Below are 56,444 nucleotides of genomic sequence, written 5' to 3' on the forward strand. Positions count from 1 at the left end.
GAAACGAGGGCAGCCCTGTGGGCGCCAGCGGAATGTGGGGTCACCGCGCGGTCCGCATCTGATGGTGTCGACGTCAATGGTATACGGGTGCACCATCGACGTCTTCAATACAGAAAATATCAGTGCGGAGTGTTCTGAAAAATAACTTCAGGGCGGGCCCTGGGGTAACTCGGCAGGGAGAGTGCGATTCCCTGATCGCTCACTTAATTTAATAAGAAATTGAGTGAGGCCGGAGCTTTGGCTCCGGCCTCCCCATATAAGGGCTCGGCAAAGCCGAGCCACCAAATATATATCAGCCCCAGAACATGTTTGAGAACTGTGTCCGGAGTACATACTCCTAGGGCCGGAATGAGGTTGCTTTCCAACGCATTCCGCAGGGGGCGGCATTATTTTGTAGCGCGAAGCGCGGAGCAAAATAATGCCGCATGCCCGAGGACGCGTTGGAAAGCAACCTCATTCCGGCCCGAACAGGTCAGTTTACCTGCGCATTTACAAATTCGTAAACTTTTTTGAAAAAAGTGCTTGCACAGTTCTCGAATCATAGGTTATTATCTTCCTCGTTGAACGCGCGGGTCTAACAAAACGAACCGCGAATCAACAACATAGCATGTCGGAGTGGCGGAATTGGCAGACGCGCTAGCTTGAGGTGCTAGTGACCGCTTTTTGGTCATGCGGGTTCAAGTCCCGCCTCCGACACCATCGCATTTGAGAAGCCTCTTCGGAGGCTTTTTTGTTACCGATAGACGGTGGGGTCCACGATGGAAACGCTTGAACGCAACGAGTGGGCAGACGTTGCCCAACTAGTCGAGATCACGAGCGATGCTGTCATCATCTGCGAGCTCGACGGAACCATTCTGCATGTGAATAATCGCTTACTTGGTTTGATGTGCGAGGAACGCGCCGACGTCATCGGTGGAGATGTTAAAGACGTCCTGTACTCGTCCGCTTTTGAACGTGCGACGGAACATCGTCTGCCATTTGAAACTGATGGCTCCGAGAACGAACTGATGCTCAAGCTGAGTGACGGCTCCTTTATCCCCGTCTTGGTTCGTGCGGGCTCCGTAACGCCTCCACGCATCTTTGGGCGCCGCGCGCCACGTGTCCTGGTGGCGCTCCATAGCATCGAAGAACAGTATTCGCACGACCGTCAGCTCAAGCGTGCTCTTTCGGAGCTTAGAGTGGCGAACAAGCGCCTCTCTGGCACGCTCTCGGTCATTATGAGTACCGTGGGCTCCGATGAGCTGCCCAGCCTACTTGATACCGTTTTGAACCAGCTTGTAGGAACGCTCGATGCTTCGGGTGCTGCTATCTATTTTTCGGAGAGCGGCGGTTTTAAACTTCGCGGTGTTTCCAAGGAGCTGTACGACAGCTACCTGCCTGAGTTTTTGCCGTATGGCGCTGGCATTCCGACGTATGTTCTTCGTGAGTCGCGTGCCTGTCGCTTGTCGATTCAACAGGACCTTGAGGGTGATAAGGCCGCCTCCGGTATGTTTATGGACCTGGACAATCGTTCTAAGCACCTGTTGCGTATGCAGGATATGCCTCCGTACCGCAGCGAGATCTGTCTTCCCGTTTTTTACGGTACGCAGATCCTTGGCGTGCTGGAAGTTGGTTGGAAACGCCCTCAGGCACCGCTCGCCTATGACGTTAATGTACTCGAGGTCATTTGCGATTACTTGTCTATCCAACTGGTCGGCATGGCATCGAGTCTTCGCTCCCGTCGCACGGCCGAGCTTGGCCGCTCGCTCAATGTCTTACGTGATGAGTTGTTTACCTTTCTAGACGATTCCGTCGCGGCTACCCAGGCGGTATCGTCCGAGATCTGCAATATGCTCAACTGCCATTTTTGCCCTGTTGAGTATGACGCCAGTCTGGATTCCTACGTCATAGATTTTGAAGGCGGCAGTCGCGTTGCTTTGCCGGACGATCCCGAGAAGCTTTTCTTTTCCACGACGGCGCCAGCGGCACGTCTGGGGGCTGGCCCTGATGGCTTTGAGGCATCTGTTTTGGGCGGTACGAGTGCCGAGGACCTTAAACACGTCCGTATAACTCGCGTTGACGAATCGATGCCTATGGGAGGCTGGCTTAGGGCGCATGGTCTGCCTTGTCAAGGTCTCTACGTCGACTCCGGCATCGAGGCGGGGCGACCACGCTCTAAGGGTGATGGCAAGCACAGTAACGACGCAATTGTTCCTGCTTCTGTTGCGAAGAGCCCGACGACGCGCGCGCTACTGCTTCGTGATGGCAGCCAAGAGCCGATTGATGACCTTGAATATGACTACTTGGTGCACTTGGCGCATGACTTTGAACTGATCTACGAAGGTGAATCTCAAAAGCGCGAGGAGCGTCATATCGCTCAGACACTTCAGATCGGCATGAGAAATTCCCTGGGGGATGTTCCGGGTATCGCAACCGATTCGGTGTACCTGTCGGCCACGAACTCGGCGTTGGTCGGCGGCGATTTCTATACGCTCATCCGTCTTCCCGACGACTGCGCCGTCATGATTCTGGGTGATGTGTCTGGCAAAGGCATTGAGGCCGCATCGATGTCCGCGCTCGTCAAGACGGCCCTGACGGCATATGCGTGGGAGGGCGCTGGACCGGCCCGCATGGCACGCTCCCTTAACAGTATGCTCATGGGCTTTTCGAGGGTCGAGACGTTCGTGACAGCCTTTATCGCCAAGATTGACCTGAAAGCCGGACGCGCAACGTATTGTTCGGCGGGCCATCCTCCGACCATGGTCATCAGGCCAGAGTCGATGCCACTGGGTGGCGGCGAGGCTCGTGGGGGAGAGGTCGAGCTACTTGGATGCCAATCGGGTGTAATCGGTGCCTTTGAGAGTATGGTGTACGAGACAGGCGTGTTTACGTTCGCCCCCGGCGACATGCTCTTCATGTATACGGATGGAACGATTGAGGCCCGCGACCGCACCGGAGCGTTCTTTGGCGAGCAGCGCTTGCGCGATCTTCTGCTTTCTGTTTCGGGGGAGGGCGTGTCGGGCATTTGCGGCAAGGTCTTGGGCGAGCTTGACCGATTTACCGAATCGGCGCTGGACGATGACATTGCATTGGTGTCCCTTGAGTTTTTACGGGGTCGTTCATAGACGGCGCTGAACGGGCTGAATCCGCACGGTTGGGGAAACGAATGCATCGAGTGGGCTTTTTTGGGGAACCATGGTCGTATGAATGAGTGGAATGACATAGCGGTTTTGACGCCACCAGGCGATATCGACATCGCCACGGTGCCTGCGCTGCGTCGGCGGTTGGATGCTTTGATTGGCCGCGGCGTGCGTCGTGTTGTCATCAACTGTCAGGCTGTTAGCTTTATCGATTCGACGGGCTTGGCATTCCTGCTTACGCGCGCTCGTGAGCTCATGAGGCGAGAAGGCCTGCTTTCGCTCGTCAATGCATCAGGTGAAGTTGTTCGCTTTTTGGAGATTGCTCGTCTTGTCGATATCCTTCATGTCGCGGGGCCGGCACGGGAGTCTATTCCCGCCATTCCGGTGGGGGAGCTGCCTCGCTGGAGTAAGAGCGTCGAGGTCCGTCAGGGTATCGAGAATCTTCCATACTACCGACATCGCATCGCCGAACTCCTTGAATCGCTTCCGTTGCGCCGTGACGAGCGCTACGATGTCGCATTGGCGTCGGGGGAGGCGCTGGGTAATGCCTATGACCATGCGGGCGGTATCGGGTGCGTCCTGACGGTTCAGGCCTATGGCGATCGCGTTGTGGTTGAGGTGCTTGATCGAGGTGCCGGCTATTCTATCGATGAAACGAGCGAGCCGGTTGCATCTGAGGAACGCGGCCGTGGTATCAAGCTTATGCGTATGCTCGTCGATAACGTGGAGGTTGCTCGTCGTACGGACGGCGCCGGCACGCGCGTGCAGATGGTGAAGCTGTTTAGCGGAGCGCTGGAATCGTGTGCCTAGCCAATCGCTTTAGCGCGTTTGGCTATTAAGAACATGCGGCAGACAAGTTTTTTGAAAAAAGTACTTGCGTCTTTTGGACAACTCGCGTAAATTAATAACCCGCAAGCGGACATGGCTCAGTTGGTAGAGCACAACCTTGCCAAGGTTGGGGTCGCGGGTTCGAGCCCCGTTGTCCGCTCCATTGCATTTCCGGACCGTTTAGGCGGTTCTTTTTCGGCGAAGTGGCCAAGTGGTAAGGCAGAGGCCTGCAAAGCCTTTACCCCCGGTTCGAATCCGGGCTTCGCCTCCAGGCAACATCCGGGCGCTCCGGCGCCCGTTTTGTTTTACATATGCGGACATGGCTCAGTTGGTAGAGCACAACCTTGCCAAGGTTGGGGTCGCGGGTTCGAGCCCCGTTGTCCGCTCCAAACGTAACAGCCCGACTACTACGGTAGCCGGGTTTTTTCGTACCCGTCGCCTGGGCTCGAACCCGCGAGGGAGCGATCGTTTTGGGGCGTGGCTGTGGCGTTGTTTGTCGCGAATGTCCGCTTTGGGCGTATCATCGTGGGCATCTCGCATAACCTCGTTGCAAGGGAGATACGCCCCATGGCTACAGAAAAGTCTTCTTCGCGCTCATGGATGTCCGATGCCGCGATCTATCAGATCTACCCGCGCTCGTTTAAGGATTCGACTGGTTCGGGTCTGGGCGATATCGCGGGCATTACCCAGCAGATGGACTATCTTGAGCGGCTGGGTATCGAGGCCATCTGGCTGAGCCCGTTTTACCCTTCGCCTCTTGTCGATGGCGGCTATGATGTGGCGGACTACTGCGATGTCGACCCACGTCTCGGCTCGCTTGACGACTTCGATGACATGATCGCTGCGGCTCACGCGCGCGGCATCAAGGTCATCGTCGACATCGTGCCCAACCATTCATCCAACCAGCACCCCTGGTTCAAAGCCGCTCTTGCCGCCGGCCCCGGATCGCCCGAACGCGCCCGTTATATCTTCCGCGATGGTCGCGGCGAGCATGGCGAGCTGCCTCCCACCAATTGGAATGCCAACTTTGGCGGCCCCGCATGGGCGCGTGTTGCGGACGGTCAGTGGTATCTGCACATGTTTACGCCCGAGCAGCCGGACTTTGACTGGTCATGCCCTGAGGTTCACGCGCTCTTTTGCGACGTCCTGGCGTTTTGGAGCGATCGAGGCGTCGACGGCTTTCGCATTGATGTGGCGCAGGGTCTCGCCAAGGATCTCGACCGCGATGACCTCGACCGGTGGCATCTCGCCGAGGGCGATGACATGGTTGACGACGGCACCCATCCGCTGTGGGACCGCAATGAGGTCCACGAGATCTATCGCGAGTGGCGCCGCGTGTTCGACCGCTATAATCCGCCGCGCAGTGCCGTTGCCGAGGCGTGGGTGCTGCCCGAGCGCCAGTATCTCTACGCGCGTCCCAGCGAGCTTGGCCAGACATTCAACTTTGAGTTTGCCAAGGCCACTTGGACCTATGATGACATGCACACTGCAATCGAGAAGGGCTTGAAGGCAGCCGTCGAATCCGATTCCGCCTCGACCTGGGTACTCTCCAACCACGACGTGCCGCGCGTGGCGACACGCTATGCCCTGCCGCAAATCAAGGCGACGCGCTACCACCAGATTGCGCTCGACTGGCTCTTGCGCGACGGGTCGTCTTATGACGAGGACCGTGAACTCGGCGAGCGCCGCGCGCGGGCGGCCCTTTTGCTTGAGCTGGCGCTTCCGGGCTCGGCATACGTGTATCAGGGTGAGGAGCTCGGCCTTTTTGAGGTGGCTGATATCCCGTGGGCTGCACTCGAAGACCCTACTGCGACCAATACGCACGGACCGAAGCGTGAGAAGGGGCGCGACGGCTGTCGTGTGCCCCTGCCGTGGGTGGCGGCGGACGATCCCGCGCATGGCGGATCGTTTGGGTTTTCGCCGGCAGACGCCGACGCGGCGCCCCATCTGCCGCAGCCTGCATGGTTTTCCGATTATGCTGCCGATAGGGAAGAAGTGGACCCGACATCGATGCTTGCGCTCTATCGTGACGCCCTCTGGCTGCGGCGCAAGCTGCGCGGGTGCGCCAACGATCTTGCGTGGCTCGATCTTGACGGGCGCACCGGTCTTGCGGATGGTGCCGAGGGCGCTGAGGGCGGCGTCATCGCCTATCGTCGCGATAACGGCTGGGCGTGTGTGACGAACTTCGGTGCAGCACCCGTGGAGCTGCCGGCGGGCAGGGTCCTGCTCACCTCATCACCGCTTGCAGACGGCAGGCTCGCGCAGGACAGCTCTGCCTGGATCATGCTCGGTGAGATGTAGGGGCATCTCGCTGCGAGCCTGCGTTTGTTCGCGCCTTTCGTGACGACTGATGCCCTCGCGAGAGCGTCGCAAAACTTTTCAAAAAAAGTTCTTGCATAGGATGCGGGCATCACGTAAGATTAATCCTCGTAAGCGGACATGGCTCAGTTGGTAGAGCACAACCTTGCCAAGGTTGGGGTCGCGGGTTCGAGCCCCGTTGTCCGCTCCATTTGGGCGTTTAGCTCAGGGGGAGAGCGCTTCCCTGACACGGAAGAGGTCAGAAGTTCAAATCTTCTAACGCCCACCAAATGTTCGCAGCTCAGAGGCTATGTCCTCTGAGCTGTTTTGTTTTGCTACCAAGCACGCCGTCAAATATGCCAGCAAATATTGATCCAAGGTTCCCGTAGAGGTGCCGGCAGGTTGCATACGTCCTGGCCGACCGTGACCGCAACATGTTGGTCAAGCACAATCTTTTGGATTCTTTTGGCGTGAGCGGTTTGGTTTTGGTAGGATTTGTCAGCGGCTTGACTAAGGGGGTTTTATAACTGCCATGCAGGTAGCCGTGTTGGTAACGTTTTACCGACTTGCCAAGAACCCCTCATTTTTAATGCGTCTGCAAAATGACTAATTGCTTTGACCTGCTGAAACACTATATGTTGTGTTTGACCTAAAAAAAGAATACAGGATATAGATGCGTCTTTGTCGTATGATAGATGGCGGACAGAGAACGAAGACCTTAACTGCCTCTTTTGAACGTGTCCTTGAGCCGCTTGATCGGCTCCAGGGAATGTCCGCATGGAGGCTTATGGTTTATCGAGAACACAGATTGCGCGACGGCGCCGCAAGACAGGGGCAAGCCCTGCCGGGTATCGTTTGGCTCTGAAGCGCGATGAGGCTACGATGCGAAAGAGGCAAGAGGATGAAGATCATCAAGCGCAGCGGCACCGAGGTTGTCTTTGACATCGATAAGATCGTCAATGCCATCCGCGCCGCAAACTTGGAGGTCGAGGAGAGCTCTCGTCTTACCGACCGCCAGGTGGTTTACGCGGCACAAAACGTCGCCGAGGCATGCGAGAACGCGGGCCACACCGTGTCGGTCGAGGAGATCCAGGATCTGGTCGAGGACGAGATCATGCGTCTCGACTGCTACGAGGTCGCTCGCCATTACATCATCTATCGCTATGTTCAGAGCCTGAAGCGCCAGAAGAACACGACCGACGACAAGATTCTGTCGCTGATTGAGTGCAACAACGAAGAGGTCAAGCAGGAGAACTCCAACAAGAACCCGACCGTCAATTCCGTTCAGCGTGACTACATGGCCGGCGAGATCTCCAAGGACCTGACCCAGCGTGTGCTGCTGCCCCAGGAGATTGTGGATGCTCACAATGAGGGTTTGATTCACTTCCATGATTCGGACTACTTTGCCCAGCACATGCATAACTGCGACCTGGTGAACCTGGAGGATATGCTCCAGAACGGTACTGTTATCTCGGGTACGCTGATTGAGAAGCCGCACAGCTTCTCGACCGCCTGCAACATCGCGACGCAGATTATCGCCCAGGTTGCTTCCTCCCAGTACGGTGGCCAGTCGATTTCGCTGACCCATCTTGCCCCGTTCGTCGAAGTGAGCCGTCAAAAGATTCGTGGCGAGGTCGCCCGCGAGCTCGAGGAGCTCGGCGTTTCCGCATCTCCCGAAAAGGTCCGCGAGGTTGTTGAGGATCGCCTGCGTGACGAAATCCGTCGCGGCGTTCAGACGATTCAGTATCAGGTCGTGACCCTTATGACCACCAACGGCCAGGCGCCGTTCGTGACGGTCTTCATGTATCTCAACGAGGCTCGCTCGGCGCAGGAGAAGCACGACCTTGCCATGATCGTGGAGGAGACGCTCCGTCAGCGCTATGAGGGCGTTAAGAACGAGGCCGGCGTGTGGATCACCCCGGCGTTCCCCAAGCTTATCTATGTACTCGAGGACGATAACGTTTACGAGGACTCCCCGTACTTCTACCTGACTCAGCTGGCTGCGAAGTGCACCGCCAAGCGTATGGTGCCCGACTACATCTCTGAGAAGAAGATGCGCGAGCTCAAGCTGTCGAAGGGCGAGACCGCGGGCAACGGCGACTGCTATACCTGCATGGGTTGCCGCAGCTTCCTGACGCCCGACCGCTCGGGCAACGGCTTTAACAACGTTGCCAACGCGCTGAACTACGACCCGAACAAGCCCAAGTACTATGGTCGCTTTAACCAGGGCGTCGTGACCATCAACCTGCCCGATGTCGCGCTGAGCTCGCACCAGGATATGGATAAGTTCTGGAAGATCTTCGACGAGCGCCTTGAGCTGTGCCACCGTGCCCTGCTGTGCCGTCATGAGCGCCTGATGGGTACGCTTTCTGACGCCGCACCGATTCTGTGGCAGTACGGCGCCCTCGCTCGTCTGAAGAAGGGCGAGACGATCGACAAGCTGCTCGTGGGCGGTTACTCCACCATTAGTCTGGGTTATGCCGGCCTGTACGAGTGCGTCAAGTACATGACGGGCCACAGCCACACCGAGAAGGAGGGCACGCCGTTTGCCATGGCCGTCATGCAGCGCATGAACGACAAGTGCGCCGAGTGGAAGGCCGAAAGCGATATTGACTTCTCGCTGTACGGTACCCCGCTTGAGTCGACGACCTACAAGTTCGCCAAGTGCCTGCAGCGTCGTTTTGGCATCATCCCGGGCGTGACGGACAAGGGCTACATCACCAACAGCTACCACGTCCACGTGTCCGAGGAGATCGACGCCTTCGATAAGCTTAAGTTTGAGGGCATGTTCCAGCAGCTTTCGCCGGGCGGTGCCATCTCCTACGTCGAGGTTCCCAACATGCAGGACAACCTCAAGGCTGTCATTCGCGTGATGCAGTACATCTACGACAACATCATGTACGCCGAGCTCAACACCAAGAGCGACTACTGCCAGGTGTGCGGCTACGACGGTGAGATCAAGATTGTCGAGGATGACGGCAAGCTGGTGTGGGAGTGCCCTAACTGCGGCAACCGCGATCAGGAGAAGATGAATGTTGCCCGTCGCACGTGCGGCTACATCGGTACCCAGTTCTGGAACCAGGGCCGAACCGAGGAGATCCGCGACCGCGTGCTGCATCTCTAATACCGCTCCGGGGCTGAGCCGGGAGGGCCGCTTGGGCATTTGCTCGCTATTTCGGACAGTCCTGCGCAAGACGAAGGCCACATTAAGTGGCCTTCTTTGCGTGCGGAACTCATATCGAGCAAAAGCCCAAGCGGCCCTCTCGGCTCAGCCAAGTTGACGTAGCTGAGATACGGCATGCGGTCTGCTCACTCCTCGAAGTTCTAAGCGGAAATGAGTTGACTTGCAACAACGCTTTGCTTGCGATGGCGGTTGAGTTGCAACAAGGTTTTTATTGGACCTCGAACCCTATACTCGATGTTCGCTTCGTTCATTGAGTTACCCTTTGCATGAGGCCGGGACATATCGTCCCGCCCGCAGTTTCGCAGGCCGAAGGCCGAGAATGTTTGAGGACGGGATGATATGTCCCGGCCTCCCGGGAGAGTTACCTATGAATTACGCGAACATTAAGTATTTCGACATTGCTGATGGGGAAGGCGTTCGTACTTCTCTGTTTGTGAGCGGGTGCCGTCGTGGGTGCAAGAACTGCTTTAACTCTGTCGCGTGGGACTTTGCTGCGGGTGAGCCGTTCGATTGTGCCGTCGAGGACAAGATTATCGAGAGCCTCGACCATCCCTTTATCGATGGCCTGACGATTCTGGGCGGCGAGCCTATGGAGCCCGAGAATCAGGCGGGGCTTGTTGACTTTATCGAACGCGTGCGTGCGGCCTATCCCGCGGGGTCGGGCAAGACCATTTGGTGCTTTACCGGCGACGTGCTCGAGGAGCTTATGCCGGGTGGTCGTCACCATACCGAGGCGACGGACCGTATCCTTGCCTGCCTCGATATGTTGGTGGATGGCCCGTTTGTTCAGGATCTGTACGATATCTCATTGCGTTTTAGGGGCTCGAGCAATCAGCGCGTGATTGATATGAACGCCACGCGCGCCCGTGCTGTGCGCGAGGGCGTTGCGCTTTGCGACGCTGTGGAGCTTTGGCGGGACGATCCGGTCTATTCGACCCATACTATGTAGCTTGTGGCCGATGCCAAAGGGCGTGGTACCATAGCGCGAACGCAAAATCGGAAAAGTGAGGCCCAGATGGTCGATCAGGAAAAAGTCGAGGCCGCCATTAAGCTGTTGCTTGAGGGCATAGGCGAGGACCCAACTCGTGAGGGCCTGCTGGAGACCCCGGCGCGCGTTGCCCGTATGTATGGTGAGATCGCCGGTGGTATGGACCAGAGTGCCGAGGAGCACCTGTCCAAAACCTTTGCCGTCGCTTCGAACGATTTGGTTATCGAGCGCGACATCACGTTTTACTCGCTGTGCGAGCATCATCTGCTGCCGTTTTACGGCAAGGCTGCCATTGGCTATATCCCCAACGGCCGTGTCGCAGGGCTTTCCAAGCTCGCCCGCACGGTTGAGGTTTATGCCCGCCGTCTACAGCTGCAGGAGCAGCTGTGTGCGCAGGTTGCCGACGCTCTCATGGATTATCTCGCTCCCCAGGGAGCGATTGTGCTCATGGAAGCCGAGCATATGTGTATGACCATGCGCGGCGTGCAAAAGCCTGGCACCAAGACCGTGACGCTCGCTCGCCGCGGCGTCTTTGAGACCGATCCCGCGCTCGAGGAGCGTTTCTTTAGGATGCTGGGACGCTAACTATGAGAGTCGTCAACGACTTTACATCGAAGACCGATGAGGGGACGTCGCGTCGCGGCTTTATGGCTTCGGGCCTGACTCCCTTTGGTGCCATGCCTCGCATTGATTACATTTGTGCCAACGGGCTGTTCCGTCGGCACCTGGGCAACATTGCACAGTTGGAATCGGGGCGCATCTTCTGCCGCCACGGTATTGACCATCTGCTCGATGTCGCTCGCATTATGTGGATCAAGAATCTTGAGGAACAGCTCGAATTTGACCGCGAGGTCATCTACGCCACGGCACTTCTTCACGATATCGGCAAAGATGAACAGTATGAATCGGGTATATCCCATGATGTTGCAAGCGAACGCGTCGCTGATGCGATTCTCGGCGGCATGCCCGATGATGTGGCGTTTGAGCCGGCCGATGCCGCAGCCATTAAGACGGCCATTCTGGGCCATCGAAAGCTGCGCGTGAACAGCCAACCGCTTGAGCGTCTGCTCTATGCAGCCGACAAAGCGTCGCGCGCCTGCTTTGCATGCCCCGCGCGCAATGCTTGCAACTGGAGCGATGATAAAAAGAACCTGTCGATTCGCGTGTAGTTAGTTTGCGCGGTCGGGGTTCTAAACGAAGGAGACGATCGCGATGAGCAACAAGAAACTGCCCGAGAATGCAACCAAGACTGAAGGCGCCGAGCTCGCCCGCCGTGGAAGGGGCGAAATATCCACCGCAACGGCGGTACCCCACGTGAGCTATGACGATCTGCGCCATGCCGACCGCATCACCGTTGAAGGTCTTGAGGTTTTTGCTAACCACGGCGTGTATCCCGAAGAGAACGCGCTGGGCCAGAAGTTCATCGTGTCCTTGGTGCTCTATGCCGACCTGCGTGCAGCGGGGGAGCACGATAACCTGGACGCCTCGATTGACTACGGCTCGGTGTGCCACGATGTCGATGGCTATCTGCGAGAGCATACGTTTAAGCTCATCGAGGCTGCAGCCGAGGGTGTGGCCCAGATGCTGCTACGTCGTTACCCCCTGCTGCTTGGCGTGCACGTTAAGCTCGATAAGCCTTGGGCGCCCGTCGGTCTTCCCCTGGCAAGCTGCGGTGTCGAGATCGAGCGCGTGCGCTAACCGGTTCTAATACGTCTCTATGGGTGGCTGCTTGAGTCGCTGAGACAGTGCTCTATTGTTGGGGCAGTATGTGTCGAGCAGGGCGTGAAACCGCTGATTGTGGCTTGGCTCGAGCAAGTGGACGAGCTCGTGGGCGACAACCATGTCGAGACACTCGATGGGATAGGCGGCAAGTTCGCGTGCGATGCGAATGGCTCCGGTCTTGGGCGTGCATGATCCCCAGCGCGTTTTCATGCTGCGCACGGAGACGCGGGCCACGGCGACACCCATTGCGATTTCGTATGCGTGCACCATATCACGCAGCGCCGATGTGACTTCGGACGTATAGAGCTGGTCGATGTGGGTTTGGAGTTCTTTGGGCGTTAGGCCGTCGAGGGCTGTGCGCTGCTTTGCCTGCGTGCACCCACTTGGCTCGTCGGTACCCATAAAGCTTGCGAACGTGGCTTGTTTGGGCCGCGGTGCGGGGGGCTCAAAGTTGTGGTCGAGTGCATCCTGAACGGTGATGGGTTTGCCCCAAAGCGCAATGATGGACGAGGGACTGAGCGGCTCTCGCGTCGTCGCCTGACGTTGCTCGCGTTGGGCAAGTCGGCTGATAATCCAGGCGCTGTTGCGCTTCACAAACGCTTCGATACGCTCGCGGCTGGCGCCGAGCGGTGCGCTGGCGTGGACCTCGCCGCTCGATGTGACGCGTAGGTTGAAGTTCTTGACGCGCTTTTTGGTAACGATGACGGGGATGGGCGTCCCATCCGGTCGGGATACGGAAATCGTAAACTGCTGCGTCAAAAGCGGTCCTTCAGATTGGGGACGGGCCGGCATGTCGACCGTTCGGCATGCCGGCCCGCTCAAGGGGTGTGAAATTAATAACGCTCAAAGAAGGCGAGGGCATTATCGCTGCAGAGCTTCTGCATCACAGTCTTGCCAAAATGCTTGGAAAGCATGTTCTGGAACTTGGGCATCATGCTGGCATCGGAGAGGAAAGCGGGCACCGTGGCACCGTCCCAGTCGCCGCCGAGCGCGATGACGTCCTCGCCGCCCAGGTCGAGCCAGTGTTCGATATGTGCCGCTAGCTGGTCGAAGGTGACGTCTGCGGCGGTCTTGTCGGTTGCGTCGTTGGAAAGGAACTCGCTGCAGTAGTTGAGGCCGACGATGCCACCCATGTCGCGAATGGTGCGGAACTGGTCGTCGGTAAGGTTGCGCTTAACGCCGCAAACTGCACGGGAGTTGGAGTGGCTGGCGACGAAGGGGCGCGTGGCGTGGGCGACAACCTCGTCAAAGCACTCGTCGTTGAGGTGGGAGACATCGAGTACCATGCCGGCGTGCTCCATCTGCGTAAGTGCCTCGATGCCGGCGGCGGTGAGGCCGGCGTGGGTGTCGTGGCCGCTCGCGAGCGGTCCCTGCGCGTTCCAGCTGAGTGATGACATGAGTACGCCCAGGCTCTTGAGCACCTCGATCAGTGCGGGGTCCTCGGCAAAGAACGTGGCGTTTTCGATGGTGTGGATGCAGGCGACCTTGCCGTCTTTGAGCGCAGGGCGAATGTCAGCGGCGCTGCGCACGTTGACCATACGGTCGTGGTTGAGCATTGCCTGGCCGCTCATGTGCGCCATGATCTGCGCCTGGAAGCGCGCGGCGTGGGCGGTGGGAATCTCGTCGGGGACAAACGTGGCGAAGCACTGTGCCCACGGCGTGTTGCCGATCTTTGCGAGCGAGATGGCGCAGGCGTTGCCCTCGATGAGGTCGAAATCTTGCGGATGCGTTTCGTCGCCGGGGAAATAACCGTCGGTGCCGGCGGTAAAGCGCAGGTCGAGATCGAGCGTGGCCCAGCCGATGCGGTCGGCGGTGTCGCAGTGTAGGTCAAATACGGGATATGCCATGGTTCCTCCGGTTGCAGCGTTTCTTTGCAAACTGTCATTGAATTGTATGACTAGGGTATAGTTAGCGCCATATGTTCACGGCGGCCCGCGTTGTGCGCCGCCCTTATCACGGAGGTTGCCATGTCCAACCAGGGCAAGAAGGTCAAGACTCATTATCGCGGCACGCTCGACGACGGCACGCAGTTCGATAGCTCCTACGATCGCGGCGAGCCGCTGGAGTTCACCTGTGGTGCCGGTCAGATGATCAAGGGCTTCGACGCCGCCGTTGTCGATATGCAAGTGGGCGAGAAGAAGACCGTGCACATTCCTGCTGCCGATGCCTACGGCGAGCGCAATCCCGAGATGGTTATTACCTTCCCGGCCGAGCAGGTTCCCAACATCGAGCAGATCGAGAAGGGCATGAAGCTTTTCCTGTCCACGCCGAGCGGCATGCCCGTCCCCGCTGTGGTCATCGACGTAACGCCCGAGGCCGTGACGCTCGATGCCAACCACGAGCTGGCCGGCAAGGACCTCAACTTTGATATCGAGCTCGTCGAGGTCGAGGGTTAGAGTATGCCTGAGCGCTTGGTTTCGACGACATGCTTGGGAAATCTCAACGATCCGTCCTATGAACTCCTGCTTCGCCGGAAGCTGGGCGGCGTCTTTGAAGTTGACGAGCTGCTGCTCGATTGGGACCAGGCTGATGTATGCGCGTTTGTGGGCGTGACGGAGCTGGGGCGCACGGTCGATGTTCGGCTGGATACTGCCGACGGCGGTCGTCTTGTCGACGGCGACGTGCTCGCCGCCGACCGTTCGGGCGTGGTGCCCGTGGCGGTTGTCGTGCGCCTGCGCAGCGCCGAGGTTTATTTGGTCGAAGTTGACCGCATGGACCCGATTGCGCTCGCGCATGCGTGCTGGGAGATCGGCAATATGCATGCGCCGCTTTTCCGAGGCGATTCGGACGAGCATACCGTGCGCATGTATACGCCGGTACAGCCTGTTTTGGGCCGCATGCTCCGGGGCGTCGAGGGCGTTCGGCTCTCGACGGTTACCCGTGAACTCGATTCGGACCGGCGCTTTGCGTCGAGTGCGGCGGATGCCGTTGTGAGTATGGCTCCAGACTTTACGATCGTAAAGAAGGCGCGTGGTTAACGTGCGTATAAGTAAGACGGACTTTGAGAGGCAACTATTCAAAGTCCGTCTTTCTGTTGTTGAGATGCTGTGGGGGAAACATATGGGTCTTGAAGGAATCAAGCTGATTGCATGCGATTTGGACGGCACGTTGCTGCATCCGGGGGAGCGCGAGCCGCGTCCTGAGGCCTTTGAGCTTATCGATGAGCTGCATCGTCGCGGTATCGTGTTTATGCCGGCGAGCGGCCGTCAATATGCGAGCTTGCGCTATCTGTTTGCCCCGGTGGCCGATGAGCTCGCCTATGTATGCGAAAACGGAGCCCTGGTGATGAGCGAGGGACGTGCCGCTGTCAAGCGTTCCATGGAGCGTAGCCTTGCTATGGATATCGCGAATGCCGTGGTTGCGTATCCCCATGCCGACGTGACCCTTTCATGTGAGGGTCACCTCTACACCATGAGCGGCAACGATGCGTTCGTCGACCATTTGCGCTATGAGGTCCACTGCGATGTGGCGGTGGTCGACCGCCCCGAGGATATCGAAGAGGACGTCATTAAGATTGCCTTCCAGACGCCCGAGGTGAATCAGCCGGCGGCCCTGGAGTATTTCGAGCGCCTCTTTAGCGACCGTGTTGACGTGATGACGTCGGGAACCGAATGGACGGACTTTATCGGTTTTGGTTCGGGCAAGGGCTCCGCGCTTGCCGATTACGGTCGCGCCCTGGGTATTTCGCCCGATGAGATGATGGCGTTTGGCGATAACGAAAACGACCGCGACATGCTCAACGTCGTGGGCCATCCCTATCTGATGGAGAGCTGCAACCCCTCTATGCGTGGCATTAACGACCGCGTCCGCTACGTGCGCACGGTCGAAGAGGAATTGCATCGCCTGCTCGCTGAGTAGATATTTGGGACATGCCTAGAAATCTATTTTTTGCTGCAAAGCGCGGAAAGGTGGATTTTAAGGCATGTTCCGAACATCTACCTACAGTCGGGGCAGAGACCCTCGAAGATGGTGTAGTGCGACGTGACGTGCCAGCCGATTTGCTCGGACGCCTTGGCGTCGAGCTGGGCATCGAAGGGGAGCGGTACGTCGATGACGCGGCTGCACGAGGTGCAGATGATATGCGCATGCGGCTCGATCGTGCGATCGAAGCGGCTGCCGCCCGGCGTCTTGATGGAGAGGATCTCGCCTGCGTCGGCCAAGAGATTGAGATTGCGGTAGACCGTACCGCGGCTGATTTTGTCATCCTGCGCGCGCACGACGTTGTAGATTTCGTCGGCGGTGGGATGGTTATAGCTTTGGCGCACGGCGTCAAGAACCAGCTTTCGCTGCCTGGTATTCCTTCTTTGCACCGCCATGCGCCTCGCCTCTTTTCTATTAACGGTCGTAGGTAAATGATACCGTATTTAGCACACAATACTAATAATGAGGACTGAAACCGTCTTCATTGGCAAGTGGGGCTCGGGCCTGGGCGTCTACGAGGCGAAAACGCGTTCCCATGCGCTCGTAGGAGGCATGAAGCGCCTCGAGATGAGATAGGACGTTTGCCGGATCTCCCTGTATCTCCATCTCGACTGAGCCGTCTTCCATGTTACGCACCCAGCCGGTGAGTGCGCGTGCCTGTGCGAGGTTGGTGTTGGTAAAGCGAAAACCAACGCCTTGGACTTGCCCCGCCCAGCGCAGGAAATAGCGCAGGGGAGTGTCTTGAGTGGCCTCGTCGCTTGCGAGTACGGTAAGCCTGCGGCGCAGCTCGAGCTCGACGTTTGATGGTTTTTGAGGCTCTCGACTGCCGCCGGTGACGCTGGAGAAGAACGTATCGAAGAGGCCCATCGCTATGCCTGCTTGCCTGCGTCGGCCGGGAAGGTAATGCCGGCCTGCTGGCGCACGGCATCCATGATGCGCAGTGAGACGAGCGTGACATCGCGGTAGTGGCCAAGCTCGTGACGTCCCGCCGGGGTCTCCCAAATCTCTTCCTTGACGTTATCGATGCCGCCGATGGCGGTGATAAAGTCTGCGAGTTCGTATTCCATAGTGTTGCTCGATTTGGGCAGGTCGAGCACGCGGCCGTCGTCGCCCTGTTCGCGCGGTGCCTCGGTCGCCGAGCCGCGTACGACATCGCCGCGATAGTCGATGCGGACGTTGCGGGGCGTGGACAGATGGTCGATCTGGATAGTGCCGTGCTCGCCTTCGATCTGCGAGGGCAGCAGGTCATTCGTAATTTTGGAGTGCGCGAGCTCGACGGAGATGCGGCCTCCGCCATAGCTGGCGAGGATGGAACCGCAGCCGTCGATGGGGCCGTGCGTGAGCTGTCGCGTGGTGGGGTCGAGCAGAGTAGTCATGCTCGTAAGGCCGGAAGGCATGCCGAAAATCTCGACCATGGGCTCGACGGCGTAGACGCCAATGTCCATGAGGGAACCCGATGCCATATTGCAGTCGAAGATATTGGTGGCGCGTCCCGCGAGAATCTCGTTGTAGCGCGAGGAATACTTGCCAAAGCGCAATGAGGCGCGGCGGATGGGGGCGATCTCGCCCAGGGCGTCCTCGATGGCGTGGAAGGCGGGATCGTGGAGGGGACGCATGGCCTCGAGAGCCACGACACCTGCTGCCTCGGCAGCGCGGAAGACTTCCAGCGCCTGCGCTTCGGTGGCGCAGAAGGGTTTCTCGACGATGACGTGCTTGCCACCGGCGATGCAGGCAAGGGCCTGCTCGTAGTGAAGTGCGTTAGGGCTGCCGATATAGACGGCGTCGACGGCGGCGGCTGCCGCGAGCTCATCGAGCGACGTAAAGTTTCGCTCACCACCGCGCTCGGCGGTAAAGGCAGTACCGCGATTGGCGTCGCGTGAAAGCGTGCCCACAAACGCGGCTTGGTCGTTGGCGTTGACGACTTGGATAAAGTCGTCGGTGATCATGGATGTGCCAATGGTCGCGATGCGCAGCATACGTCCCCCTTGCGTTGTTTGGTCTACAAGATGAGTGTAGCGCGTGGGGATATAAAGCTGCGCGAAAACGCTATTACAGGTCGCTCTCGTTAAAGCCGGTGTCGATATCGAGGTTGCTGCCGTCGGCCGCCGTGGTGGCGAGCTCGTCGCAGCGCTCGTTGAGCTCGTGGCCGGCATGTCCCTTAACCCAGATGAACTCAACCTTGTGCTTACTCTTGGCGGCAAGCAGGCGCTCCCACAGGTCGCGGTTCTTGACGGGCTGCTTGTTGGCAGTTTTCCATCCGCGTTTTTTCCAGCCGTCGATCCAATGTTTATTGAAAGCGTTGACGACGTACTGCGAGTCGGAATGGACTTCGACCTCGCAAGGGCGGTTGAGTGCCTCGAGCGCCACGATAACGGCCATGAGCTCCATGCGGTTGTTGGTGGTCTTGGCGTAACCGCGCGAAAGCTCGGAGGTAAAGGTCTTGCCGGCGGGGTTGGTGTATTTAAGTACGGCGCCGTAGCCGCCGCGTCCCGGATTTGATCGGGCCGAGCCGTCGGTATAGATGATGACCTTCACATGGTTCCTTTCGTTGGGTACGTTTCGTGTGAGTGACCATTGTAGCGCCATGCCCGCCGGGGGCTAGCAATCTACGGTTTCTACCCCGTCTTCCGACGGTTAGTTGGCATGGATGATGCGGTTGAGCTCGTCGAGGTATTGCTGCAAGAGGGAAGAGGGCTTGCGCTCGTTGTGCATGATATAGCCTACGTGCATCGTTGGGGCGTCTGCTAACGGGATCGATGCCATACCCCATTGCATTTCATTGGAGAGGACACCGGTCGACAGGGTGTAACCGTTCGACGTGATAAGTAAGTTAGTAAGTGTTCCGCGGTCCGAGATTCGTATGTTGCGGTCGCAAGGGATATAGCTAAAAGGTTCCTCGGCGTAATAGAAGGAGTTTGAGGTTCCCTGCTCAAAGCTGTAGCGCGTATAGGGTGTAAGGTCGGCAAGGGACAGCTGAGGGCGGCGTGCGAGCGGGTGGCGCTCGCTAACGAAGACGTGGACCGTCGCGTCGAAGAGGGGATGGAAGCTTGCGCGGGCATCGGCGAAGGCTTTCTGCAGAACGCGGGCGTTAAAGTCATCCAGATACAGAATGCCGATATCGCTGCGAAATGCGCGGACGTCATCGATGATCTGCGATGTGGTGGTCTCGCGCATGATGAACTCGAACTTGCTGTCGCGGCAGCGCTCGACCACGTTGACAAAGGCCTCGACCGAAAAGGCGTAGTGCTGGGCGGAAATGGCGAGGCGGGCTTGCGGGGTGCCGCCGTCCTCGTAGCGCGCCTCGAGCATGTCGGCCTGCTCTACGACCTGGCGCGCATAGCCCAAAAGCTCGGTGCCGTCGTTGGTGAGCGTGACGCCGCGGCTGGAGCGCGTGAAGATCTCCAGGTGGAGTTCCTGCTCCAGGCTTTTGACGGCGTTTGAGATGTTGGACTGAGCGGTATAGAGGCGCTGAGCTGCGGCGTTGATTGAGCCGGACTCTGCCACGGCGATCAGAAAACGAAGCTGCTGGAGGGTCATCGGCGCCGTCCTTTCGAGCGTTATCTGCAAAACCGATAACAGGTTAGCGCTTTTAAGTGATTGACCGAGCGAAACAATGCTCGTACTATTCAAAACACACAAAGGCGGTAGGTAATTAAACCGACCACGAAACCGGGATGCGAAAGGAGGCCCGCATATGAATTGCTTACCAAGACGAATGCCGGGCTCCTGTTTGCGCCCGTCGGCGTGATCAGGAGACAGCGACTTACTTCTCTCTAATTAATTTACTTTTGTTCGATCAAGGAGATCATCATGAGCCAGTTCATCAACAACCCCGAGCACACCTTTGGTTTCGATACCCTGCAGCTTCACGTTGGCCAGGAGAGCGCCGATCCCGCATCCGACTCCCGCGCCGTGCCTATCTACCAGACCACGAGCTATGTGTTCCGCAACTCCCAGCACGCCGCCGACCGCTTTGGTCTTGCCGACGCCGGAAACATCTACGGCCGTCTGACCAACTCCACCCAGGGCGTCTTCGAGGATCGTATCGCCGCGCTCGAGGGTGGCGTGGCAGGTCTTGCCGTCGCCTCCGGTGCTGCTGCCATCACCTATACCCTGCAGGCCCTTGCCCAGGCCGGTGACCATGTGGTTGCCCAGAAGACTATCTACGGTGGCTCCTACAACTTGCTGGAGCATACGCTCTCCCAGTTTGGCGTCGAGACCACCTTCGTCGATGCCCATAACCTGGAAGAGGTCGAGGGGGCCATCAAGGACAACACCACGGTCATCTATCTCGAGACGCTCGGCAACCCCAACTCCGACATCCCCAATATCGACGCCATCTCCGAGATCGCCAAGAAGCACGGTTTACCGGTTGTCGTCGACAACACCTTCGGCACCCCGTATCTGTTCCGTCCGCTGGAGCATGGTGCCAACATCGTCGTCCACTCCGCAACCAAGTTCATCGGCGGCCACGGCACCTCGCTGGGCGGTGTGATCGTCGACGGCGGTAACTTCGATTGGAAGGCGAGCGGCAAGTATGCGCAGATCGCCGAGCCCAACCCCTCCTACCATGGCGTCTCGTTTGCCGAGGCTGCCGGTCCCGCCGCCTTCGCAACCTATGTCCGCGCCATCCTGCTGCGTGACGAGGGCGCCTGCATCAGCCCGTTCAACGCCTGGGTCCTGCTCCAGGGCACCGAGACTCTGTCGCTGCGCGTTGACCGTCATGTCGAGAACACCAAGAAGGTCGTTGAGTTCCTGGCTGGTGACAGCCATGTTGCCAAGGTGAATCACCCGAGCCTGCCTGAGCACCCCGATCACGAGCTCTATCAGAAGTACTTCCCCAACGGCGGTGCCTCGATCTTTACCTTTGAGATTAAGGGTGGCCAGGAGGCAGCTTGGAAGTTCATTGATCATCTGCAGGTGTTCTCGCTGCTCGCCAACGTGGCCGACGTCAAGTCGCTCGTCGTGCACCCGGCTACCACCACGCACTCCCAGCTGTCTGCCGAGGAGCTCGCCGAGCAGAACATCACGCCCTCCACGATCCGTCTTTCCATCGGTACCGAGAACGCCGAGGATATCATTTGGGATCTGAAGCAGGCTTTCGCCGCGCTGGACGAGTAAGGCGACTTGTGCAAGGACCCCTTGCGACTCGATAGGTATAACTGCATAAAATGCCTGCTCAAGGCACCTGTGCGAACAATAGTTGCACAGGCGCCTTTTTTGCATAGAGAGGGCGCAAAAACAGGGTTTTTGACACGCTTTATGCATTCGAGTTGTGGAAAACTCCTGTTGAGAGGATGTGAGTTTTACGCAATTGACGTGCGCCTTTTGAGTAAAACCGCAGGTCGCGATTTGCTCGGGGTACTATGCAGCGCGATCGAATCACACGCAGCTCAAACGCAGCAAAAACGCACTACGGAGGTTTCCAGCTACATGAGGATCGATTCACGAAAACCGAAAGCCGCCGCTCTTTCCGCCGCTCTGACCGTGGCACTTTTGGCGGGCGCCGGTGCAACTGATGCCCACGCCGCAACATTGTCCGATACGGTTGGATCTACGCCGTCCGAGACGACGCTGGTACAGCCCGTTGACTATCGCGGCGATGGTTATGGTTCCATGCAGGAGTGGAACGCCTCGATGGAGGCCAAACGCGATTCCCTGGAGATGCGCGCTCAGATCATCATGAATATGTATGGCGACTATGCCACCGATGACGAGCGCGCTGTGCTGCAGGGCTGTATCGACGGTGCGGGTAGCCTGTTGACGATGGGGGAGGTCGACGCCAAGTCGACCGAGCTCGATGAGCTGCGCACTGCGCTTGAGGATGCCAAGCGCGAAGCGCTCGAGGCTGCCGCCGAGGCGGAGGCTGCCGAGGCTTCGTACTACAACGCCGGTTACACTCCGTCCTACGCGTCTGCCGCGTCCTGCACGAACGGATCGGGCCTGACGCGCTCTGCGGGTGTCAATAACTACAACGGGCGCCGCGAGACCTATTACAGCAGCAATGTGCTTTATCACTATCGCACGGGCGAATGGACTCAGGATTCTGAGGGCTTCTGGCGCGATTCCGACGGCTATTACGTTGTTGCCGCGGGCGATATGGCCCAGGGCTCGACCTTTACGGGCTCCAAGGGTGATTGCAAGGTCTATGACTCCGGCTGCGCTGCCGGAACCACCGACTACTACACCGGTTGGTAATTTTTCTGCATCACGGATATTTGGCGGACGGGTGTCTTTACCGAGCTTTAGGGCAACGTAAGGACGTCCGTTCTATGTATGCGTTTGAGTTAACAGAGCCCTTACCGTGGCGGTACGCTGGGCGTATGGATGCGGGGCACACTGGTTCTTGAGAAATAAGGTCTTTCTCGTGGAGGAAGTGGTCTTGTGAACGCTCGAGATATCGCCGTTGCCGCCATTGCATTGACGCTTGGTTGCCTTGGTCCTACGGCCGCGCTCGTCGCAGGTGTGCAGGGGTTTTGTGGGGCTGCCTCTATTGTGGTCGGCGCGTTGATCGCGGCCGCGCTGCTGGGAAGTGCGGGCGTAGTCCTTTGTCGCGACGATGAGGACCAGGCGTCGGAGTCGCAGCTCTAACCGTTGTGAAGCTGATTTTTGGCCAAAGATGAAAAAGGAAGCCGCCGCGAGGGGAGTGCCCCTTGCGGCGGCTTTGCCATTGGATCTGTTGGCTGCAGTATGCCGAGCACTACCAGCTGCTTTCTATTTCGCGAATCCTCTGGTAGAGCCAATCGTTTTGCGTCACTTGGATATCGTGTTTGGCGGCCAGGCGGCAAATGGTGCCCGCGAACTCCTCGACTTCGGTTTTTCGTTGTGCGATGCGGTCCTGCGCCATCGAGGGCATACCGGCGGGGTCGATTCCCTCGATGAGGTGCACCATTTGCGTCAGGTCTGCCTCGGTCAGCTCAACGCCCTCGGCGTTGGCAACCGCAAGCGTCTCGCGCATGGCGGCGACAAAACAGCGGCGCTGCTCGGAGCCCGGCTCCGTGGCGCTTCCGTAGGTCCCGCCGTAAGCCATGCAGGTCTGGTTGATGCCGTCGTTGAGCATGAGTTTGGCCCACATGCGGTGCGCAATGTTGCTCTCGACGGTATGGGCGATGCCGCAACGCGTGTAGAGCTCGTCGATAGCGGCGACGGTCGCGGGGTCGGTGCCGGCGGCTGCACCAAAGCGGATCTCGCCCGCATTGGTAAAGGTGAGCGCGCCGTTGAGGAACACGGCGTCCATGCCCTGGCAGATGCCAAGAACGGTATGCTTCCAGCCAAAGCGTTCGGCAATCTTTTGCTCGCTCGTAATGCCGTTGCACAGCGAGGCGATGAGCGTGTTGGGTCCCACGACACGCTCCATAGTCTTGAGTGCTTGGTCGAGACCGGTGGTCTTGACCGTCAGGATGACCAGATCGGCGGGCGCTGCCTCGCTGGCGCGGACGGACGTGAGATCGCAAGGCTTTCCGTTGACGGTGAGCGCATCGCCCGCGTGACGCTCAAAACGGGCGTCATCCATAACGTATTCGACGGCGTCATTGCCGAGGGCCTTGGCAATCATGCTGCCGTAGAGCAGGCCGACGCCGCCCTTGCCGATAAAGGCAACCTTGTTGATCTGCATGTGAATCATCTCCCCATATTAAAGGCGCCCGCGTAAGGGGCGCCTGATGGATTGTATGCTGCCGGGGTGATTGATGGGTGCGCGGGGCGGCTGTTATAAAAAAGAAACGTTTGCCTGGACGTTACACTGCGGGGCAGACCGCAAAGACGCGGGCGGGGTATCCGACGCCATCGCGGACCTTGGGGAAGGTGCAGAAGATGACGGCGCTCGTGGCTGGAAGCTCGTTTAGATGGTCCATGACTTCGATCTGATAGCGGTCGACCGAGAGGATGTATTGCTCGCCGGGGTAGGGGTAGGCGTCCTCGCGTGTGGTCACGCTCGTCTCCTTTCATCGGGCTTTTTGCTGATGTTAAAGCGGTGCCGTGACGGCCTGATTTCTGCTGCGTTACGATACGTTCTCGATTGCGATTCCGATGTGTTTCGATGACGTGACGGGTTTGTTTCGCCTTGTCAAGGCTTCGATGGGAGGGGAGGGGCCGTGCAATATCGCGTTGACCCCAAAAGCGGCAACCGTATCTCGGCGTTGGGGCTGGGCTGCATGAGGTTTCCCGGTGCGCCGGGACGCCCGGATGCGAAGACTGCCGACGCCATCATCTCCCGTGCGGTGGAGCAGGGGATTAACTACCTGGACACGGCCTATCTCTATCCCGGCAACGAGGCTTGTGTGGGTGCGTCGCTTGAGCGCCTGGGCTTGCGCGACCAGGTTTTGCTCGCAACCAAGCTGCCGCATGCTTCGTGCAAATGCGCGGAGGATTTCGACCGGTTCTTCGACGAGCAACTGCGCCGCCTGCGGACCGACCATATCGACTATTACCTCATGCACAACATTACCTCGCCCGCCCAGTGGGAACGTGTGGTGGCGTTGGGCATCGAGGACTGGATCGCGCGTCAAAAGGCGGCGGGGCGCATTCGCCAGATTGGTTTTTCGTACCACGGCAGCGCGGCGGATTTCCTGACGATGCTCGATGCATATGAGTGGGACTTTTGCCAGATCCAGTACAATTACGCTGGAGAGCGATATCAGGCGGGAACAGCGGGGCTCATGGCCGCCGCCGAGCGAGGCCTCGCGGTGTTTGTGATGGAGCCACTGCTGGGCGGGCGTTTAGCGGGCAAGCTGCCGCCACGGGCCCGCGCTGTGCTCGATAGTGCCCGTGACCCGCATTTGCGCACTCCTGCCGCCTGGGGTCTTTCGTGGGTCTGGAATCATCCTCAGGTGACGATGCTGCTTTCGGGTATGACCGATATCGCGCAGGTGGATGAGAACGCGGTGTTGGCCGATCGGGCCCTGCCGGATTCGATGACTGCCAACCAGCTCGACACGATCGCGCACGTGCTGGATGAGTTTGAAAAATCGAATCGCGTGCCCTGCACGGGATGCGGCTACTGCATGCCATGTCCCAAGGGCATCAATATTCCCGGCTGCTTTGCCGCCTACAACGTGAGCTATGCGCACAGCTGGTTTACGGGTCTATCGCAGTACTTTACGGCGAGCGCGGTGCGCACAAGCGAGGCCAAGCTGGTGAGCAATTGCGTCAAATGCGGCAAATGCGCGCGCCACTGCCCACAGCATATCGATATCCCCGAGCGTCTCGATGACGTGCGCCGACGTTTCCAGCCTGGCCCCGTAACGGTCATGCTTAAAGTCTTCAGCAAAACTCGCTCCTCATGACCCTTTTATATCTTGTGATGGAATAGTCCCTGTTTGCGGCAGAATAGGGCGATAGCAGGAACTTTTTTGCCGCAACTGATGGGAGGCTATCGTGGGTGACCGAGGCTTACGCAATGATTCGCGTGAGGTCCGTTGGGGCATTTTGGGCGCTGGGCACATCTCTCATCGATTTGCTTCGTCGCTCAAGAAGGTCGACGGGGCACGGCTGGTGGCTGCGGCCGGCCGCACTCCTGCACATGTCGAGGAATTTTCCCGAGCGTTTTCGATCGATGCTGCGCATAGCCATGCCTCGGCCGATGATAACGGCGATGCGGCTTATGACGCGCTGATTGCCGACCCCGATGTCGACGCAATCTACTTGGCTCTTCCGCATGGCATGCATACGCGTTGGGCCTGTCGCGCGCTGCGCGCCGGAAAGGCCGTGCTGTGCGAAAAGCCGGCCGTTTTGAGTGAGGAAGAGGCTCTCTCGATTGCTTCCACCTCTCGCGAGCGCGGCGTGCTGTTTATGGAGGCGATGAAGAATCGGTTTTGCCCGATGCGCACTCGCGTGAAGGACTTGCTTGCGTCGGGTGAGCTTGGCCGTATTGTCTCGATTGAAAGCGTGCAAAAGCTCGATTACGGCGAGCCTCCTTCGGGCTATCTGCTTGATCCGTTGCAGGGCGGCTGTCTATATGATATGGGCTGCTATGCAGTCGGTTGGTTTGAGGATTTGCTCGCGGGCGCGTGCGAGGTTTCTTCCCGTGAAGTTCGCTGGCGTGACGTATCGGGCGGCCGCGTCGATTGGGCCGACGAGATCCATATGAGCGTCGGCGGTATACCCATTCATATGGTGTGCGACGGCAATGCAACATATGAAAGCCGCTTAACGATTGCCTGTGAGCGGGGCTCGTTGGAAATCGAGCGGCTCCATCGCCCCGAGCTCGCTCATGTGAAGTACTCCGACGGTCGAACGCTAGAAATAAATGCCCCGTTTGAGATCGATGATTTCTACGGCGAAATCCAGCATGCGACGCAGCTTATTCAGGTGGGGAAACTCGAGAGTCCCGTCATGCCCCTTGCCGCCACGCAGCGCTGTGCACACATCATCGATGCGATTCGCTTGAAACTTTAGGGCGTGGGGGCATGGCGCCAGCGCCTGGAATGCCTTGGAGGCCTTCGCCCCTGATGCCCCTTTTATAACTTGCGGTGGAATACGGTCTGTTTGCGCCAAAATAGGGCACCAATAGACCGTATTTCACCGCAACTGATGAGGGGGAGCTGGAGATGCTGACAATCGGATGTCATCTTTCGACGACGAAGGGCTATCGGGCAATGGGGGAGACGGCGTTGTCCATTGGTGCCAATACCTTTGCGTTCTTTACGCGCAACCCGCGCGGTGGCAAGGCAAAAGACCTTGACATGGATGATGTGGCGGCCCTGCGCGAGCTTATGGAGCAAAACGACTTTGGCCCGCTCGTGGCTCATGCCCCGTATACCTATAACCCCTGCTCCGCTAAGGAGCGAGCGCGCGAGTTTGCCCTGGAGGCCATGGCCGAGGATCTGCAGCGCATGGAAGCACTGCCCGGCAACTACTACAATTTTCATCCCGGTGCGCATGTAGGACAGGGGGCAGACGTCGGCATTCAGATGATTGTCGACACGCTGTGCCAGGTGATGTTTGAGGGCCAGCAGACGACGGTGCTGCTCGAGACCATGGCCGGCAAGGGTACCGAGGTGGGCCGCAGCTTTGAGGAGCTGGCGTGCATTATCGAGGGCGTTGCCGCCAAGTGCCCAGAGCTGTCCGATAAGCTGGGCGTTTGTTTGGACACCTGCCATGTGAGCGATGCCGGCTACGACATCATCCATGATCTGGACGGCGTACTCGACGAGTTCGACCGCGTGGTGGGTATCGATCGCTTGCATGCCGTACACATCAACGATTCGAAGAACCCTTGTGGCGCCCATAAAGATCGTCACGAGTGCATCGGCAAGGGATACCTTGGCAGCGAGGAATTTGGTGGCGGTATGCAGGTTATACAGAATATTGTATCGAATGGCCGTTTGCGTTCGCTGCCGTTTATTTTGGAGACTCCGAACGAACTTGCAGGTTATGCGGCTGAAATCAAACTGTTAAGGTCATTGCAGCAGTAAAGGCTGCCATAAACTGGAGTGCTACATTCACGTTATGGGTTTGTTTCAATCAGTTTTCTAATAGCAGATTCTTCCAAGCGGGTGCATAATAACCCTCAGTTTTTGCAGACCTCTGAATCACGTGGGGTCATTGGAAGGAGACTGATTATGAAGCTGAAGAAGCTTGGCGCATTTGCCGCCACGGGTGCTATGGCGCTCGCCCTCGCTCTGACGGGCTGCGGCTCGTCCAACGCCACCTCTGGTTCTGATGCCGGTTCCAGCAGCTCTGACGACGCTAAGGTCGAGAAGGTCGACGGCTCCAAGGAGTACGCGCTCGTCAAGGACGGTACGCTGACCGTCGGCACTTCTGCCGAGTACGCTCCGTTTGAGTACAAAGATGACAACGGCGATTATCAGGGCTTTGACCTTGAGCTCATCAAGGCTATCGGCGACAAGCTGGGCCTGGATGTCGAGTATGTCAACAATGACTTTGACACGCTGGTTCCGGGCGTCGCTTCGGGCGCCAAGTATGACGTTTCCATCGCGGCTATCACCGACACGCCCGAGCGTGAGAAGGAAGTCACTTTCTCCGATTCCTACTACATGGACGATCAGGCTATCGTGACCAAGGTCGATAACACCGACATCACGGCCGATAACTACAGCGAGAAGCTCAACAACGCCGATGCTACCATCATCGTCCAGTCTGGCTCGACCGCCGAGTCCTTTGCCCAGGAGAACTTCCCCAAGGCCAAGATTGTCCCCTACAAGGACGCCACCGAGTGCTTCAGCGCCCTGCAGTCCGATAAGGGCGACGCCGTAGTCACCAACCGCTCCGTTGCCAGCCAGCTGACCGCCGAGCAGTTCAACACCTGCCAGACCATTAAACAGATCAGCACCGGCGAGGAGTACGCCATCGCCATCAACCAGGGCAACACCAAGCTCAAGGACGACATCAACCAGGCCATCAAGGACCTGACCGACGACGGTACCGTTGACGCCCTCATGGCTAAGTACAACATCAAGTAAAATAGCTACTTGATTGCTCGCGGGCCCTTTCCGCTTTGGCGGAGAGGGCCTTTGCGCTTCTCTTGACGGAGAGCATTTCCGTCTCGTTTTGCCGGCAACTTCTACGATAGGAGCCACCTTGTCTCGACTGAACAAAGGGGCCGTGGAGCAGCGTTTTCCACTGCCCGCCTTGCTCCAAAAGCTAGTCTGCGTCATGGCCGTGGCGCTCGCGCTGGTGTGTGTGGGGGCATATGCGCCCACGACCGCCCAGGCGCTTGAGACCGCAAAGATTACCGCCCGACCCAACACCGGTTCGGGCAGCGCTGTGGTCGGCGGTACCGAGACGCGCATTACCTGGGAGGTCCAAGCCGATGCCGATGAGGAGCTGAGCGGTCTTTCGCTGACGTTTGTCGACGGCACGACGTTTGGTACCGATGACACGCGATTGACGATGCTCTCGGGCGAGGACCTCATGGATCGTACGCCCATGAAGCCCACGTGCAAGGCTGACGGCCAGACGCTCAAGATTGATTTTGGCGAGACGGCGCCTGCCGGCGGCTTTTTCCGTGTCGAGGTTTACGGCGTGACCTTCCCCGTCGAGGGCGGCGATGAGGCCTTTAGCGGCACCTACACTTTGGCCGATGGCTCGACCAAGAAGATCTCCAAGATTCCGTCGGTGGAGATCAAGGGTGTGACGGCCTTCGATAACTTCTTGGCCGATCTTAAGGAGCAGCCGTGGGTCGAGGCTTGGAACTCCAATATGTTCCTGCGCCTGTTCTTGAACCCGGTCATTTTGGTCCAAAGCCTGCCGATCGTCTTCAAGGGCTTCCTCATGTCGCTTTCGATCGTGCTTGTGGCGTTTCCGCTGGCAATTCCCTTCGGTTTCGCCCTATCGCTCATGCGCATTTCCAAGTCGCGCATCCTTCGTTGCCTTGCCGGCATCTATGTGAATATCATCCGTGGTACGCCGGCGTTCCTGCAGATCTATATCGCGTTCTTCGGTCTGCCGTTGGCCGGCGTCAAGGTGGACGACTATGTTTTGGGCGTTATCGTCATGGCCATGAACTCGTCTGCGTACCTGTGCGAGATCTTCCGTGCCGGTATTCAATCGATCCCCAAGGGCCAAAACGAGGCTGCTCGCTCTCTGGGCATGAATGCCTTCCAGACGCTGCTCTACGTTATGATTCCGCAGACGTTCCGCAATGTTTTGCCTACGCTGACCAGCGAGTTTATCTTGCTTTACAAGGATACGTCGCTGCTTGCCGCCGTGGGTGTGGTCGAAATCGTCATGAACGCCCGTACCATCGTGGCCACGACGGGCTCCATTACACCGTACGTGGTTGCCGCCCTGTTCTATCTGGTCATCACCCTGCCGCTCGCTCGCTTGGTGAGCGGTCTTGAGGCGAGGCTTTTGGGTACGACCGAGACCAAGAAGAAGCGTCCCGCCAAGAGCGCCGGACAGGTTGTCGCGACGCCTGCCGATCACATCGCCGGTCTGTAAGGAGGTCCTATCATGAGCGAAACCAATAACTCGAACGAGGTCGTCGTCAGCATTAAGAACCTCCAGAAGGCCTTTGGCGATAACGTGGTCCTGCGCGATATCGATCTGGATGTGCATAAGGGCGAGGTCGTCGTAGTTCTGGGTCCTTCGGGCTCGGGCAAGTCGACGATGCTTCGCTGCATCAATCGTCTGGAGCATCCTACGAGTGGTTCGATTGTCGTCGAGGGCGTGGATGTGTGCGCCAAGGGCGTTGACCTCAATAAGGTGCGTACGCACTTGGGCATGGTGTTTCAGCAGTTCAACCTGTTCCCGCACCTGTCGGTCAAAAAGAACGTCATGCTTGCGCAGCAAAAGGTGCTCAAGCGCAGCAAGGAAGAGGCCGAGAAGATCGCCGTCGAGGAGCTGACCAAGGTCGGTCTTGCCGAGCGTATCGACTTTATGCCGAGCCAGCTCTCGGGCGGCCAGCAGCAGCGCGTTGCCATCGCCCGCGCCCTGTCGATGAACCCTCACGTTATGCTCTTTGACGAGGCCACGTCGGCGCTCGATCCCGAGCTGGTTCGCGACGTTCTGGGTGTCATGCGCGACCTGGCACGCGATGGCATGACCATGATCGTCGTGACGCACGAGATGGGCTTTGCCCGCGACGTCGCCGACCGCGTCGTCTTTATGGACGGCGGCGTCATTGTGGAAGAGGGTACGCCGAGCGAGGTCTTCGACCACCCCAAGAGCGAGCGCACCAAGGCGTTCTTGGGCAATATCTCGTAGCCGGTTGATGTAACTGCCGTTATAAAAGAGCGGGGGCTGGACTTGAATCCAGCCCCCGCTCTTTTGTAGGGATAAGGATACGCTTTGATGCAGACTCTTTTGGAGGTCCTGGGTTCGTTACGCGAGCTCGGCTCCGAGGGCCTTGCAAGCGGTCTCGCCCTCATCGTCGGGCGCATCGTAGCAAATGACGGAATCGACGACATTGACGCCCGCCTCGTCGGCATCGGCCTTCCAGTTGTCCATCCACTCGCCCTCGGCCCACGAATAGGAGCCAAAGAGGACGACCTTCTTGTCGTCGAGAGTCTCCTTGACCTCATCCCACATCGGCTGGAACTCATCGTACTCGAGTTCCTCGGAGCCCATGGCTGGGCAGCCGAAGGCAATGGCGTCATAGCTGGCGGTCTTGTCTGCGGAGAAGTCGGCGCAGGAAATGACCTCTGTCTCGGCGCCGGCACCGGTTGCGCCCTCGGCAACGAAGTTTGCCATGGCCTCGGTGTTGCCTGTACCGCTCCAGTAGACGACGGCGATCTTGCTCATATGTTTTCCTTTCGGTTGTGCGGCGTGCGGCCGCGTTTTGTATGCTCTATCGGGTTGCCTGGACAAGTTGCGCCAAGCTGCAGCCCTGCTGATAGATAAAGGTGAGGTGTTGGGTGCAGGCACGGTACGCATCAAACGTCGCAAGCGCCTGCTCGGCATTCGTATAGACCTTCCAGGCTCCAAAGATCTTGTAGTTCTCGCCACGTTGGGCGATGAACTCGTGCACGTCGTCGTAGGGATATCCCAGGAAGTAGCCAATTTCGTGTGGAAACTCGCAGGTGCAGCCGTTGTCGTAGCGCGCTTGATGGTCCAATGCGCATCGGGTTTGGCCGCATGCGCATTCCGCGGCGTTATTGCTTGCGAGCGTGATGCGCGATGCCAGGTGCACAAGACATGCCGAGAGGTTGCCGGTGTCGTAGCCCTCCTTGGCGAGTGCCGTTTTGGCGCGCGGGTCAGCAAGGTGAGTGGCGAGGCTATTGGGCCGATATGCGTATACGAGCGCCCCGCAGGGGCGCCAGACCAAAACGCTCAGATGGATGCCGAGCGAGTTAAGCTCGCGGTTGCACTGGGCGATAACGTTGAGCAGGCGTGCTCGGCGTTCTGCGATTGACGCGGTCGCGTCCGAACCATCCTGATGGGCGTAGACGCCGGGATAGGTAAAGAGCGATGCCGGCTTGATGCCCGCAAGCGTGGGAGAGCAGTTGCGAACGACCGCCGCCTGAAACGTTGGAATGTCTATAGTTCGAGTCATGACGCCATTGCCGTCCTTTCCTGTTAGCCTAGGAAAACTTATACACGAAAGTAAGCCTAGGTCAACTAAAAAGTTTGAAGAGGGAAACTAATTGACTGAACTGACATGAGTTTGGAGTAAGATGGGACACCCCACGGGGGTATCTCTGAAATGGACCGTAAGGAAGGGGAGCGTATGAGCGACTTGCTCAACCCAGCAAATATCATCGTGCTGGGCGTGATTGCCATTGGTATGTTCTTTGGGCTGCGCCGTATTGCGGCGTCGACGCATGGGAAGAGTTGCTGCAGTGATGGCGCAAGCGGAAAGAAAGCCAAGAGGGTTGTGGTGGCAGACACCGACGAGTCCCACTACCCCTATCGTGAGGAGTTGCTTATCGGCGGCATGAGCTGCGACGGCTGCGCTCGGAATGTGACGAATGCCCTCAATGCGCTGGACGGCGTGTGGGCAACGGTAACGTACGCTGACCACACAGCACGCGTACGCTCGAAGCTCCCGGTTGATCGCGACACACTCGAGACGGCGGTGAGGGGCGCGGGCTATTACGTTATGAAAATGTAGGCGTTGCCCTCTCCGGTGGATACCGGCCTCCTGCTCATTGTGACTATCGGCATCCAAAAATTTGCGTAAAAAATAACCCTTAGATGCGGCAAAAGTGGAGTTTGGTGACGGTTTGCGCGGAATTCGCTACCAATCGAGCATCTATTAACACGTCCAAAAAATTATAGGTGTATATTTAATTATAGGTGTATATTTATATGCTGATTATTGCCGTGCTCAGATTGCAATTAACCGTGGGCAGAAACGAAGAATGCTAAAGCTGGGCTTTAGGACAGGGGAGGTTATAGCCTTATGAGACGAGTGGGAGCACTTGGCTTGGTGGCAGCGCTTGCCGCTATCTTGGTATCGCCGCTGCCGGCGCATGCCGAAGACGCTTCGGGTGCCGTTACCTACAATGCGGGAAATGGGTATTCCTTTGAAAAGCTCTCGCATCCTACGGTAGGAACGTCGCAGCCGGATGGCATCGTCGACTACCAGGGTGGCGGTGCCGTTGCCGTTCCGGGCGCCGATGGTAATACGGCCAACAACGAAGGCGATCGCGGCCAGAGCTACACTTGGGCGGCTGCGAGCTATGGTGACTGGCTTTATGTGGGCACCTGCTATGCGGCGATGGGCAACACGCTGACGCTCATGAACGGCACGCTGGGCGATTCCTTTGATGCCGAGACCATGCGCCTGACGCTGGAGGCCATGTTTAACGGCACCTTCTTCTATGGACAGCAGAAGGAGGACGGCACGGCCGACAAGGACAGCGGCGGCATCTTGGTCAAGATCAATACCAAGACCGGTGAGACCAAGCTGCTGCTCTCTGAATCGCTCAACGGCGTCGCTCCTTTGTTCCGCAATGCCGTGAGCTATAAGGGTAAGCTCTATTTCTGCGGCAGCGTCAGGACCAATGGCGGCAAAGGCGGCCTGCCTGCTGTATACGAGATCGATCCTAAGACGGATGAGTACAAAGTTGTCTATCAGGGCCTTTCGAGTATGCAGGATTACGGTGCTGCCTACAAGCAGGGCATTTCTACCGGTATCCGCGGCATGTGCGTCCATGATGGCCAGCTCGTCATCAGTAATGTGGGTAAAGACGCGAACGGTAATTTTGTGTCGACAATCCTGACGTCGTCTGACCCCTCGAAGGGCCAGGACAGCTTCACCGAGATTGCCAACTCGGAGACACTGTTTGGCTATCCGGCGATTCGCTATAAGGACAGCATCTACGGCGGCGCCATTTGGGATATGGTCTCGTACAATGGCCATCTCTATGCGACCATCTGCACCGGTACGCCCGAGAACGCTCCCGATGATAATTCCATGCAGTCGTTTGCCATGGTCCGTGGCGACAAGAATGCCGACGGCAGCTATTCGTGGACTCCCATTGTCGGCGATCAGAAGACGGACGGTGCAAAGTACTGCTTTGGCATCGATCCTGCCCGTACCCGTTCTGGCGCTGCCAATCTCATCGTCTACAACGACTACCTCTATATCGGTGAATACAACGACGAGGAGATTGCCCTCGAGCGCATCCTGTTCAACAAATCCAACACCGAAGAGGGCGGCAAGAGCAGCATGGGTGGCGTTGACTGCTCGTTTGTGAATGCCAATCTTGAGCAGTCGGTTAACATCTATCGCATGGACAAGGACGAGAACATGGAGCTCGTCGTTGGCGATCGCACCGACATGTTCCCCGAGGGCGGTATTTCCGGCCTGACTTCGGGCTTTGGCCGAAACGAGAACCAGTACATTTGGCGCATGCAGAAGTTCGACGGCAAGCTGTATATCGGTACCTTTGATACCGCGAGCCTGCTTGAGCCGATCGGCCAGTTCTCCAATGGCGACATTATCGATATGACGCCCGAGGAGTGGGACTCTCAGGTTCAGCGCCTTAGGGACCTGCTCGATCACCTGCTCGACAAGAAATCGCCTGACGACCCCATCGTTCCCGTGAACACGCTTGCGGACGATGATTCAAACGAGGCCGTCGAGGTCGATGATTCGAACGAAGCTGCCGAGGTCGATGATTCAAACGAGACCGTCGATGTCGATGACGAGAAGACCGAGGTTGCTAAGGGCTTTGGCGATCTGAGCGATGCGCTGGAGGATGCCGCGGGCGGTCTTTGCGATCAGGCCGCGACGATGTCCCAGGACTTTGAGGACGATGCCGCTTATGTCCAGAAGATCGATGGCGAGATCGCGTACTTCAAGTCCTTTGCCGACCAGTATCAGGACATGCTCGATAGCTATGAGAGCCTTAAGCAGCAGTACGAGGATGCCTATGGCACCGAGCTGCCGAGCGATATTCAGGATGCGCTCGATAAGCTGCTGAGCGAGGAGAACCTCAAGAAGTTGCAGAGTGTCCTTACGTGCATGTGTTACCTGCGCGATGCCGAGCGCGGCTTTGATATGTATGTGACCGAGGACGGCGTGAACTTTACGACGCTGACGACTAATGGCTTTAACGATCCGTATAACCATGGTCTGCGCACCTTTGCGGTGACCAACCAGGGTCTGTGCCTTGGTACCGCCAACCCGTTCTATGGTTGCCAGGTCTGGATCCAGCGCAAGGAGAATTCGGAGAATCCGGTTGATCCCGGTACTCCGGATCCGACGGAACCCACCGATCCTTCGCAGCCGGGTGGCGGCGATCAGCCTGGCGGCAGCCAGACGGGTGGCAACGACCAGTCGAGCAGCACCACGACCACCGCCACGACGACCGCTAAGAAGACTCCGAAGGACGGCTCGCTGCCTCGCGCTGGCGACTCGACCCTCACGCTGGTCTTGGGATTGCTGGTTGCAGCTGCCGCAGTGCTTGGCATTGCTCTCGTCTTGCGCAAGCGTTCTCGTCGCTAGACTCGACCACGCAGCTCGATGCCTTGGATATCGTCGAAGTTGATGGCGATATCCCTGAGTTTGAGCAGCTTGAATGCGGGTAATACTTCGTCGAGAATGCCCGTGCGGCTACGATAGCCGTACATATCGTAATAGGTGACGCGCACCAGGTCGCCGCGTTTGAGGCCCTCGAGCTTTTTCGAAAGTTCGAGGGCTTTTTCTTCTGTGAGTTCGCATTTTGGCTCGGCGGTGATCTCTTGTTTACGCACGAGCTCGTAGTATCCCGTGAGGGCGGCAAAGGGCATAAACTGCGCGGCACGGCCGGCACGGACGGTGCCGTTGGCGGTGAGCTTTGGGTCGGCGGAGCGACGTCTTCCCTCGGGGTCCGCTAGGCGTTCAAAAGGTGTCGGTGGCCGCATCGGCTGTTGTTGGGACTTAGGCACGATGTCCTCCAACTTGTTCGTTGCGTTCGCGCGCGGTGGCGCCGGCGGTAAAGCTTAATCCCTTGACGAGCGCGTTCTTGCCGTACTTGCCTTTCACGGCCAGGACGGCGCGCGCCAGGTCGCGCTCGCGCTCATCGGCCTCGATATCGCTGAACAGATCGATGGTGGCAAATTCCTCGGGCATGAGGTTGCCAAATCCCAGGTTGATGCGCTTGACCGGTCGTTTGGGATCGACAGTCTGCGCCCAGAGCTCATCGAAATAGCCCATGATCTTCTTAAACGAATTGGTACGCTCGGGCAGCTTTCGCGAGGCGTTAGAGTGCGCAAAGAGTGCGGCATAGCCACCGCGCGGTTTGCCGCCATGCTCTCCCACAAAGATGCCATCGATTGCCTGCGCTTCGCGCACCAGGCGACGCCGTTCGTCATCGCGCTGGACGGGCTTGGGCGCACGGGGCGCGAGCTCGGGGCCGGCGGTTGCGGTGGGTTCGATACTCGATGTGCTCGAGCGCAGGTGCCCGCATCCGTCCACATACTGCGCTGTACCGCTGGCGTCGAGGCGGCGTATGTCGGCGCGTTCGCTCGCGTAGCCCACAAAGAGCGAGATGCTGTCGCAGACCACGTGCTTATCGACCAAGTCTAAAACGGCGTTGTCGACCATCTCGCGCAAGACGGTATAGGCCTGTTCGTAGGCATAGCCCTTCGAGAGCACCTGTCCTGTGGTGGTCGAAGTTGCCTGCGGGCGATAGGCTTGGATATCGGCGATGGTTGTCGGCTCGCGTCCGAAGGCGTGATCGATAAGATATTCGGCATTGACGCCGAGCTCGTCGTAGAGCAGGTTTTCGTCAAGGGCGGCGACGCCCATCAGGTCGTAGACGCCATACTTTTCGAGTCGGCCTGCCACGCCGGGGCCGATGCCCCAGATGTCGGTGATGGGGCGATGGGGCCAGATCTCCTTGCGAAAGGTCTCGTCGTCGAGTATGCCGATGCGGCTGGGTACGTGCTTGGCGGTAATGTCGAGCGCTACCTTGGCCTGGAATAGGTTGGGGCCGATGCCGACCGTCGCCGTGATGCCGGTGCGCGCGAGGACCTCGTCGCGCAGCGTGCAGGCGAACCCTTCCGCATCGGTGTGATAGAGGTCCAGATAGGGCGTCACGTCGATAAAGCACTCATCGATGGAGTAGACGTGCACGTCCTGGGGGCTGACGTATTCCAGATAGATACCGTAGATTTTCGCCGACACCTCCATGTAATGCTGCATGCGCGGTACGGCCGTGATGTAGTCGATGCCATCGGGAATTTCGAACAGACGGCAGCGATTGTGTATCCCGAGGTCCTTCATGGCCTGTGTGATGGCGAGGCAGATGGTCGTGCGTCCGCGTGATTCGTCGGCAACGACCAGGTTGGTGGTGAGTGGATCGAGCCCGCGGTCCACGCACTCGACGCTGGCATAAAACGTCTTGAGGTCGATGCAGATGTAGGTGTGCTGCTCGTGCGCCACGCGTCCTCCCATCAAACACATGTTCTTATCGAATACCTGTTCGATAATACCCGCTCGACCAGACACCGTCAAAACCTGTCCCTTTTTGGCGGGTATGGTCGTGCGGCTGCATCGGGTTTTTAACGCAGCCCTAAAGAGCGCGAAACAGCTCGGAAAAGCTCGCTTCGTAGCATGAGCCTAACGATCGATACCGCCTATACGCACGGAAGGGTTGTGGAAAAGATGGTCAATTATGGGTTTGGTATGCCGACGCGCCTTGTTGCGGATGGAGACGTGGCTCGCTGGTGCGGACGATTGGTCGCTCACTACGGTGGCACCAAGGCGCTGGTCGTGTTGGGCGGTGACAAACATACGCACGATGAGCTCGTCTCGGCGGCGCTCGGCTCGCTTGATCGAGCTCTGCTCGAACGCGTGCTTTTTCGCTGCGGCTTGGTCGGGGGCGACGGGGGAGACGATTTGGTCGATGAGGCCGTAGCCCTGGCGACCGACGAAGGCGTGGACTTTGTCCTGGCGATTGGCGATGCCGATACTGCCGGCTTTGCGCGCGAGCTCGCGCGTCGCATGGCGGCGCTCGATGCCGGCGAAGACGGCTTTGTGCCTTATGGATGCATTGTCTCGGAGGGCAAGGTGCCTGCTGTCGTGGGCACCGGCGAGGTTCCCGTTTTTGCCATTATCGCGCCCGAACTGCTGGAGGGCATCGGGTCTCCTTTGCGTGAGTTGCTCGGTAGCGTCTGCGCTGCGGCCTAATATCTGCCAGGAAGGGACAGGTTAATTTTGGTAGGTAAAGCGTTTGACCTGCCAAAATTAACCTGTCCCTTTTTGGTCGGTCGCCGTTTAGGGGCGGATTGGCAACGCTCGCTGATTACGGTCTTGACCTGCGCTAGAATAGGGTCATCTGATTATCCGGGCGCATGGAGGTATGCGCCCGTATGTTGAGGAGGACTTTATGGCAACTGTTGCCGCACCTATCGACGCTACGTCGACCGCCGCTTGGAAGGCGCTCGAGGCCCATCAGGAGAAGCTCGAGGCCGAGGGTATCGACCTTAAGGCATGGTTCGCTGCCGATGCGGAGCGCGTGAACAAGCTGAGCTTTGACGCCGGTGACCTGCACTTCGACCTGTCCAAGAACCTGGTGACCGATGAGACCGTCAAGCTGCTGTGCGATCTTGCCCGCGAGGTGAAGCTCGAGGAGCGCCGCGACGCCATGTTCTCCGGCGAGCACATCAACACCACCGAGGACCGCGCCGTCCTGCACACCGCGCTTCGTCGCCCGGCAAGCGAGAAGGGCCAGCTCATTGTCGACGGCCAGGACGTCGTCGCCGACGTGCACGAGGTCCTCGACCGCATGTATGCCTTCGCCGAGCGCGTGCGCTCCGGTGAGTGGAAGGGCGTTACCGGCAAGAAGATCGAGCACCTGGTGTCCATCGGCATCGGCGGCTCCGATCTGGGCCCGGTCATGGCTTACGAGGCTCTGCGTCCCTATGCTGACGCCGGTATCGACTGCCGCTACATCTCCAACATCGACCCCAACGACCAGGCCGAGAAGCTTAAGGGTTTGGACCCCGAGACCACGCTCGTGATCATCGTCTCCAAGACCTTCACCACGCTCGAGACCCTCACCAACGCTCGCGAGGTCAAGACCTGGATGCTCGAGCAGCTCAAGGCTCAGGGCGCCATCGACGGCTCCGATGAGCAGAACGCCGAGGCCGTGGCAAAGCACTTCGTCGCCGTTTCCACCGCACTCGAGAAGGTCGAGGCCTTCGGTATCGACCCCGCCAACGCCTTCGGTTTCTGGAACTGGGTTGGCGGCCGCTATTCCGTTGACTCCGCCGTGGGCCTGTCGCTGATCGTCGTGCTCGGCCCCGAGCGCTTCCAGCAGTTCCTCGAAGGCTTCCACGCCATCGACGAGTACTTCTGCAACACCCCGCTCGAGAACAACGCCGTCGCGCTGATGGGCCTGCTCAATGTCTGGTACGTCAACTTCTTCGGTTCCAAGAGCCACGCCGTGCTTCCGTACTGCCAGTATCTGCACCGCTTCCCGGCCTACCTGCAGCAGCTCACCATGGAGTCCAACGGCAAGCACGTCCGCTGGGACGGCAGCGCTGTGACCTCCGATACCGGTGAGATCTTCTGGGGCGAGCCCGGCACCAACGGCCAGCATGCCTTCTATCAGCTGCTGCACCAGGGCACTGTGGTGGTCCCGGCCGACTTTATCGCTTTCGCCAACACTGCCAACCCTGCGACCGACAGCGGCCAGGATGTCCACGAGCTGTTCCTGGGCAACTTCCTGGCCCAGACCAAGGCGCTCGCCTTTGGTAAGACGGCCGACGAGGTTCGTGCCGAGGGCACGCCCGAGCAGATCGTCCCGGCTCGCTGCTTTGAGGGTAACCGTCCGACGACCTCGATCTTTGGCGACACGCTGACCCCGTTCGCACTCGGCGAGCTCATCGCACTGTACGAGCACATCACGTTTGTCGAGGGCACGGTCTGGGGCATCGACTCCTACGACCAGTGGGGCGTTGAGCTGGGCAAGCAGCTTGCCAAGCAGATCACCCCTGCCTTCCACGACGATGCCGCCAAGGCCGAGCAGGACGCTTCGACCCAGGCGCTCATCGAGTTCTATCGCGCGCATCGCAAGTAGTCGCTGCTGTTAACGCATCGCGCCTTATAGTCAGGGGCCCGTATCCTATCGGATGCGGGCCCCTTTGCTTTGCCGTGGTCCCGGGGCGCACGGCCTTTGTGGAGCATCGCCGGGGCGTCGCGCGCTGCGAGAACCCTGCGCCTAGATCTCGGCCTCCGCATGGCCTCGCTGCGCCTCGGGCAGCTCCCCGTAGAGCGGATGGTCTTCGAGCCTAAAGCGCTCGACCTGTTCGGGAGTGCGACCGCGTACAAAGAGCCACGAGCGATCGATCGGCGTCGCCATGAGCGTGCTGGGCAGCGCGTCGGCGCGGTCGGAAAACACCCGGGCACTCTCGGGATCCTGGAACGCCAGCACCAGATGCGTGTCACAGTTGCCCATGATGGAGCGTGCGCGTGCCTCGCCATAGAGCGCATCGAGCTGGTTGGTCGACTGCAGCAGCAGCGTTGCCCAGATGTTGCGGCTTCGGATAATCGAGAGCACGTTGTCCATCTGGGGGATCTGCAGATTTGCGAAGTCATCGAGCATAAAGCGCACGGGCACGGGCAGGCTGCCGTCGGGCTGCCTATCGGCCTCACGAATGAGGCCCATAAACGCCTGCGAAATAAAGAGGCCGGTCAGCGGATCGAGATTGCGGTCAATATCGCTCACGGTTACAAACAGGGCGCAGGGGGTGTGTCCCATGGAAGCGAAGTCCACCTGATGGCACTCACGATAGAGCTGTGCCGCACCGTCGAATCCCAGACACATGACCTTTTCGGCAAGGATGCCGACGATGCTCGCGTGCATGCGCTCGGCATTTTGCGTAATGGCGTAGCGCCGCCATAGCGAGAGGGCATAGCTTTGGGGGTCGGTCGTGATCAGGTCGTCAAACAATCGACCCGTGGCACCGTCCTGCAGGTGCTCGATCAGCTTGATGACCGAGCTGATCGTCTGCTCGTCGGCGGGTAGCTGTTCGGTGACGTAGGCGATAAGACACGACAGCAGGTTTGCCGCCGCATGATCCCAAAAAGGCTGGTTGTTGTCCTCGATGGGGCAGATGGCCTTTGCCACCGAGAGGATGTCCTGCTGGTTGGGCCTGCCGTCCGCCTTGCGGCGAATGTGCCTCAGGGGGTTGTAGCCGCAGCGCTCGATGCCGGGCGCAAGGGCCGGGACGGTGTTGAGGTCGGCGAAGTTGAGACATTGCACGCGGTAGCCGTGGGCTGCCAGCACGGGTCCCACTTCGCGACAGAGCGTGCCTTTGGTGTCGAGCACGATGTAGCTTGCGTTCATTTGCAGCAGGTTGGGCTTGAGGACGTTTCGGGTCTTGCCGGCTCCCGAGGGGCCGATCACAAGTGCGTTGTTGTTGAGTCCCGTTTGGCGGGTGTCGCAGGAAAGCGTTCGATCCTTGGCGAGGATGGTGGACGATGCGGACTCAGATGCGGCGAGGCGGCTGGTGAGGTTAGACATGGGCGACCTCCTTGGTGGTCGAGAGGATTTCGTGGGCAAAGCCGAGCTCGACGGCGCGCTCGGCCGAAAGGTAGGTGTCTTTTGCAGTGAGGGACTGGATGCGCTTGGGCGTGAGGCCGCTGCGGTCCGAGAGGATTTGCGTGAGGGTCTTGCGGGTCTGCATAAGACGCCGGCTGGTTTCCTGCAGCGCAAGTGCCGAGCCGCCTGCCCCCTGGGGGATCAGCGGGTCGTGAATCATGAGCTCTGCATGGGGCGCCATACGGCGATTGTCGCCGCCCATAAAGATCACGGCGCCCATGGACGCGGCGAATTCCAGGCAGACGGTGCGGATGGGGCACGATGCGAGGCGCATGGCGTCATAGATCGCAAGACCCGATCGCACGCTTCCGCCAGCGCTGGCGACAAATATGGTGATGGGGCGGCTGGGGTCGGTGGCATCTAGCAGGCGGATCTGCTGGCATAGGTCGTGGGCCATCGGGGTTTCGATGTTTCCCATGACGGAGAGCTCGCGACGGGCGAGCATCTCATCGTAAATGCTGGTGAGCGTGATACCTCGGGCGGATTCACGCATGGTGAGGGGGCTGATGATGGGGGAATGATTGGTGTCCATGAGGACTCCTTTCTGTTGGTTGTGTTGTGGAATAGGATTGTTGCCCGCGGAGGGGCTGGCGGGCTACAGGGTTCGTCCAAGCCTGAGATCGAGCTCGGTTGTGGGACAGGCTGCCTGTTCGTGCGGCTCGCAAGCGCCGAGGGCTCCAAAGCGATGGAGCGTTGCGGCGGGCGTGGTGTAGGCGAGCCGCAGCTGATGCTCGACAGGGGCACATCCGTCATTTTTGTAATGAGCCGCGTAGTACTGCGCGATGCTGGCGTTCATCTCGTTGCCATTGCGATGGCGCTCAAACTGGCGTCTGCAGGTCTCGATGATCTTTGCTACCGACTTGGGTGCCGTCGCGGGAACAAGGGCGAGATAGCCCTCAAATAGCTCGTTGATGCTCAGGAGGCACAGCAGGTCGATCAGCGTCCTTATGGCCGCTCCCTCGGCGGAAAAGTGCGCGGTCATGCGGTTATATCGGTTGCGGTCGACGATGGCCGCATGGGGTCTTGGAGTTTTCTGCCCCGTGGTCCCGGGCTTTTGCCGCGCCTGTGTATTGAGCTCGACGTTGCAGCGCTTGAGGCCGTCCAACGGAAGGAACAGTGCGGTGCGCAGGGTGTTCCGCTTGCTTTCGAGTTCATGACGCTCGTCGGGTTCCCATTCGAGCTTGAGTTTCGTGTCGAGCGCCGTAAGCATATGGGCTAGGCAGCCTACGGTAAGGACGCACGAATCGTTGTCGCGTTTTGGGGCATAGGGGTCTGTCAGCTTGCGAATGTCGGGGTCGCCCATGATCTTTGTGCAACGCTTCAGCAGTTGAGGGTGGTCGGCCAAGATCGTCGCGAGCGGTAGCGACGCGTAGTTCTTGATGGTCGCGGCGGCAAAGGCGGCGTCATATTCGTTTGCATATGCTCGCTCAATGCGGGCATCCAGAATGCTTTTCTTATCGCCGTCTTCAGCGTGGTGGTTTGTCATAGCTTCTCCAATCGGTTGATGTTCGTGCTGTTTGTTGATGTGTTGGTTGTCGTGAGTGATGTGCTTGCCGTGGGTGATGTGCTGACGTTGGGGTGCTATGCGGTTTTCAATGAGCCCGTGAGGCAGTTGCTGCAGGGGCGGGATGGAACGGCCCATGCAAGGCGGAAGGCATCGTGCTCAAAATCGAGACAGCAATGCCCTGGGTGCCTCACATGTGGCAGTTACCTCATTAAGTTGTCATTGCGTTTGGGGTTGTACTTTGCCGATCTTCCTTCTCTTACACGCTAAAACTCAAACTTCATATGCTCGATCTACTTAAAACCGCAACGGCGGTCTTTTTTCAACTTATATGTCGGAACGCGTCTTTGCAAGTACTTTTTTGCCTTTGTTTCAAATGGGGTGGTTTTGCAACCGTCATATGTGCGCTGTGCGAACGTGCCCCGGCTCGGATAAGATAGTGCGCGATAAAAACGATGCAAGGAGGCACATATGGCAATTAAAGCCATCGCAATGGATATCGACGGTACGCTCACCAACGACCAAAAGGTCATTAGCCCGCGTACGCGCGAGAAGCTGCTCGCGGCGCAGGAGTCGGGCATTAAGCTCATCTTGGCTTCGGGTCGTCCCGCATGGGGTCTTCACGCCCTGGCCCAGGAGCTCGACCTTCAGAGTCATGATGGTTTGCTGGTGGCCTTTAACGGCGCTCACGTCGTCGATGCCCAGACCGACGAAGTGCTGTTCGATCAGGCTATGCCTGCCGACGAATTGCATCGCCTGATTGATCACCTGCGTAATTTTGACGTGATCCCTATGATTTCGCTCGGTCGCGATCTGCACGTTGAGGACTCGTACCATTGCATGATCACGCTGCCTGACGGCTCGCAGAAAAACATCGTCAAGTATGAGCGCGACGCGTGCGATCTTAAGATTCGCGAGGTGGAGAGCCTGCATGAGGTCGCTGATGCTTATCCCGTGGACAAGCTGCTGACGGCGGGCGATCCGGCCTACCTGCAGGCGCATTACGAGGAGATGTATGCGCCCTTTAAGCAGACGCTTTCGGGCATGTTTACGGCCGACTGGTACTTTGAGTACACGGCGCCCGGTATTGACAAAGCCCGTGCGCTCGAGGGTGCCCTGCCCAAGCTCGGCATCGATGCCAGCGAGGTTGTATCGTTTGGCGACGGCCAGAACGACAAGTCCATGATTGAATGGGCCGGCACCGGTGTTGCCATGGGCAACGCCGTCGATGAGGTTAAGACTGTAGCCCAGATGGTGACCGCCAATAACAACGAAGACGGTATTGCGGTGGCGCTGGATAAGCTGCTGGGTTAGAATCGCCGATAATGCATGGTTCGGGCGTCCGCTTGCGGGCGCCCTTTTGTTAGGGAGGGTGCCGTGTCCGCATTTCCGTTCGACGCCGTTATCTTTGACATGGACGGTGTCATTGTCGATACCGAGTATTACTACCTGGGCGAGACCGCAGCTTTTGCCAAGGAGCTTGGGCTTAGCCTGACTCAAGAGGAGTTGAATGGGCAGGTCGGTACCTCGCATCAGTTCTTCCTGCATATGCTGGTCGATTGGTTTGAGCGCGCCGGTAAGGGGCATTTCACTGGCGAGGAAGCGTTGGCCCGTTGGGACGAGTGGGCGCATGAGCGTCCGCGCGACTATCAGGCTTTGATTAACCCAGGCGCCGTGGATACGATTCGAGAGCTGCCGCGCCGTGGCGTTCGCGTGGCGCTTGCCAGCTCGTCTCCCATGGATAGCATCGAGGAAGTGCTCAATGCGTGCGGGCTGTCGGATGCCTTTGAGTATGTGGTGAGCGGCGAGCAGTTTAAGGAGAGCAAGCCCGAGCCCGACATCTACCTGCATGCGCTGGACCTGCTGGGGCTGCCCGCGAATCGCTGCTGCTGCGTCGAGGATTCGGTGCCTGGCATCACTGCCGGCAAGCGAGCCGGCCTGACAGTCATTGCCAAGCGCGAGGAGCGCTTTGGCTTTAGCCAGGATGCCGCGGACAAGATTATCGACCAGCTGCCGGAGCTGCTCGCGCTTTCTTAGGAGTGAGGTAGTTGCGCGTTTTTCGGGTCTGATGAGTAAATACCCGACATTTTGGTGCGGCAGCAAGCATACTTTATGCTAATGCGGGCTTAAGGACTTGCTGAATGCCCTTAAGCCCGTTTTAGACTTAATTGTGCTGGGAGAGGGTATATGCCACCGACTGAAGGGCTAACTGATGGTAAAGCAGCGATACCGCTGTACCAACAGGTTATTGATATCATTAAAAACGAAATCAACTCCGGTGCCTACAAGGCGGGCGCGCGGATACCCAACGAATTCGAATTGGCTGAGAGCTATAAAGTTGGCCGCGTTACCGTGCGACGCGCTATTGAGGAGCTCGTCCAGCAGGGCTATCTAACGAAGCGGCAGGGGAAAGGCACGTTTGTCAATGCCCCCAAGCTTAAGCGCAAGATTCGCCAGAAGGATGACGTCCAGAGTTTTTCGGACGCATGCCGCGTTAACGGAATGGAGCCGGGGGCGTGCGTCATTTCGAGAAAGATACTGCCGGCAGATTCTACCGAAGCGCAGTTCTTTGGTGTTCCCGTTGGAACTGATTTGATTTGCGTTGAGCGTGTACGTACTGCCGATGGAGTCCCCGTCATGCTCGAGAACAACATATACGTTTACGAGGACAACGCCTATCTATCAACGGCACCTCTATCTAACCAATCCATTTTTGAGTTCGTGCGCAACCGGACGGGCCGCACGCCCGCGTTTACCGACCCGTGCACGCTCGAGATCGCGTGCGCGTCGCCCGAGGTCGCTCGGCTGTTGGCAGTTCCCGTTGGCGAACCCTTGTTTTATATGGAAGCCTTCTTTTTCGATGAGCAGCGACGGCCGTTTATCATCGGTCGTCAGCGGATCGTTGGGTCTCGCTACGTTTTTGACATCTAGGACATTGCGAATGGAAGCGCCCGGTGGATCATCTCACCGGGCGCTTCCATACCGTTCACGGCGCGAACACAACCGTTCAACCGCGTTGCGGCAATCAGTTTGAAATTATCTTGATGAAGGAAAAAGCTGCTGGTAATCTATGGGACGTCATAGAACGTTTGCATTGTGCAAACGTTGAAGCGAGATGCGATGCAGTCTCGAGTTCTTTGGAGGTATCTATGTCAGATACGAAGGCGAAGAAGACAAACAGACGTTTTAAGTTCAAATTACCGCATGTCTATACGATCATGTTCTTGCTGATCGTTGTCTTTGCGGTCCTGACTTGGATCGTTCCCTCTGGTCAGTATCAGCGCAAAACGATTTCGACAGCAGCGGGCGAGCGTGAAGTCGCCGTTGCTGGAACCTATGAACAGGTCGATAAGAACTACACCGATTCCGAGACCGGCGAGACCATCAATCTGGGCCAGGATATCTTCGCGGTCCTGCAAGCGCCCACCAAGGGCATCCAGGAGGCTGCCGACGTCGTTGCGTTCGTCTTATTGATTGGCGGATCGTTCGCAATCATCACCAAGACCAACGCTTTGAATGCCGGCATGAGCCGTGTGATTAAAAAGCTCAAGAACAAGGACATCCTCATCATTCCCATCACGATGACGTTGCTGTCCATTTGCGGCACTACGTTTGGTATGTCTGAGGAAGCCCTGCCGTTCTATGCCATCTTCATTCCCATCATGATGGGTATCGGTTATGACTCGATGACGGCATTCATCATCTGCTTCCTTGGTCCTAACCTGGGATATTGTGCTTCGACCATCGACCCGTTTAATGTTTTGATCGCCCAAGGCATCATTGGCATCGAGGGCAATCCGCAACTGTGGCTGCGCGCCGTTTCTTGGGTCATCTTCACTGCCGTCGGTATCGCATGGGCCATGCGCTACGCCATGCGCGTCAAGAAAAACCCCGAGTCGTCCATTGTGTACGAGGACGATAAGCTCAAGCGTATTGAGTTTTCCGTGACCGATGCCTCCATCGAGGAAGAGTTCACTATTCGTCAGAAGCTCGTGCTTATCGATTTTGCTTGCGGTATGGGCATTATCGTCTGGGGTCTTGTTACCCAGGGCTGGTACATGAATGAGATTTCCGCTGTGTTCCTTGGCATGGGCTTGCTTGCCGGTATCCTGGGCGGCCTTGACCAGCAGACGATCGCAGAGGAGTTCGTTAAGGGTCTTGCCGACTTTGCGTACGCTGCCATCGTTATCGGTATCGCTCGCGGTATTCTGGTCATCGCCGAGGGCGGCATGATCATCGACACCATCCTCCAGGCGCTCGCTACCGCGCTTGCCGGTGCACCCGCCGCCGTCTACACCACGTTTATGTATATCGTCCTTGGCCTGCTCTCTTTGCTGGTTCCCTCGAGTTCTGGCCTGGCGGCGCTCACCATGCCCGTTATGGGCCCTCTGACCGAGCTCATGGGCCTCAATCCCGAGGCAGCCGTCACCGCGCTCCAGTTTGCCAACCAGACCATCAACACCATCAGCCCCGTGGCGGGCATGACGGTCGCCGGTCTTGCCGTGGCTAGGATTTCGTTTGGCCAATGGTGGAAGACCATTTGGAAGTTCTTCATTTTCATGGTCGTCTTTGGCGTGATCGTAACGGCAATCTCTGGCATGCTTCCGGTGTAGGTGGTTGTGATGTCTGATCGTTTGACGGTCCTGACGTCTAAGAGCGTCTTTACCGGTACGGGGGACCTGCCGTTTGAAGGTTTCGTAGCGGTCCGTGGCAATCGAATTGAGGCTGTTGGCACCAAGTGTGAGGTAGCTTCGTATTTGACCCAGGCGGACGAGGTAGTTGACCTGGGCGACCGCACTGTCATGCCCGGCCTGATCGATGTGCATACCTTCTATACAGGTTGGGCGCTGCGGACGTTGGGGTCTGATCTGTCCGGCATCGCTGATGCCAAAGAGGCTGTGTCGCTCTTGCGTGCATGGAAAGAAGATCATCCGGATTGCGCGGCGGCTTTTGGCCACAACCTACCCGAAACGTTGGCATCGGATGCCGAGAACGCAAATACGGCAGCTGTGTTTGACGATTGTTTTGGCGATATCCCTGTCGTCTGCTTTACACCGGGTGCGGAGACCTGCGTTCTCAATGCTGCCGCCAGTGCGCGATACGGCTTTACACCCCAGGCGTGCTATGCCGAGAAGATCTGGCGCATGATGAGCGATTTCCTCGCGCTGCCCGAGGTGCGTGCCGGGTATTCGGACTACATGAGCATGCTTAACGAGCGCGGCGTTACCGCCATCAAGGAAATGGCGTTTGATGACTACTACGGCTTTGCCGACGAAATGGCTCGCCGTGAGGAATCTGGTGAGCTGACGGTTCGCGTCTCTATGATGTCGCAGCCGGTGGGTGCCGGTGCAAATCTGGCATATGCCCGCGAGGCACGAGAGCGCTTCCGGGGACCGTTCGTTCGTTTTTCTGGCTTCAACCGTATGACCGATCGCGGCGTATGGGCGGGGCTTGCCGAGATGATAGACCCCTATGAGGACTCGGCCGATGCGGGCGCTGCCGGCAAGACGGTCGTCGAGGAGCCAGAGTGGGATCTGATTGAGGACGAGCTGCGTGCAATTGATGCTGACGGCTTCCGATATTCCTTGCATTGCCAGGGCGATGGCGCCGTTCGTCGCACCGTGGCGCTCTATGCCTCGCTGCCTCGAGACGAGCATGGACGGTTGCTTCGCCGCCATGCGATTACCGATCTCGAGAACTCTGACCCGACCGATCTTGTCGAGTTTGGCAAGTTAGGTGGAATTTGCGAGGTCTATCCGCAGATTCTGACGCTGGACCGGCGTGAGGATTGCCTGTCGATGATGCGTCGACAAATTGGCGAGACGCGACTTTTGCACAGCTGGAATCGCCGCGGCATGGAAGATTCCGGATGCACAGTGTGCTGCGGCACGGATCTGCCGCTGCTGATTCCGAGCCTGGGCGAGTCAATCTACAGTGCGTGCGGCGGATTCTTCGCCGACGGACTGCCCGTGAATGAGGTCAACACGCTGACGCTTGTCGAGCTCTTGCGCGCTTGGACTGCCGGGGGCGCGTACGATCTGATGCGCGAAGACGAGCTGGGTACGCTTGAGGTTGGCAAGCTTGCCGATATCTGCGTGCTCGATCGGGATGTGTTCGACCTCGATTATCGCGACGCACGCGATCTTGCGGTTGACATGACGATGTCGGACGGACAAATCGTGTTCGATCGAAATAAGGAGGCATAAGATGTCTGAATCCAAACCGACGCTGCACCGCGAACAGATTGCGGGCATGAATATCCACTACATCATGTGGTCGCTCGATTACTTCCTTGATGTGCAGCAGCGTTTGGGCTTTGAGTCCATTGAGCTGTGGTGTGCGGAGCCGCATGTGACGCTCGACCACACGGGCTACTTTGAAGCTGAGGTCCTGGCGAAAAAGGCTGCAGACCGTGGGCTTAGGTATCGTACTCTGTGTCCCGAGAATGTTGTCTATCCTTGGCAGTACTGCGCACGCAAACCGCTGCATGAACAGCGCAGCTTGGCGTACTTTAAGCACGGCATTGAGCTTGCCGAGGTACTTGGGTGCGACCGCATGTCCGTCAACTCGGGCTGGGGCGACTGGGACGAGGACCGCGAGGAAGCCTGGAAGCGCAGCCGCGAGCACTTGTCCATTCTGGCGGAGTATGCCGGCGAGCACGGTCTGGTGCTTACGATGGAAAGCCTGCGTCCCGAGGAGAGCAACCTTGTGACGACGGTTTCCGATGCGAAGCGCATGATTGACGAGGTCGCGAGTCCGTACTTACAGCCCATGGTTGATACAACCGCGATGGGTGTTGCAGGCGAGACGCTCGAGGACTGGTTTGCCGCCTTTGGTGATGGGGCAATTCACGAGATGCACTTTATCGACGGTGACCCGTATGGCCATCTGGTGTGGGGCGATGGCAAGCACGATATGGACGCCTTCGTCGCCACACTCAACGCCCATGGTTTCGACGGCATGCTGGGCCAGGAAATCACGGACGGTCGTTACTACGATGACCCGGCGGCGGCAGATGCCAAGAACATGGCCGCATTCGAGAAATATCTGATTGACTAAAACAACCATCGGCTACGCAACCAACGTCATTGATTGCGGGTCAAACAAGAAAGGAACTGGATATGAACGCACACGATCTGATCAAAGAGGCAATTGCCGAGAAGGGCAAGTTCGACAGCGTCTACTGGATTGCTTGCGGTGGCTCCATGATCGATTTGATCCCGGCTCATGAGCTTCTGCAGCGCGAGGCAACCACCTTCACTTCGTATATCTATACCGCGCGTGAATTCGACATTATGCGTCCGCGTCGTCTGGGCGAGAAGTCCCTGGTCATCGCTTGTAGCCATAGTGGCAACACCCCGGAGGTCGTCGAGGGCTGCGAGATTGCCCTTGCTGCCGGCGCTACGGTGATCGCCCAGACCGACAACGCTGGATCCAAGATCGACTCCGGCAAGTGGACCACGTGGGTCTACCCATGGGGCGAGGGCGTGCCGCAGGCCGAGGTCCCCGCTGGCATTTCGCTGTCGCTTGCAGCAGAGCTGCTCGATCAGCAGGAGGGCTACGCCGATCTTGCCGATATGTATGCCGGTATTGCCGAGATGGATAAGATTCTTCCCCCGGCACGCGAGAAGGTAAATGCCGAGCTGGGCGATCGCTTTGCCAAGCTTTGCCAGGAGCACGAGTTCTTCTATATTCTGGGCAGCGGTCCCAACTTTAGCCAGACCTACGGTTTCGCTATCTGCTCTCTTATGGAGATGCAGTGGCAGCACTGCAGCTACATCCACTCTGCCGAGTACTTCCATGGCCCCTTCGAGGCTACTCAGGATGGCGTATTTTACTTCCTGCAGATGGGCTCCAGCGAGTGCCGTGCTATGGACGAGCGCGCCCTGGCGTTCCTTAAGACGCATACCGATACGCTGATGGTGCTCGATGCCAAGGAGTACGGTATGGAAGCCGTGCCGGCGAGCGTCCGTGCCTATCTGGACCCGGTGCTGTTCTACGCCATGAACTGCGAGCTGCGTGCTGCACGCGGCAAGGTGTTTGATCACGATCCCGATTTCCGCCGCTATATGGGCGTCGTCGAGTACTAGAAGGGACAAAGGCCATGGCATTTAACGTTAACGCGCTCGGATTTGGCGACAACGTCGTCGACCGCTACGAGCATATCCACACCATGTATCCTGGCGGCAACGCGGTGAACTTCGCCGTTTATGCCAAGAAATGCGGTGCCGCACGCTCCGCATACATGGGCATTTTTGGCAATGATGCCGCTGCCGAGCATGTCATTGCAAGCCTCGAGGATGAGGGTATCGAGCTTGACAAGTGCGAGCAGATGATTGGCGAGAACGGAGCGGCTCGCGTGACCGTCGTTGACGGTGACCGTGTCTTCCTTGGCTCCAACGAGGGCGGTATCCGTGGCGATGCGCGCTATGTCCTCGATCGCTTTGACCTTTCGTACATGAAGCAGTTCGATGTGGTTCATTCGGGCAACTATTGCTTTACCGAGCGCGAGCTGCCCAAGTTGAAGGCTGCGGGCGTCACGGTCTCTTTTGACTTTTCGGACGACTCTACCGACGAGTACTACGAGCAGATTGCGCCCTACGTCGATTTCGCTTTCTTTAGTGCGGCGGATGCTGCGAGTGAGGATGAGGTTCGCGAGCGTCTGGCATGGGTGAAGGGCCTGGGTCCGCGTTTTGTGTCGGCTACGGCGGGCGCCGAGGGCTGCATTGCTTACGACGGCGATCGTTATTACCGCCAGCTGGCTAAACCGGTAACGGACATGAAGGACACCATGGGGGCGGGCGACTCGTTCCTTACCTCGTTTTTGATGTGCTATCTCGATTCCGCCAAGCGTGGTGAAGATGGCGCCGAGGCCATCGAGCGCGCGCTCGACTTTGCTGCCGGGTTTGCCTCGACCGTGTGCGGCATGGAAGGTTCTTGGGGCCACGGAGCACCAATCGTCGAATAGCCGAGCGGTCCCGGGGAGGTGCAGGCGCCTCCTCGGGACCCGGTGTGCAAAAAATGCCAAATATGAGTACTGTGACTAATTTAGTCGCAGCAAAATCAACCCCTTCAGACGTGATTTGAGCGTCTGGAGGGGGTTAAGATTTGTGAAAACGCAGGATGAATGACTGTAAAAGCTTTAATTAGCGGACAATCGAGGATTATTCTGGCGGTTGGAAAGTTAAAAGAAATGTATCCATTCCGGTAGCAGTACTCATATTTGGCATTTTTTGCACACCAGGGGTTAGCGAAGGTCAAAAACAGAGCGCGCATTTGTTAAAACTATCGACTCGATGCGCTTTGCGTCGCAGTTTTTGAGCGAGGTGATGCGTTCTGAGGTCCTTGTGAGCGACCTGATGAGCGACTGCGTGCTTGTTTCTGTGTTTGGCTCGGCCGGCGCATCGGTCTCGAGCAGTAGGCGGTCGAGTGGAATCTGTCGTGCGTATTCGCGACAGCGCTTGGTCGCGAGCATGCGTTCGTTGACGGAAAAATAGCAGCCCGCATTACGCGCGCGGGTGAGTTCGTCCGAAGTGCCGCTAAACCAGTGGAAGATGATAGCGGGGGAGTCGGGGTTTGGGATGAGTAGTCCATGCGATTCGAGGACGTCCAGTACGGCTCCTGCCGAACGAACGGCGTGAATTGATATCACGCGCCCGGTAAGAGGATGCTGCACGAGCGCATCGCAGAGCCGGTTAAGTGCCTGTATTTGTAGCGGCTCACTTCCAGCAAAGCGCGCGGAAAAGTCGAGTCCGACTTCGCCGATGTAGCGTTCTTGGGCAGCAACTTCGCAAAGCAGATTGACTTCGGCAAAACCGCAGTGGCCATCGGCGAGCCACCAGGGGTGAAGCCCAACGCCGGCGATGATGCCCGGGTGGCGACGAGCGCGCTCGTTTGCGGCCGAAAAGTCGCGTGGATCGACGCCGCAATCAAATAGACCCAAGCCCAGCGCCGTTGCCTCATCGGCAACGGCGTCCGGGTGAGCCATTAAATCAAGATGGCAGTGTGCATCAAATAACCGGGGCTCCATCTCGGCGCGCTCCGCTAGTCCAAGCGCTGGCCATCGGCGCGCACGCGCTCGGTGCCGCGGCCACTGATCTGGCGGATAACCTCGCCGGCAATCATCTGGCCCATGATGGGCGGCATAAAGCTGGCGGTTCCGAGCTCGGTGCGCTCGTGGATATTGGAAGGGTCGCGGGGCTGTGTCTTAACCGATTCCTCGCAGCTAAACAGTACATGTAGACTCTTGATTCCGCGCTTCTTGCATTCTTTGCGCATGATGCGGCTCATGGGGTCACGTACCGTATCGAAAATGTCGGCAAAGCGGAGGCACTCGGGATGGAGCTTGTTGGCCCCGCCCATGGAGCTAACCAAACGAATGTCGTGGTCCTGAGCATATTTGGCAATGGTGAGCTTGGCCGAGATGGTGTCGATGGCGTCGACGACGTAGTCGAGCTTGCCGTCCGTCTGCTCCAAAACGCGCGCGAAAAATTCGTCGATATTGTCGCTCAACAGGTATTCGGTGCGCTTGATGACGGTAGCGGCTGGATTGATGTCGTGGATCATGGCTTCCATAACATCGACCTTGCGCTTGCCGATGGTGCTTTGAAAGGCGATGGCCTGGCGATTGATATTGCTGGGCGCGATGATGTCCTTATCCAGAATGACGAAATGACCAATGCCGCCGCGGACAAGTGCCTCGCAGCAATTGGAGCCCACACCTCCGCAGCCGAGCACCAGCACCGTGGCGGCGGCGAGTTTGTCGAGTGCCTCGCGGCCCATGATGATCTCGAGCTTGGTGTCGCGTGTCTCGTTGGGGGTTGCGGCTGTGGTTTCGGTCATAGACATCCTCCGATGGGGAAGCGAATCGTGTTTTAGCTATCGTCATTATAGGTATTATCGCGATTCCATTTGAGCCCTAGGGGCTTGTTGAAATGAGGCAGTGATTCGCATAAGATGAAGCAGATGGCACCCGTTGCCGCGGGTTGGCCAACTCCCAAACACGTTTGTAGCGTGAGAAGTGGCCGTCTTCGCATTACGCGGGGGCGGCTATTTCATTCGACCTCCAATGTGGATGCCGAGCTCCACAGCCGCGATTACAAGCAATAACAACGTCAGGACATCGTCAATACTCATAGTCCATCTCCTTCTCGGGTAGAGGGAGCTGGCCCATCTGCTTCAACTTCCATTGTAGCTAAATACGAACGAATGTTCTATAGATGTTCCTGTATTAGATAGTTAGACAAACATCTAAATATCGAGTATAGTGTGCGCGTCATGAGAGATGATGAGAGGAGGTCTTATGCCGGGAGAGGGTTTTAAGGCGCTTGCCGATCCAACGCGACGGCGCATTTTGGAGTTGCTGCGCGAGGGCAATTGCACGGCGGGGGAGCTTGCCGAGCATTTCGATATCAGTAAGCCGTCGCTGAGCCATCACTTGGCGACGCTCAAAAACGCCGGGTTGGTGACCGACGAGCGCCATGGCCAAAACATCGTATACAGCTTAAACACCACCGTCATGCAGGATTTGATTGGCTGGTTTATGGGTTTTACAAACACGGAAGGTGATAAGGATGAATAACGAAAACAAGGGCATTCACCCCACGGGGGTATCGTCGCGCGTGTGGATTGCGCTGGTCGCTCTGTGCGTCGCCAATGTCGTAGCGCACCTCATGGTGATGCCGAGCTTGCCTGCGCAGATTCCCACGCACTGGGGCGCGAACGGCGCCGTCGACGGTTGGGGTCCTAGCTGGATGGCCTCCGCGCTCGGCGTGCTGCCTCTGGCGCTTCTCGCAATGTTCTGCGTGGTGCCGCGCATCGACCCCAAAGGTGAGGCATATCGAACCTCGGGCAAGTTCTACCAGGGCTTCGTAATCGCCTTCACCTTGTTCATGTGCGCCATAAGCTGGCTGGGAGAGCTTACGGTCTGGGGCGTGGTGCCGGCGGTCGGTTCGGTTAACGTGCTGATTTCCGGTGTTGTCGGTTTGCTGTTCATCGGCGTAGGCAACTACTTGCCGCGTGTGAAGCAGAACTATACGCTCGGTATCAAGACACCCTGGGCGCTTGCCGATCCCGAGAACTGGCGCCGTACGCAGCGTTTTGGCGGCGCCTGCTTTATGGTGCTGGGCTTTGGCCTGATTGTGATGGGCGTGGCAGGCAGCGTGCTTTCGAGTGAAGTCGTCGCCGCGGTGATTGCGGTTCTGGCGTTTGGTTCGGTTGGAGCCGTCTACGTCTACTCGTATCTGCTGTGGCGCAAATCGCAGCGAGCCGCTCGCTAAGGTTGCGGAAAACTAGCGTACGCAGTTCATAGTATGTTCCGGGGGAACTTTTCCCAGGTAGTATTAGGGGGTATGGGCAACCATGCCCCTTTTTCGTTACGTTTCAGAGCTGGTTTTTCCATTTCGTTTCCACTTAGGCGAAACAAGAATAGGGAAACAGCAGGTAGAAAGGATAAAACAGGCAAATGGCGGAGTTTATCTACCAGATGTATCAGGCTCGTAAGGCCCATGGCGACAAGGTAATCCTTGACGACGTGACCCTGAGCTTCTACCCCGGTGCCAAGATCGGCGTCGTGGGCCCCAACGGCATGGGCAAGTCGACCCTGCTCAAGATTATGGCCGGCATCGAGGAGGTCTCCAACGGCGATGCCAGGCTCACCCCCGGCTACACCGTGGGCATCCTGCAGCAGGAGCCGCCGCTCGACGACGACAAGACCGTTATCGAGAACGTGCGCATGGCGTTTGGCGATATAATCGCCAAGGTCGATCGCTTCAATAAGATCGGCGAGGAGATGTGCGACCCGGACTGCGACATGGACGCCCTCATGGCTGAGATGGGAAAGCTCCAGGACGAGATCGACGCCGCCGACGGCTGGGATATCGATTCCAAGCTCGGCCAGGCCATGGACGCCCTGCAGCTGCCCGATTCCGACATGCCGGTCAACGTGCTTTCCGGCGGCGAGCGCCGCCGCGTGGCCCTGTGCAAGCTGCTGCTCGAGGCTCCCGACCTGCTGCTGCTCGACGAGCCCACGAACCACCTGGACGCCGAGTCGATCCTGTGGCTCGAGCACTTCCTGCACAACTACCAGGGCGCGGTGCTTGCCGTCACACACGATCGCTACTTCCTGGATAACGTTGCCGAGTGGATCTGCGAGGTCGACCGCGGTCACCTTTATCCCTACAAGGGCAACTACTCCACGTATCTGGAGACCAAGGCCGCCCGTATCGAGGCACAGGGCAACCGCGACGCCAAGCTCGCCAAGCGCATGGAGGCCGAGCTCGAGTGGGTGCGCAGCTCGCCCAAGGCCCGTCAGGCCAAGAACAAGGCCCGTCTGGCTCGCTACGAGGAGATGGAGGCCGAGGCCCGCGCAAGCCAGAAGCTCGACTGGACCGACATCCGCATCCCTGTGGGCCCGCGTTTGGGCAACAAGGTGCTCGAG

General features: G+C 58.2%; 53 protein-coding genes and 6 tRNA genes (1 of these 59 running past the window's edge). 41 read left to right on the plus strand and 18 right to left on the minus strand.

Going from position 1 to position 56,444, the window contains the following annotated elements; all coding sequences use genetic code 11:
• Positions 1-609 precede the first annotated feature (609 nt).
• The 14 genes from AAAX35_RS06735 (at position 610) to folB (ending at position 12,115) form a co-directional block, all read left to right on the plus strand.
• A tRNA-Leu gene (locus AAAX35_RS06735) sits at positions 610-699 on the plus strand.
• A gap of 59 nt (positions 700-758) precedes the next feature.
• Positions 759-3,104, plus strand: a complete 2,346-nt coding sequence (locus AAAX35_RS06740) for a SpoIIE family protein phosphatase (protein WP_349117151.1) — start codon at positions 759-761, stop codon at positions 3,102-3,104.
• Between the two features lie 78 nt (positions 3,105-3,182).
• Complete coding sequence (locus tag AAAX35_RS06745) at positions 3,183-3,929, plus strand: anti-sigma factor antagonist (protein ID WP_055286928.1); 747 nt, start codon at positions 3,183-3,185, stop codon at positions 3,927-3,929.
• A 105-nt stretch (positions 3,930-4,034) separates the two neighbouring features.
• A tRNA-Gly gene (locus tag AAAX35_RS06750) sits at positions 4,035-4,110 on the plus strand.
• 34 nt (positions 4,111-4,144) lie between these two features.
• Positions 4,145-4,218 (plus strand) — tRNA-Cys (locus tag AAAX35_RS06755).
• A 42-nt stretch (positions 4,219-4,260) separates the two neighbouring features.
• Positions 4,261-4,336: transfer RNA gene (locus AAAX35_RS06760), tRNA-Gly, on the plus strand.
• Between the two features lie 178 nt (positions 4,337-4,514).
• Positions 4,515-6,248 carry a glycoside hydrolase family 13 protein gene (locus AAAX35_RS06765; protein ID WP_349117152.1) on the plus strand — a complete coding sequence of 578 codons (1,734 nt, stop codon included), beginning with the start codon at positions 4,515-4,517 and terminating at the stop codon, positions 6,246-6,248.
• Between the two features lie 132 nt (positions 6,249-6,380).
• A tRNA-Gly gene (locus tag AAAX35_RS06770) sits at positions 6,381-6,456 on the plus strand.
• Positions 6,457-6,459: 3 nt separating this feature from the next.
• Positions 6,460-6,534, plus strand: a tRNA-Val gene (locus tag AAAX35_RS06775).
• Between the two features lie 612 nt (positions 6,535-7,146).
• Complete coding sequence (nrdD, locus tag AAAX35_RS06780; RefSeq protein ID WP_349117153.1) at positions 7,147-9,369, plus strand: anaerobic ribonucleoside-triphosphate reductase; 2,223 nt, start codon at positions 7,147-7,149, stop codon at positions 9,367-9,369.
• 427 nt (positions 9,370-9,796) lie between these two features.
• Positions 9,797-10,378, plus strand: coding sequence for an anaerobic ribonucleoside-triphosphate reductase activating protein (gene nrdG, locus AAAX35_RS06785; protein WP_152067922.1), 582 nt, complete (start codon positions 9,797-9,799; stop codon positions 10,376-10,378).
• Positions 10,379-10,444: 66 nt separating this feature from the next.
• Complete coding sequence (folE, locus tag AAAX35_RS06790; RefSeq protein ID WP_022094399.1) at positions 10,445-11,002, plus strand: GTP cyclohydrolase I FolE; 558 nt, start codon at positions 10,445-10,447, stop codon at positions 11,000-11,002.
• A 2-nt stretch (positions 11,003-11,004) separates the two neighbouring features.
• A complete protein-coding gene (locus tag AAAX35_RS06795) occupies positions 11,005-11,586 on the plus strand; it encodes an HD domain-containing protein (protein WP_199583454.1) in 582 nt (193 codons plus the stop codon).
• Positions 11,587-11,629: 43 nt separating this feature from the next.
• On the plus strand, positions 11,630-12,115 hold the full coding sequence (folB, locus tag AAAX35_RS06800; protein ID WP_195624795.1) for a dihydroneopterin aldolase: 486 nt from the start codon (positions 11,630-11,632) through the stop codon (positions 12,113-12,115).
• A gap of 6 nt (positions 12,116-12,121) precedes the next feature.
• Here folB and AAAX35_RS06805 read toward each other — a convergent pair whose 3' ends face one another.
• Together AAAX35_RS06805 and AAAX35_RS06810 are read right to left on the minus strand one after the other, a co-directional pair.
• On the minus strand, positions 12,122-12,898 hold the full coding sequence (locus tag AAAX35_RS06805) for a SprT family zinc-dependent metalloprotease (RefSeq protein WP_349117154.1): 777 nt from the start codon (positions 12,896-12,898) through the stop codon (positions 12,122-12,124).
• 74 nt (positions 12,899-12,972) lie between these two features.
• The gene (locus AAAX35_RS06810; RefSeq protein ID WP_195239169.1) at positions 12,973-13,986 is read right to left on the minus strand and encodes a membrane dipeptidase; all 1,014 of its coding nucleotides are present in this window, start codon (positions 13,984-13,986) and stop codon (positions 12,973-12,975) included.
• 120 nt (positions 13,987-14,106) lie between these two features.
• Between AAAX35_RS06810 and AAAX35_RS06815 the strand changes: the two genes are divergently transcribed.
• The 3 genes from AAAX35_RS06815 to AAAX35_RS06825 all read left to right on the plus strand — a co-directional run bounded on the left by AAAX35_RS06815 (position 14,107) and on the right by AAAX35_RS06825 (position 15,997).
• Positions 14,107-14,535: a peptidylprolyl isomerase gene (locus AAAX35_RS06815; RefSeq protein WP_117855062.1), complete on the plus strand. Its 429-nt coding sequence runs from the start codon at positions 14,107-14,109 to the stop codon at positions 14,533-14,535.
• A gap of 3 nt (positions 14,536-14,538) precedes the next feature.
• Positions 14,539-15,117 carry a hypothetical protein gene (locus tag AAAX35_RS06820; RefSeq protein WP_349117155.1) on the plus strand — a complete coding sequence of 193 codons (579 nt, stop codon included), beginning with the start codon at positions 14,539-14,541 and terminating at the stop codon, positions 15,115-15,117.
• A gap of 82 nt (positions 15,118-15,199) precedes the next feature.
• A complete protein-coding gene (locus AAAX35_RS06825) occupies positions 15,200-15,997 on the plus strand; it encodes an HAD family hydrolase (protein WP_195239167.1) in 798 nt (265 codons plus the stop codon).
• A gap of 77 nt (positions 15,998-16,074) precedes the next feature.
• Here AAAX35_RS06825 and AAAX35_RS06830 read toward each other — a convergent pair whose 3' ends face one another.
• The 5 genes from AAAX35_RS06830 to AAAX35_RS06850 form a co-directional block, all read right to left on the minus strand.
• Positions 16,075-16,455 carry a transcriptional repressor gene (locus AAAX35_RS06830; protein ID WP_172677978.1) on the minus strand — a complete coding sequence of 127 codons (381 nt, stop codon included), beginning with the start codon at positions 16,453-16,455 and terminating at the stop codon, positions 16,075-16,077.
• A 61-nt stretch (positions 16,456-16,516) separates the two neighbouring features.
• Positions 16,517-16,927 (minus strand): acylphosphatase, encoded by a 411-nt coding sequence (locus AAAX35_RS06835; RefSeq protein WP_195239166.1) that lies wholly within the window; start codon positions 16,925-16,927, stop codon positions 16,517-16,519.
• Between the two features lie 2 nt (positions 16,928-16,929).
• Positions 16,930-18,036 (minus strand): Gfo/Idh/MocA family oxidoreductase, encoded by a 1,107-nt coding sequence (locus AAAX35_RS06840; protein WP_349117156.1) that lies wholly within the window; start codon positions 18,034-18,036, stop codon positions 16,930-16,932.
• Between the two features lie 73 nt (positions 18,037-18,109).
• Positions 18,110-18,646, minus strand: coding sequence for a ribonuclease HI (gene rnhA, locus AAAX35_RS06845; protein ID WP_195239164.1), 537 nt, complete (start codon positions 18,644-18,646; stop codon positions 18,110-18,112).
• A 48-nt stretch (positions 18,647-18,694) separates the two neighbouring features.
• Positions 18,695-19,597, minus strand: a complete 903-nt coding sequence (locus AAAX35_RS06850; protein ID WP_152067913.1) for a LysR family transcriptional regulator — start codon at positions 19,595-19,597, stop codon at positions 18,695-18,697.
• Between the two features lie 273 nt (positions 19,598-19,870).
• On the opposite strand from AAAX35_RS06850, the gene AAAX35_RS06855 reads away from it, so the two are divergent.
• From AAAX35_RS06855 to AAAX35_RS06865, 3 genes are all read left to right on the plus strand, one after another.
• The gene (locus AAAX35_RS06855) at positions 19,871-21,181 is read left to right on the plus strand and encodes an O-acetylhomoserine aminocarboxypropyltransferase/cysteine synthase family protein (protein WP_055251414.1); all 1,311 of its coding nucleotides are present in this window, start codon (positions 19,871-19,873) and stop codon (positions 21,179-21,181) included.
• Positions 21,182-21,493: 312 nt separating this feature from the next.
• Entirely contained in the window at positions 21,494-22,258 is a 765-nt protein-coding gene (locus tag AAAX35_RS06860) for a hypothetical protein (protein ID WP_195568303.1), read from the plus strand.
• Between the two features lie 186 nt (positions 22,259-22,444).
• Complete coding sequence (locus AAAX35_RS06865; protein ID WP_349117157.1) at positions 22,445-22,651, plus strand: hypothetical protein; 207 nt, start codon at positions 22,445-22,447, stop codon at positions 22,649-22,651.
• Between the two features lie 109 nt (positions 22,652-22,760).
• Here AAAX35_RS06865 and AAAX35_RS06870 read toward each other — a convergent pair whose 3' ends face one another.
• Positions 22,761-23,675 (minus strand): ketopantoate reductase family protein, encoded by a 915-nt coding sequence (locus tag AAAX35_RS06870; RefSeq protein ID WP_349117158.1) that lies wholly within the window; start codon positions 23,673-23,675, stop codon positions 22,761-22,763.
• A 121-nt stretch (positions 23,676-23,796) separates the two neighbouring features.
• Positions 23,797-23,991, minus strand: coding sequence for a hypothetical protein (locus AAAX35_RS06875; RefSeq protein ID WP_195232116.1), 195 nt, complete (start codon positions 23,989-23,991; stop codon positions 23,797-23,799).
• Positions 23,992-24,153: 162 nt separating this feature from the next.
• On the opposite strand from AAAX35_RS06875, the gene AAAX35_RS06880 reads away from it, so the two are divergent.
• The 6 genes from AAAX35_RS06880 to AAAX35_RS06905 all read left to right on the plus strand — a co-directional run bounded on the left by AAAX35_RS06880 (position 24,154) and on the right by AAAX35_RS06905 (position 30,727).
• Positions 24,154-25,344 (plus strand): aldo/keto reductase, encoded by a 1,191-nt coding sequence (locus tag AAAX35_RS06880; RefSeq protein ID WP_349117159.1) that lies wholly within the window; start codon positions 24,154-24,156, stop codon positions 25,342-25,344.
• Between the two features lie 91 nt (positions 25,345-25,435).
• On the plus strand, positions 25,436-26,455 hold the full coding sequence (locus AAAX35_RS06885; protein ID WP_349117160.1) for a Gfo/Idh/MocA family oxidoreductase: 1,020 nt from the start codon (positions 25,436-25,438) through the stop codon (positions 26,453-26,455).
• Between the two features lie 152 nt (positions 26,456-26,607).
• Complete coding sequence (locus AAAX35_RS06890; protein ID WP_349117161.1) at positions 26,608-27,474, plus strand: deoxyribonuclease IV; 867 nt, start codon at positions 26,608-26,610, stop codon at positions 27,472-27,474.
• A gap of 147 nt (positions 27,475-27,621) precedes the next feature.
• Complete coding sequence (locus AAAX35_RS06895; protein WP_035138867.1) at positions 27,622-28,482, plus strand: ABC transporter substrate-binding protein; 861 nt, start codon at positions 27,622-27,624, stop codon at positions 28,480-28,482.
• A gap of 118 nt (positions 28,483-28,600) precedes the next feature.
• Positions 28,601-29,962, plus strand: a complete 1,362-nt coding sequence (locus tag AAAX35_RS06900; RefSeq protein ID WP_349117162.1) for an ABC transporter permease subunit — start codon at positions 28,601-28,603, stop codon at positions 29,960-29,962.
• A gap of 12 nt (positions 29,963-29,974) precedes the next feature.
• Positions 29,975-30,727: an amino acid ABC transporter ATP-binding protein gene (locus AAAX35_RS06905; protein ID WP_055251428.1), complete on the plus strand. Its 753-nt coding sequence runs from the start codon at positions 29,975-29,977 to the stop codon at positions 30,725-30,727.
• A 117-nt stretch (positions 30,728-30,844) separates the two neighbouring features.
• Here AAAX35_RS06905 and AAAX35_RS06910 read toward each other — a convergent pair whose 3' ends face one another.
• Both AAAX35_RS06910 and AAAX35_RS06915 read right to left on the minus strand, forming a co-directional pair.
• Positions 30,845-31,264: a flavodoxin gene (locus AAAX35_RS06910; RefSeq protein ID WP_349117163.1), complete on the minus strand. Its 420-nt coding sequence runs from the start codon at positions 31,262-31,264 to the stop codon at positions 30,845-30,847.
• A 46-nt stretch (positions 31,265-31,310) separates the two neighbouring features.
• Positions 31,311-32,015 carry a DUF3793 family protein gene (locus tag AAAX35_RS06915; protein ID WP_349117164.1) on the minus strand — a complete coding sequence of 235 codons (705 nt, stop codon included), beginning with the start codon at positions 32,013-32,015 and terminating at the stop codon, positions 31,311-31,313.
• Between the two features lie 174 nt (positions 32,016-32,189).
• Here AAAX35_RS06915 and AAAX35_RS06920 point away from each other — a divergent pair, with 174 nt between their 5' ends.
• Both AAAX35_RS06920 and AAAX35_RS06925 read left to right on the plus strand, forming a co-directional pair.
• Positions 32,190-32,573: a cation transporter gene (locus AAAX35_RS06920; protein WP_349117165.1), complete on the plus strand. Its 384-nt coding sequence runs from the start codon at positions 32,190-32,192 to the stop codon at positions 32,571-32,573.
• A 291-nt stretch (positions 32,574-32,864) separates the two neighbouring features.
• Entirely contained in the window at positions 32,865-35,417 is a 2,553-nt protein-coding gene (locus AAAX35_RS06925) for a hypothetical protein (protein WP_349117166.1), read from the plus strand.
• On the opposite strand, the gene AAAX35_RS06930 is transcribed toward AAAX35_RS06925, so the two are convergent.
• Positions 35,414-35,839, minus strand: coding sequence for a hypothetical protein (locus AAAX35_RS06930; RefSeq protein WP_349117167.1), 426 nt, complete (start codon positions 35,837-35,839; stop codon positions 35,414-35,416). The genes AAAX35_RS06925 and AAAX35_RS06930 overlap by 4 nt on opposite strands.
• Positions 35,832-37,358 carry a DNA repair protein gene (locus tag AAAX35_RS06935; RefSeq protein WP_349117200.1) on the minus strand — a complete coding sequence of 509 codons (1,527 nt, stop codon included), beginning with the start codon at positions 37,356-37,358 and terminating at the stop codon, positions 35,832-35,834. The genes AAAX35_RS06930 and AAAX35_RS06935 overlap by 8 nt, the downstream gene beginning before the upstream one ends.
• Before the next feature lie 201 nt (positions 37,359-37,559).
• Here AAAX35_RS06935 and AAAX35_RS06940 point away from each other — a divergent pair, with 201 nt between their 5' ends.
• Together AAAX35_RS06940 and pgi are read left to right on the plus strand one after the other, a co-directional pair.
• Positions 37,560-38,084: an iron-containing alcohol dehydrogenase gene (locus AAAX35_RS06940; RefSeq protein WP_158558624.1), complete on the plus strand. Its 525-nt coding sequence runs from the start codon at positions 37,560-37,562 to the stop codon at positions 38,082-38,084.
• A 199-nt stretch (positions 38,085-38,283) separates the two neighbouring features.
• Entirely contained in the window at positions 38,284-39,978 is a 1,695-nt protein-coding gene (gene pgi, locus AAAX35_RS06945) for a glucose-6-phosphate isomerase (protein ID WP_117564424.1), read from the plus strand.
• A gap of 141 nt (positions 39,979-40,119) precedes the next feature.
• On the opposite strand, the gene AAAX35_RS06950 is transcribed toward pgi, so the two are convergent.
• The 3 genes from AAAX35_RS06950 to AAAX35_RS06960 all read right to left on the minus strand — a co-directional run bounded on the left by AAAX35_RS06950 (position 40,120) and on the right by AAAX35_RS06960 (position 42,988).
• On the minus strand, positions 40,120-41,424 hold the full coding sequence (locus AAAX35_RS06950; RefSeq protein ID WP_349117168.1) for a VirD4-like conjugal transfer protein, CD1115 family: 1,305 nt from the start codon (positions 41,422-41,424) through the stop codon (positions 40,120-40,122).
• Positions 41,417-42,034 carry an ATP-dependent Clp protease proteolytic subunit gene (locus AAAX35_RS06955; RefSeq protein ID WP_195239148.1) on the minus strand — a complete coding sequence of 206 codons (618 nt, stop codon included), beginning with the start codon at positions 42,032-42,034 and terminating at the stop codon, positions 41,417-41,419. Before AAAX35_RS06955 ends, AAAX35_RS06950 begins: the two co-directional genes overlap by 8 nt.
• Positions 42,035-42,097: 63 nt before the next feature.
• Positions 42,098-42,988 (minus strand): hypothetical protein, encoded by an 891-nt coding sequence (locus AAAX35_RS06960; RefSeq protein ID WP_349117169.1) that lies wholly within the window; start codon positions 42,986-42,988, stop codon positions 42,098-42,100.
• A 489-nt stretch (positions 42,989-43,477) separates the two neighbouring features.
• On the opposite strand from AAAX35_RS06960, the gene AAAX35_RS06965 reads away from it, so the two are divergent.
• From AAAX35_RS06965 to AAAX35_RS07000, 8 genes are all read left to right on the plus strand, one after another.
• Positions 43,478-44,320 (plus strand): Cof-type HAD-IIB family hydrolase, encoded by an 843-nt coding sequence (locus AAAX35_RS06965; protein ID WP_349117170.1) that lies wholly within the window; start codon positions 43,478-43,480, stop codon positions 44,318-44,320.
• 63 nt (positions 44,321-44,383) lie between these two features.
• Complete coding sequence (locus tag AAAX35_RS06970) at positions 44,384-45,043, plus strand: HAD family phosphatase (protein WP_349117171.1); 660 nt, start codon at positions 44,384-44,386, stop codon at positions 45,041-45,043.
• Between the two features lie 150 nt (positions 45,044-45,193).
• Positions 45,194-45,937 (plus strand): GntR family transcriptional regulator, encoded by a 744-nt coding sequence (locus tag AAAX35_RS06975; RefSeq protein ID WP_035138851.1) that lies wholly within the window; start codon positions 45,194-45,196, stop codon positions 45,935-45,937.
• Between the two features lie 218 nt (positions 45,938-46,155).
• Positions 46,156-47,619: a putative basic amino acid antiporter YfcC gene (locus AAAX35_RS06980; protein WP_195239145.1), complete on the plus strand. Its 1,464-nt coding sequence runs from the start codon at positions 46,156-46,158 to the stop codon at positions 47,617-47,619.
• A gap of 9 nt (positions 47,620-47,628) precedes the next feature.
• Positions 47,629-49,212 (plus strand): amidohydrolase family protein, encoded by a 1,584-nt coding sequence (locus AAAX35_RS06985; RefSeq protein WP_349117172.1) that lies wholly within the window; start codon positions 47,629-47,631, stop codon positions 49,210-49,212.
• A 1-nt stretch (position 49,213) separates the two neighbouring features.
• The gene (locus AAAX35_RS06990) at positions 49,214-50,065 is read left to right on the plus strand and encodes a sugar phosphate isomerase/epimerase family protein (RefSeq protein ID WP_118449024.1); all 852 of its coding nucleotides are present in this window, start codon (positions 49,214-49,216) and stop codon (positions 50,063-50,065) included.
• A 62-nt stretch (positions 50,066-50,127) separates the two neighbouring features.
• A complete protein-coding gene (locus tag AAAX35_RS06995) occupies positions 50,128-51,096 on the plus strand; it encodes an SIS domain-containing protein (RefSeq protein ID WP_022094440.1) in 969 nt (322 codons plus the stop codon).
• Positions 51,097-51,110: 14 nt separating this feature from the next.
• On the plus strand, positions 51,111-51,974 hold the full coding sequence (locus tag AAAX35_RS07000) for a PfkB family carbohydrate kinase (protein ID WP_161155405.1): 864 nt from the start codon (positions 51,111-51,113) through the stop codon (positions 51,972-51,974).
• A 279-nt stretch (positions 51,975-52,253) separates the two neighbouring features.
• Here AAAX35_RS07000 and AAAX35_RS07005 read toward each other — a convergent pair whose 3' ends face one another.
• Positions 52,254-53,036, minus strand: a complete 783-nt coding sequence (locus AAAX35_RS07005; RefSeq protein WP_161155403.1) for a TatD family hydrolase — start codon at positions 53,034-53,036, stop codon at positions 52,254-52,256.
• 14 nt (positions 53,037-53,050) lie between these two features.
• A complete protein-coding gene (locus AAAX35_RS07010; protein ID WP_055309765.1) occupies positions 53,051-53,848 on the minus strand; it encodes a tRNA threonylcarbamoyladenosine dehydratase in 798 nt (265 codons plus the stop codon).
• Between the two features lie 460 nt (positions 53,849-54,308).
• Here AAAX35_RS07010 and AAAX35_RS07015 point away from each other — a divergent pair, with 460 nt between their 5' ends.
• The 3 genes from AAAX35_RS07015 to ettA form a co-directional block, all read left to right on the plus strand.
• The gene (locus AAAX35_RS07015; protein WP_022094448.1) at positions 54,309-54,587 is read left to right on the plus strand and encodes an autorepressor SdpR family transcription factor; all 279 of its coding nucleotides are present in this window, start codon (positions 54,309-54,311) and stop codon (positions 54,585-54,587) included.
• On the plus strand, positions 54,580-55,284 hold the full coding sequence (locus tag AAAX35_RS07020) for an SdpI family protein (protein ID WP_349117173.1): 705 nt from the start codon (positions 54,580-54,582) through the stop codon (positions 55,282-55,284). Before AAAX35_RS07015 ends, AAAX35_RS07020 begins: the two co-directional genes overlap by 8 nt.
• Positions 55,285-55,469: 185 nt before the next feature.
• Positions 55,470-56,444, plus strand: partial view of an energy-dependent translational throttle protein EttA gene (gene ettA, locus AAAX35_RS07025; RefSeq protein WP_349117174.1) — the 5' portion only. 705 nt of this gene lie beyond the right edge of the window; 975 of the gene's 1,680 nt are visible here — the first part of the coding sequence; its start codon is at positions 55,470-55,472; its stop codon lies off the right edge, out of view.

It is taken from the genome of Collinsella sp. CLA-ER-H11 (assembly GCF_040092445.1).
Taxonomy (GTDB): domain Bacteria; phylum Actinomycetota; class Coriobacteriia; order Coriobacteriales; family Coriobacteriaceae; genus Collinsella.

Excerpts from the sequence above, each read along its gene's own strand:
- AAAX35_RS07010 (WP_055309765.1), bottom strand. The coding sequence starts at position 53,848 with ATGACCGAAACCACAGCCGCAACCCCCAACGAGACACGCGACACCAAG.
- AAAX35_RS06870 (WP_349117158.1), bottom strand. The coding sequence starts at position 23,675 with ATGCAGATCAACAAGGTTGCCTTTATCGGCAAGGGCGGCGTCGGCCTG.
- AAAX35_RS06925 (WP_349117166.1), top strand. The coding sequence starts at position 32,865 with ATGAGACGAGTGGGAGCACTTGGCTTGGTGGCAGCGCTTGCCGCTATC.
- AAAX35_RS06840 (WP_349117156.1), bottom strand. The coding sequence starts at position 18,036 with ATGCTGCGCATCGCGACCATTGGCACATCCATGATCACCGACGACTTT.
- AAAX35_RS06995 (WP_022094440.1), top strand. The coding sequence starts at position 50,128 with ATGAACGCACACGATCTGATCAAAGAGGCAATTGCCGAGAAGGGCAAG.
- AAAX35_RS06980 (WP_195239145.1), top strand. The coding sequence starts at position 46,156 with ATGTCAGATACGAAGGCGAAGAAGACAAACAGACGTTTTAAGTTCAAA.
- AAAX35_RS06795 (WP_199583454.1), top strand. The coding sequence starts at position 11,005 with ATGAGAGTCGTCAACGACTTTACATCGAAGACCGATGAGGGGACGTCG.
- AAAX35_RS06765 (WP_349117152.1), top strand. The coding sequence starts at position 4,515 with ATGGCTACAGAAAAGTCTTCTTCGCGCTCATGGATGTCCGATGCCGCG.
- AAAX35_RS06975 (WP_035138851.1), top strand. The coding sequence starts at position 45,194 with ATGCCACCGACTGAAGGGCTAACTGATGGTAAAGCAGCGATACCGCTG.
- AAAX35_RS06835 (WP_195239166.1), bottom strand. The coding sequence starts at position 16,927 with ATGGGCCTCTTCGATACGTTCTTCTCCAGCGTCACCGGCGGCAGTCGA.
- AAAX35_RS06895 (WP_035138867.1), top strand. The coding sequence starts at position 27,622 with ATGAAGCTGAAGAAGCTTGGCGCATTTGCCGCCACGGGTGCTATGGCG.
- folE (WP_022094399.1), top strand. The coding sequence starts at position 10,445 with ATGGTCGATCAGGAAAAAGTCGAGGCCGCCATTAAGCTGTTGCTTGAG.
- AAAX35_RS06890 (WP_349117161.1), top strand. The coding sequence starts at position 26,608 with ATGCTGACAATCGGATGTCATCTTTCGACGACGAAGGGCTATCGGGCA.
- AAAX35_RS06830 (WP_172677978.1), bottom strand. The coding sequence starts at position 16,455 with ATGGCGGTGCAAAGAAGGAATACCAGGCAGCGAAAGCTGGTTCTTGAC.
- AAAX35_RS07020 (WP_349117173.1), top strand. The coding sequence starts at position 54,580 with ATGAATAACGAAAACAAGGGCATTCACCCCACGGGGGTATCGTCGCGC.
- AAAX35_RS06850 (WP_152067913.1), bottom strand. The coding sequence starts at position 19,597 with ATGACCCTCCAGCAGCTTCGTTTTCTGATCGCCGTGGCAGAGTCCGGC.
- AAAX35_RS06810 (WP_195239169.1), bottom strand. The coding sequence starts at position 13,986 with ATGGCATATCCCGTATTTGACCTACACTGCGACACCGCCGACCGCATC.
- folB (WP_195624795.1), top strand. The coding sequence starts at position 11,630 with ATGAGCAACAAGAAACTGCCCGAGAATGCAACCAAGACTGAAGGCGCC.
- AAAX35_RS06820 (WP_349117155.1), top strand. The coding sequence starts at position 14,539 with ATGCCTGAGCGCTTGGTTTCGACGACATGCTTGGGAAATCTCAACGAT.
- nrdG (WP_152067922.1), top strand. The coding sequence starts at position 9,797 with ATGAATTACGCGAACATTAAGTATTTCGACATTGCTGATGGGGAAGGC.
- AAAX35_RS07000 (WP_161155405.1), top strand. The coding sequence starts at position 51,111 with ATGGCATTTAACGTTAACGCGCTCGGATTTGGCGACAACGTCGTCGAC.
- AAAX35_RS07005 (WP_161155403.1), bottom strand. The coding sequence starts at position 53,036 with ATGGAGCCCCGGTTATTTGATGCACACTGCCATCTTGATTTAATGGCT.
- AAAX35_RS06990 (WP_118449024.1), top strand. The coding sequence starts at position 49,214 with ATGTCTGAATCCAAACCGACGCTGCACCGCGAACAGATTGCGGGCATG.
- AAAX35_RS07015 (WP_022094448.1), top strand. The coding sequence starts at position 54,309 with ATGCCGGGAGAGGGTTTTAAGGCGCTTGCCGATCCAACGCGACGGCGC.
- AAAX35_RS06855 (WP_055251414.1), top strand. The coding sequence starts at position 19,871 with ATGAGCCAGTTCATCAACAACCCCGAGCACACCTTTGGTTTCGATACC.
- AAAX35_RS06985 (WP_349117172.1), top strand. The coding sequence starts at position 47,629 with ATGTCTGATCGTTTGACGGTCCTGACGTCTAAGAGCGTCTTTACCGGT.
- AAAX35_RS06940 (WP_158558624.1), top strand. The coding sequence starts at position 37,560 with ATGGTCAATTATGGGTTTGGTATGCCGACGCGCCTTGTTGCGGATGGA.
- AAAX35_RS06965 (WP_349117170.1), top strand. The coding sequence starts at position 43,478 with ATGGCAATTAAAGCCATCGCAATGGATATCGACGGTACGCTCACCAAC.
- AAAX35_RS06815 (WP_117855062.1), top strand. The coding sequence starts at position 14,107 with ATGTCCAACCAGGGCAAGAAGGTCAAGACTCATTATCGCGGCACGCTC.
- AAAX35_RS06955 (WP_195239148.1), bottom strand. The coding sequence starts at position 42,034 with ATGGACACCAATCATTCCCCCATCATCAGCCCCCTCACCATGCGTGAA.
- pgi (WP_117564424.1), top strand. The coding sequence starts at position 38,284 with ATGGCAACTGTTGCCGCACCTATCGACGCTACGTCGACCGCCGCTTGG.
- AAAX35_RS06860 (WP_195568303.1), top strand. The coding sequence starts at position 21,494 with ATGAGGATCGATTCACGAAAACCGAAAGCCGCCGCTCTTTCCGCCGCT.
- nrdD (WP_349117153.1), top strand. The coding sequence starts at position 7,147 with ATGAAGATCATCAAGCGCAGCGGCACCGAGGTTGTCTTTGACATCGAT.
- AAAX35_RS06910 (WP_349117163.1), bottom strand. The coding sequence starts at position 31,264 with ATGAGCAAGATCGCCGTCGTCTACTGGAGCGGTACAGGCAACACCGAG.
- AAAX35_RS06935 (WP_349117200.1), bottom strand. The coding sequence starts at position 37,358 with ATGTGTTTGATGGGAGGACGCGTGGCGCACGAGCAGCACACCTACATC.
- AAAX35_RS06740 (WP_349117151.1), top strand. The coding sequence starts at position 759 with ATGGAAACGCTTGAACGCAACGAGTGGGCAGACGTTGCCCAACTAGTC.
- AAAX35_RS06950 (WP_349117168.1), bottom strand. The coding sequence starts at position 41,424 with ATGTCTAACCTCACCAGCCGCCTCGCCGCATCTGAGTCCGCATCGTCC.
- AAAX35_RS06825 (WP_195239167.1), top strand. The coding sequence starts at position 15,200 with ATGGGTCTTGAAGGAATCAAGCTGATTGCATGCGATTTGGACGGCACG.
- AAAX35_RS06920 (WP_349117165.1), top strand. The coding sequence starts at position 32,190 with ATGAGCGACTTGCTCAACCCAGCAAATATCATCGTGCTGGGCGTGATT.
- AAAX35_RS06745 (WP_055286928.1), top strand. The coding sequence starts at position 3,183 with ATGAATGAGTGGAATGACATAGCGGTTTTGACGCCACCAGGCGATATC.
- AAAX35_RS06905 (WP_055251428.1), top strand. The coding sequence starts at position 29,975 with ATGAGCGAAACCAATAACTCGAACGAGGTCGTCGTCAGCATTAAGAAC.
- rnhA (WP_195239164.1), bottom strand. The coding sequence starts at position 18,646 with ATGGCGCTACAATGGTCACTCACACGAAACGTACCCAACGAAAGGAAC.
- AAAX35_RS06915 (WP_349117164.1), bottom strand. The coding sequence starts at position 32,015 with ATGACTCGAACTATAGACATTCCAACGTTTCAGGCGGCGGTCGTTCGC.
- AAAX35_RS06960 (WP_349117169.1), bottom strand. The coding sequence starts at position 42,988 with ATGACAAACCACCACGCTGAAGACGGCGATAAGAAAAGCATTCTGGAT.